The 57,671-nt window shown below is 70.6% G+C and carries 30 protein-coding genes (2 of these 30 cut by a window edge); 19 read left to right on the forward strand and 11 right to left on the reverse strand.

Features of this window, described 5'->3' with window-relative positions; translation table 11 throughout:
• From PV762_RS02040 to PV762_RS02085, 10 genes are all read left to right on the forward strand, one after another.
• A protein-coding gene (locus PV762_RS02040; RefSeq protein ID WP_421033350.1) for an AMP-binding protein crosses the window boundary here: on the forward strand, positions 1-1,090 show its 3' portion. Its footprint begins 620 nt before the window's first position; the window shows 1,090 of its 1,710 coding nt (coding positions 621-1,710); the start codon falls outside the window, past its left edge; the stop codon is at positions 1,088-1,090.
• A gap of 46 nt (positions 1,091-1,136) precedes the next feature.
• A complete protein-coding gene (locus PV762_RS02045) occupies positions 1,137-2,336 on the forward strand; it encodes an ABC transporter substrate-binding protein (protein ID WP_421033351.1) in 1,200 nt (399 codons plus the stop codon).
• A 16-nt stretch (positions 2,337-2,352) separates the two neighbouring features.
• Positions 2,353-3,273 (forward strand): branched-chain amino acid ABC transporter permease, encoded by a 921-nt coding sequence (locus tag PV762_RS02050; protein ID WP_421033352.1) that lies wholly within the window; start codon positions 2,353-2,355, stop codon positions 3,271-3,273.
• Between the two features lie 4 nt (positions 3,274-3,277).
• Positions 3,278-4,306, forward strand: a complete 1,029-nt coding sequence (locus PV762_RS02055) for a branched-chain amino acid ABC transporter permease (protein WP_421033353.1) — start codon at positions 3,278-3,280, stop codon at positions 4,304-4,306.
• Entirely contained in the window at positions 4,299-5,123 is an 825-nt protein-coding gene (locus tag PV762_RS02060) for an ABC transporter ATP-binding protein (protein WP_421033354.1), read from the forward strand. The genes PV762_RS02055 and PV762_RS02060 overlap by 8 nt, the downstream gene beginning before the upstream one ends.
• A complete protein-coding gene (locus tag PV762_RS02065; RefSeq protein WP_421033355.1) occupies positions 5,120-5,833 on the forward strand; it encodes an ABC transporter ATP-binding protein in 714 nt (237 codons plus the stop codon). Before PV762_RS02060 ends, PV762_RS02065 begins: the two co-directional genes overlap by 4 nt.
• A gap of 28 nt (positions 5,834-5,861) precedes the next feature.
• Entirely contained in the window at positions 5,862-6,290 is a 429-nt protein-coding gene (locus PV762_RS02070; RefSeq protein ID WP_421033356.1) for an acyl-CoA thioesterase, read from the forward strand.
• A 28-nt stretch (positions 6,291-6,318) separates the two neighbouring features.
• Complete coding sequence (locus tag PV762_RS02075; protein WP_421033357.1) at positions 6,319-6,789, forward strand: RidA family protein; 471 nt, start codon at positions 6,319-6,321, stop codon at positions 6,787-6,789.
• Between the two features lie 36 nt (positions 6,790-6,825).
• Entirely contained in the window at positions 6,826-8,019 is a 1,194-nt protein-coding gene (locus tag PV762_RS02080; protein ID WP_421033358.1) for an acyl-CoA dehydrogenase, read from the forward strand.
• A 114-nt stretch (positions 8,020-8,133) separates the two neighbouring features.
• A complete protein-coding gene (locus tag PV762_RS02085) occupies positions 8,134-8,907 on the forward strand; it encodes a class II aldolase/adducin family protein (RefSeq protein ID WP_421033359.1) in 774 nt (257 codons plus the stop codon).
• A gap of 46 nt (positions 8,908-8,953) precedes the next feature.
• On the opposite strand, the gene PV762_RS02090 is transcribed toward PV762_RS02085, so the two are convergent.
• Positions 8,954-9,382 carry a CopD family protein gene (locus tag PV762_RS02090; RefSeq protein WP_421033360.1) on the reverse strand — a complete coding sequence of 143 codons (429 nt, stop codon included), beginning with the start codon at positions 9,380-9,382 and terminating at the stop codon, positions 8,954-8,956.
• Positions 9,379-9,711 carry a DUF3817 domain-containing protein gene (locus tag PV762_RS02095; protein ID WP_421033361.1) on the reverse strand — a complete coding sequence of 111 codons (333 nt, stop codon included), beginning with the start codon at positions 9,709-9,711 and terminating at the stop codon, positions 9,379-9,381. The genes PV762_RS02090 and PV762_RS02095 overlap by 4 nt, the downstream gene beginning before the upstream one ends.
• Positions 9,712-9,986: 275 nt before the next feature.
• On the opposite strand from PV762_RS02095, the gene PV762_RS02100 reads away from it, so the two are divergent.
• A complete protein-coding gene (locus PV762_RS02100) occupies positions 9,987-10,916 on the forward strand; it encodes a GlxA family transcriptional regulator (RefSeq protein ID WP_421033362.1) in 930 nt (309 codons plus the stop codon).
• A 110-nt stretch (positions 10,917-11,026) separates the two neighbouring features.
• Entirely contained in the window at positions 11,027-12,010 is a 984-nt protein-coding gene (locus PV762_RS02105) for a tripartite tricarboxylate transporter substrate binding protein (RefSeq protein WP_421033363.1), read from the forward strand.
• Positions 12,011-12,094: 84 nt separating this feature from the next.
• On the opposite strand, the gene PV762_RS02110 is transcribed toward PV762_RS02105, so the two are convergent.
• Positions 12,095-12,568 carry a hypothetical protein gene (locus tag PV762_RS02110; RefSeq protein WP_421033364.1) on the reverse strand — a complete coding sequence of 158 codons (474 nt, stop codon included), beginning with the start codon at positions 12,566-12,568 and terminating at the stop codon, positions 12,095-12,097.
• A gap of 58 nt (positions 12,569-12,626) precedes the next feature.
• On the reverse strand, positions 12,627-12,950 hold the full coding sequence (locus tag PV762_RS02115; protein ID WP_421033365.1) for a hypothetical protein: 324 nt from the start codon (positions 12,948-12,950) through the stop codon (positions 12,627-12,629).
• Positions 12,951-13,139: 189 nt separating this feature from the next.
• Here PV762_RS02115 and PV762_RS02120 point away from each other — a divergent pair, with 189 nt between their 5' ends.
• Positions 13,140-15,206, forward strand: a complete 2,067-nt coding sequence (locus PV762_RS02120; protein ID WP_421033366.1) for an alpha/beta hydrolase family protein — start codon at positions 13,140-13,142, stop codon at positions 15,204-15,206.
• A 75-nt stretch (positions 15,207-15,281) separates the two neighbouring features.
• Here the strand turns inward: PV762_RS02120 and PV762_RS02125 are convergent, their stop codons facing one another.
• Complete coding sequence (locus tag PV762_RS02125) at positions 15,282-16,145, reverse strand: LysR substrate-binding domain-containing protein (RefSeq protein WP_421033367.1); 864 nt, start codon at positions 16,143-16,145, stop codon at positions 15,282-15,284.
• Positions 16,146-16,297: 152 nt separating this feature from the next.
• Between PV762_RS02125 and PV762_RS02130 the strand changes: the two genes are divergently transcribed.
• From PV762_RS02130 to PV762_RS02145, 4 genes are all read left to right on the forward strand, one after another.
• A complete protein-coding gene (locus PV762_RS02130; RefSeq protein WP_421033368.1) occupies positions 16,298-17,389 on the forward strand; it encodes a putative 2-aminoethylphosphonate ABC transporter substrate-binding protein in 1,092 nt (363 codons plus the stop codon).
• Between the two features lie 31 nt (positions 17,390-17,420).
• Positions 17,421-18,533 (forward strand): ABC transporter ATP-binding protein, encoded by a 1,113-nt coding sequence (locus PV762_RS02135; protein WP_421033369.1) that lies wholly within the window; start codon positions 17,421-17,423, stop codon positions 18,531-18,533.
• A gap of 191 nt (positions 18,534-18,724) precedes the next feature.
• A complete protein-coding gene (locus tag PV762_RS02140; RefSeq protein WP_421033370.1) occupies positions 18,725-20,368 on the forward strand; it encodes a putative 2-aminoethylphosphonate ABC transporter permease subunit in 1,644 nt (547 codons plus the stop codon).
• Positions 20,369-20,444: 76 nt separating this feature from the next.
• Entirely contained in the window at positions 20,445-21,572 is a 1,128-nt protein-coding gene (locus tag PV762_RS02145) for a TIGR03364 family FAD-dependent oxidoreductase (RefSeq protein WP_421033371.1), read from the forward strand.
• A gap of 47 nt (positions 21,573-21,619) precedes the next feature.
• On the opposite strand, the gene PV762_RS02150 is transcribed toward PV762_RS02145, so the two are convergent.
• The 5 genes from PV762_RS02150 to PV762_RS02170 all read right to left on the reverse strand — a co-directional run bounded on the left by PV762_RS02150 (position 21,620) and on the right by PV762_RS02170 (position 52,693).
• Positions 21,620-30,124: a C80 family cysteine peptidase gene (locus tag PV762_RS02150; protein ID WP_421033372.1), complete on the reverse strand. Its 8,505-nt coding sequence runs from the start codon at positions 30,122-30,124 to the stop codon at positions 21,620-21,622.
• Positions 30,125-30,212: 88 nt separating this feature from the next.
• Entirely contained in the window at positions 30,213-31,790 is a 1,578-nt protein-coding gene (locus PV762_RS02155; protein ID WP_421033373.1) for an HlyD family type I secretion periplasmic adaptor subunit, read from the reverse strand.
• Complete coding sequence (locus PV762_RS02160) at positions 31,787-33,991, reverse strand: type I secretion system permease/ATPase (RefSeq protein ID WP_421033374.1); 2,205 nt, start codon at positions 33,989-33,991, stop codon at positions 31,787-31,789. Before PV762_RS02160 ends, PV762_RS02155 begins: the two co-directional genes overlap by 4 nt.
• Positions 33,992-34,111: 120 nt before the next feature.
• Entirely contained in the window at positions 34,112-50,683 is a 16,572-nt protein-coding gene (locus PV762_RS02165) for a C80 family cysteine peptidase (protein ID WP_421033375.1), read from the reverse strand.
• Between the two features lie 96 nt (positions 50,684-50,779).
• The gene (locus PV762_RS02170; protein WP_421033376.1) at positions 50,780-52,693 is read right to left on the reverse strand and encodes a glucokinase; all 1,914 of its coding nucleotides are present in this window, start codon (positions 52,691-52,693) and stop codon (positions 50,780-50,782) included.
• Positions 52,694-53,024: 331 nt separating this feature from the next.
• On the opposite strand from PV762_RS02170, the gene glk reads away from it, so the two are divergent.
• Both glk and PV762_RS02180 read left to right on the forward strand, forming a co-directional pair.
• Positions 53,025-54,035: a glucokinase gene (glk, locus tag PV762_RS02175; protein ID WP_421033377.1), complete on the forward strand. Its 1,011-nt coding sequence runs from the start codon at positions 53,025-53,027 to the stop codon at positions 54,033-54,035.
• A gap of 261 nt (positions 54,036-54,296) precedes the next feature.
• Positions 54,297-57,128, forward strand: a complete 2,832-nt coding sequence (locus PV762_RS02180; protein WP_421033378.1) for a TonB-dependent receptor — start codon at positions 54,297-54,299, stop codon at positions 57,126-57,128.
• A 153-nt stretch (positions 57,129-57,281) separates the two neighbouring features.
• Here PV762_RS02180 and PV762_RS02185 read toward each other — a convergent pair whose 3' ends face one another.
• Positions 57,282-57,671, reverse strand: the final stretch of a protein-coding gene (locus tag PV762_RS02185; protein WP_421033379.1) for a glycoside hydrolase family 13 protein. 1,809 nt of this gene lie beyond the right edge of the window; 390 of the gene's 2,199 nt are visible here — the last part of the coding sequence; its start codon lies beyond the right edge, outside the window; it ends in the stop codon at positions 57,282-57,284.

Here is a 57,671-nt window from a genome sequence, read left to right on the forward strand (position 1 = left end):
CGCGTTCACGTCCGGCACGACGGGGCAGCCCAAGGGCACGATGCACTTCCATCGCGACGTGCTCGCGATCTGCCGATGCTGGCCGGTGCACTGCCTGCGCGCGCGGTCCGACGACGTGTTCATCGGCAGTCCGCCGCTGGCCTTCACCTTCGGGCTCGGCGGTCTGCTGCTGTTCCCGCTCAGCGTCGGCGCGACGGCCGTGCTGCTGGAGAAGGCCTCGCCCGACGCGCTGCTGCCGGCGATCGAGAAACACCGCGCCACAGTCTGCTTCACGGCGCCGACTTCCTACCGCGCGATGGTGGCAGCGATCACGGCCGGAGCGACATCCGGAGCGGCGTCCACGGGGGCGGACTCAGGCAAAGCCCACGACCTGTCCTCGCTGCGCAAGTGCGTGAGCGCCGGTGAGGCGCTGCCCGCCGCGACGCGCCAGCTGTGGAAGGACACGACCGGCCTGGAGATGATCGACGGCATCGGCGCCACCGAGATGCTGCACATCTTCGTCTCGCACACCGAGGAGACGGCGCGCCCCGGTGCGACCGGCAAGCCGGTGCCGGGCTACCGGGCCCGCGTCGTCGACGATGAGGGCCGGGACGTGCCGCAGGGCAGCGTCGGCAAGCTGGCGGTGCTGGGGCCGACCGGTTGCCGCTACCTCGCCGACGATCGCCAGCTCAAGTACGTCAAACACGGCTGGAACCTCACCGGCGACGCCTATCTCATCGACGCCGACGGTTATTTCGTCTACCAGGCGCGCACCGACGACATGATCATCTCGGGCGGCTACAACATCGCCGGTCCGGAGGTCGAGTCCGCGCTGCTCGCGCATCCTGGGGTCGCCGAATGCGCCGTGGTCGGCGTGCCGGACGAAGAGCGCGGTCAGGTGGTGAAGGCCTTCGTCGTCCTGAAGCCGAATGCGATCGACGCGACGGGAGCGACCCGGGCCGCCGGCGAAGCCGCGTTGATCAAGGAGATCCAGGACTTCGTCAAGGCCACGATCGCCCCGTACAAGTACCCCCGTGCGATAGAGTTCCGCGCCAGCCTGCCCCGCACCGAGACGGGCAAGCTGCAACGTTTCCGCCTGCGTGAGCAGTAACCGCAGTCTTCCGACCGACCGTCCCCTTTCCTCCCCGGAGAAGCCGATGAAGAAGCCGTCGAAGTCCCCCGCGTTCCTGCTCGCCCTGGCCGCCGCCGCGACCGCCGCGCTGGGTGTCGCGATGCCCGCCGCCCATGCGGCCGACAAGCTCAAGGTGGGCATGCTGAGCACGCTGTCTGGCGCGGGCGCCGGCCTGGGCGTGGACATCCGCGACGGCTTCGCGCTCGCGGTGCAGCAGAACGGCGGCAAGCTCGGCGGCCTGCCGGTGGAGACGGTCATCGCCGACGACCAGCAGAACCCCGAAGTCGCGAAGCAGTCCGCCGAGCGGCTGCTCAAGCGCGACAAGGTCGACGTGATGACCGGCATCGTGTTCTCCAACGTGATGCTGGCGGTCGGGCCCGGGGTCTTCGCCGCGCAGGTGCCCTACATCAGCGCGAACGCCGGTCCCTCCCAGTACGCCGGTGAACAGTGCAACCCGTACTTCTTCAACGTCGCCTGGCAGAACGACAACCTGCACGAAGCCATCGGCAAGACGGTGATGGACAAGGGCTTCAAGAAGGTCGTCGTGCTCGCGCCCAACTACCCGGCGGGCAAGGACGCGGTGGCGGGATTCCGGCGCTACTACAAGGGCGTGGTCGCCGACGAGATCTACACCAAGCTCGGCCAGCTCGACTACTCCGCGGAGCTGGCCCAGGCGCGCGCGGCCAGGCCCGACGCGATGTACATCTTCCTGCCCGGCGGCATGGGCATCAACTTCATCAAGCAGTTCGTCGGCGCGGGGCTGTCCAAGGATGTGACCCTGTTCGGACCGGGCTTCTCCGCCGACGAGGACGTGATCAAGGCCGTCGGCGAGCCGATGCTGGGCATGTTCAACAGCTCGCACTGGGCGCACGACCTCGACAACGCCGCCAACAGGCGATTCGTCGCGGACTTCGTCAAGGCCTACGGCCGGCTGCCTTCGCTCTATGCGAGCCAGGGCTACGATGCGGCGTTGCTGATCGGCGCGGCGGTGCGCGACGTGAAGGGGAAGATCGAGGACAAGCCCGCCCTGCTGAAGGCGCTCAAGGCCGCGAAGTTCGAGTCGGTGCGCGGCCCCTTCCGCTTCAACCACAACCAGTATCCGGTGCAGGACTACTACCTGCGCGTGATCACCAAGGACCCGCAGGGCCGCGTGACCAACCGGACGCTGGGCAAGATCTTCGAGCAGCACGCGGACGCCTACGCGCCGCAGTGCAAGATGAAGTGATGACGGGCCGCCCGCGATGGACCTGATCCTCGTCGCCGAGCAGGCGCTCAACGGCCTGCAATTCGGGCTGATGCTGTTCCTGCTGGCCGCCGGCCTGACGCTGGTGTTCGGCATCATGGACCTGATCAACCTCGCGCACGGCTCGCTGTACATGATCGGCGCCTACCTGGCCGCGGCGGCGCTCGCGGCCGGCGCGTCCTTCCTGATGGCGGTGATCGCGGCGGTCGCGGGCACGGCGCTGTTCGGCATGCTGCTGGAGGTGACGCTGCTGCGCCGCCTCTACCAGCGCGACCACCTGAGCCAGGTGCTGGCGACCTTCGCGCTGATCCTGATGCTCAACGAAGGCGTGCGCATGATCTGGGGCGAGCAGCCGCTGATGCTCAACACGCCGGTCGCCTTGTCGGGCCCGGTCGAACTGTTGCCCGGCCTGATGTATCCGGCCTACCGGCTGCTGATCATCGGCGTGGGCCTGGCGGTGGCGGTAGCGCTCTACCTGCTGGTGACGCGCACGCGCTGGGGCATGTGGGTGCGCGCCGGCGCGTCCAACCGCGCGATGACCACGGCGATGGGCGTGCCCGCCGACCGGCTGTTCACCGCGGTCTTCGGCGTCGGCGCGGCCTTGTGCGCGCTGGCCGGTTCCCTGCTGGGACCGCTCCTGGCGGTGCAGGTCGGGATGGGGGAGAGCATCCTGATCCTGGCCTTCGTCGTGATCGTCATCGGCGGCATCGGCTCGATCCGCGGCGCGCTGGTCGGCGCGCTGCTGGTGGGCCTGGTCGACACCGGCTCGCGCACGCTGCTGCCGGCGGCGCTGCGGCAGATCGCCTCGCCGGAGGTCGCTTCCACGCTGGGGCCGTCGATCGCGGCCATCCTGATCTACGTGCTGATGGCGGCGGTGCTGTTCTGGAAACCGCGCGGCCTGTTCCCCGCGAGAGGCTGATCCGATGACCGAGTCCCTGCGCCCGAGACGCACGCTGCTCCATCACCGCGCCGGCGGCGCCTGGATCTGGGCGGTGTTCATCGCGCTGGCGGCGTTGCCGCCGCTGCTGCAGTCGCTGGGCCTGGAGTTCTACACGGTGGTCGCGACGCGCGTGCTGATCTTCGCGATCGCGGCGGCGAGCCTGAACCTGATCCTCGGCTTCGGCGGGCTGGTGAGCTTCGGCCACGCCGCCTTCGTCGGCATCGGCGCGTACACGGTGGGTGTGCTCGCGGACGCGGGCGTGGCGTCGGCGTGGATCGCATGGCCGGCGGCGATGGTGGTCTCCGGTATCGCGGCGGCGGTGATAGGCGCCATCAGCCTGCGCACGCGCGGCGTCTACTTCATCATGATCACGCTGGCCTTCGCGCAGATGTTCCATTACCTGGCCGTCTCGCTGAAGGCCTATGGCGGCGACGACGGGCTGCCGGTGGCGGCGCGGTCGGTGTTGAACGGCCTGCCGGTGGCGCTGACCGACGACGCGTCCTTCTTCCGGGTCGCGCTGGTGCTGTTTGCGCTGGTCTTCCTGGGACTGCGGCGGTTGGTCAACTCGCCGCTGGGCTGGCTGCTGCAGGCCGGGCGCGACAACGAGACGCGCGTCGCCGCGACCGGCGGCCGCGTGTTCGCCGTGCAATGGACGGCCTTCATCGTCGCCGGCGCGATCGCGGGACTCGCGGGCGCGCTGCTGGCCAACCTCAACGGGCTGGTGTCGCCCCACCTGATGCACTGGTCGCAGTCGGGACAGCTGATGGTGATGGTGATCCTGGGCGGCGCCGGCGCGCTGTGGGGCGGGCCGCTCGGCGCGGCGGTGTTCCTGCTGCTCGAGGAACTGCTGTCGGGCGTGACCATCCATTGGCAGTTCGCGCTCGGCGCGATCCTGCTCGTCGTCGTGCTGTTCGCGCCGCGCGGATTGGCGGGGCTCGTCGATCGATCCGGTGTGAAGAAGACCGCGCCATCGTCGTCGGCGGCGAAGTCGAAGGGAGCAGCGCATGCGTGATCCCGCGACGCCTGGATTGCCATCGGCGCTGCCGGAGCTCTCGCTGCTCCAGGTGCATCGACTGGTGAAGCGCTTCGGCGCGCTGACCGCGACCGACGAGGCGAGCTTGGCCGTGCGCGCCGGCGAGACCCACGCGCTCATCGGCCCGAACGGCGCCGGCAAGACGACGTTGATCCACCAGATCTCCGGCGCGCTGGCGCCGGACGGCGGCGGGATCTTCTTCGACGGCGAGGACGTGACCGCGCTGACCATGCCTCGACGCGTGAGCGAGGGCCTGGTGCGTTCCTTCCAGATCACGAGCATCTACAAGCGCTTCACGGTGCTGGACAACGTCGTGCTGGCGGTGCTCGCGCGGCGGCCGTCGGCGCCGTCGTGGTGGCGCGCGGCGCGCGCTGACGAGGCGGCGTATGCCGACGCCGAAGCGATGCTCACGCTGGTCGGGCTCGCGGCGGCGGCCGACCGCGTCGCAGGCAGCCTGGCGCACGGCGAGCAACGTCAGTTGGAGCTCGCGCTGGCGCTCGCCGCCCGACCGCGCCTGCTGCTGCTCGACGAACCGATGGCCGGCATGGGGCCGGACGAATCCGCGCGCATGGTCGACCTGTTGTCGGCGCTGAAGGCGCAACACCTGACGCTGCTGCTGGTCGAGCACGACATGGACGCGGTGTTCAGGCTCGCCGACCGGGTGTCGGTGCTGGTGAACGGGCGCGTGATCGCGACCGGCTCGCCGGAAGAGGTCCGCAACGACCCGGCCGTCAGGCAGGCCTACCTCGGCGATGAGTCGTCAGGGACGACCGGGGCGACGGGAGAAGCGGCATGAGCGAGGCGCTGCTCGAGATCGACGGCCTGCGCGCCGGTTACGGCGACAGCCAGGTGCTGTTCGGCCTGGACCTGCGCATCGCGCCGGGCGAGGTGGCGACGCTGCTGGGCCGCAACGGCATGGGCAAGAGCACGACGCTGCGGTGCCTGACCGGCTGGTTGGCGCCGAACGGCGGTCGCATCCGCTTCGCCGGCGAGGACGTCACCGGCTGGCGTGCCGACCGCATCGCGCGGCTGGGGCTGGCGATCGTGCCCGAGGGGCGGCAGGTCTTCCCCAATCTCAGCGTGCTCGAACACCTGAAGGCCTTCGAGGCCAACCGCTGCCGCGCCGCGGAACCCTGGAACGTCGAGCGTGTCTTCGCGCTCTTCCCCCGGTTGAAGGAACGCGCGTCCAACATGGGCCATCAGCTGTCGGGCGGCGAGCAGCAGATGCTCGCCATCGGCCGCGCGCTGGTCACCAATCCGCGGCTGCTGGTGCTGGACGAGGCCACCGAGGGCCTGGCCCCGCTGATCCGCGAGGACATCTGGCGCTGCCTGGACACGCTGCGGCAGGCCGGGCAGACCATCCTGGTGGTCGACAAGTACGTGAAGCGCCTGATCGGGCTGGCCGACCGGCACAGCATCCTGGAGCGCGGGCAGGTCGTCTGGCGCGGCGACTCGGCCGCGCTCGCGGCCGATCACGGGTTGTGGCACCGGCATCTGGGCGTATGAACGACGATGCCATGACAAGGAGGACCGCATGACGGCTGCATTCGAGCGCGAGGTGCTGATCCGTTTCGGGCATTGCGACCCGGCGGGGATCGTGTTCTTCCCGCGCTACTTCGAGATGCTGAACGCCTTCGTCGAAGACTGGTTCAACGAGGGCCTGGGCGTGCCTTACGCCGAGCTGCTCGGCGCGCGCCGCGTCGGTCTGCCGACCGTGCAGCTGCAGACCAACTTCGAGCGCATCAGCCGCCAGGGCGAGCGGCTGACGCAGCGGCTGTGGATCGAGCGCGTCGGGCGCAGCTCGCTGTCGCTGCGCGTGAGCTTCGACGGCGCGGACGGCCCGCGCGTGAGCTTCGGCCAGGTGCTGGTGTGCACCTCGCTCGAGACGCACCAGTCGCAGCCTTTCCCCGAGGACGTCCGCGCCGCGCTGGTGCGGGCGGTCCAGCAGCAGCAATCCCAATAATCGTCAGAGCAGTAGAGGAGTCACGACGATGAACGACAACAACGAGAAGACAAGCGCCGGCACGGGCGCGGGAACCGTCGCGGGAACGGGCGCCGGCAAGCGCGTGCTGCAACCCGCGGGCTGGGCGGCGCCGCGCGGTTACGCGAACGGCGTGGCCGCGACCGGCACGGTCGTCAGCGTGGCCGGCCAGATCGGCTGGAACGGGCAATGCCAGTTCGAGAGCGACGACTTCATCGACCAGTGCCGCCAGGCGCTGATCAACATCAAGGCGGTGCTGGCCGAAGCCGGCGCCGAGCCGCGACACATCGTGCGGATGACCTGGTACCTGCTCGACAAGCGCGAGTACGTCGCGCGCGGCCGCGAGGTGGGCCAGGCCTACCGCGAGGTGCTGGGCAGCGAGTACGCCATTGCGATGACGGCGGTCCAGGTCGCGGGTCTGATCGAGGATCGTGCGAAGGTCGAAATCGAGGTGACAGCGGTGGTGCCGGCACGGGACTAGGATCGGTTTGAACGCATTCAAGAACGGAAGAGACACATGAGCCACGCATCCAAGGCCGCGAAGGCGGCATTCCACTGGGACGATCCGCTGCTGCTGGACCAGCAGCTGACCGACGACGAACGCGCCGTGCGCGACGCGGCGGCGGCGTACTGCCAGGACCGTCTGACGCCGCGCGTGCTGGAGGCTTTCCGGCACGAGAAGACCGATGCCGCGATCTTCCGCGAGATGGGCGAGCTGGGTCTGCTCGGACCGACCATCCCCGAGGAGTACGGCGGCGCCGGCCTGAACTACGTCTGCTACGGCCTGATCGCGCGCGAGGTGGAGCGCGTGGACAGCGGCTACCGCTCGATGATGAGCGTGCAGAGCTCGCTGGTGATGGTGCCGATCAACGAATTCGGCAACGAGGCGACCAAGCGCAAGTATCTGCCCAAGCTGGCCAGCGGAGAGTGGATCGGCTGCTTCGGCCTGACGGAGCCGAATCACGGCTCGGACCCGGGCTCGATGGTGACGCGGGCGCGCAAGGTCGACGGCGGCTACGCGTTGAGCGGCAGCAAGATGTGGATCACCAACAGCCCGATCGCGGACGTGTTCGTGGTCTGGGCCAAGGACGACGGCGGGCAGATCCGCGGCTTCGTGCTGGAGAAGGGCTGGAAGGGCCTGAGCGCGCCCGCGATCCACGGCAAGGTGGGCCTGAGAGCGTCGATCACCGGCGAGATCGTGATGGACGAGGTCTTCTGCCCGGAGGAGAACGCCTTCCCTGACGTGCGCGGCCTGAAGGGGCCGTTCACCTGCCTGAACAGCGCGCGTTACGGCATCGCTTGGGGCGCGCTGGGCGCGGCGGAATTCTGCTGGCATACGGCGCGGCAGTACACGATGGACCGCCAGCAATTCGGCAAGCCGCTGGCGGCCAACCAGCTGGTGCAGAAGAAGCTCGCCGACATGCAGACCGAGATCACGCTGGGCCTGCAGGGTTGCCTGCGGCTGGGGCGGATGAAGGACGAGGGCACGGCGGCGGTGGAGATCACGTCCATCATGAAGCGCAACAGCTGCGGCAAGTCGCTGGACATCGCGCGCACGGCGCGGGACATGCTGGGCGGCAACGGCATCAGCGACGAGTTCGGCATCGCCAGACACCTGGTCAACCTGGAGGTGGTCAACACCTACGAGGGCACGCACGACATCCATGCGCTGATCCTGGGCCGCGCGCAGACGGGGATCGCGGCGTTCTGAGACACCGGGGCGGTCGCAAGCTGTCCTGAATGCGACAGCACCGCGATTGGTCCAGTAGCACGATCCGCCGCTGACCGGACCCGTTCGATGGTCCGGCGCGATCCGGAGACGATCATGGACGACATCACCGCCCGCATCCCTTCGCTCAAGGGCCTGGTCAGCGACGCCGAATGGCAGCTGCGCGTGGACCTCGCCGCCTGCTACCGGCTGGTCGCGCGATACGGCTGGAGCGACCTGATCTTCACGCACATCAGCGCACGGCTGCCTGGCGACGCGCATGAGTTCCTGATCAATCCCTACGGCCTGATGTTCGACGAGATCACGGCATCCAGCCTGATCAAGGTCGACGCGTCGGGCAACAAGCTGCAGGAGACGCCGTTCCCCGTCAACCAGGCTGGCTTCATCATCCATTCCGCGATTCACGCGGCCCGGCCGGACGTCGGCTGCGTGCTGCACACCCACACGCGCGCCGGCGTGGCCGTGTCGGCGCAGAAGGGCGGCGTGCTGCCGATCTCGCAGCAGTCGACCTTCGTGCTGGCCTCGCTCGCGTACCACGACTACGAGGGCGTCGCGATCCGGCCTGACGAGCAGCCACGGCTGCAGAACGACCTCGGCGACAAGATCTTCTACTGCCTGCGCAACCACGGTCTGCTGACCGTCGGCAAGACGATCGCCGACGCGTTCCTGTCGATGTACACCTTCGAGAGCGCCTGCCAGATCCAGATCGCGGCGCAGGCCGGCGGCGTCGAGCTGACGCCGGTCCACGACGCGATCATCCGCGGCACGGCCGAGGCGATGCGCGTGCAGACCGGTGGCCTCGGCGGCGCCTTCGTGTGGCCGACGCTGCTCCGGCAGGCGCAGCGGCAAAGTCCCGGCTTCGACGTTTGAAGCGGCCCGCCAGGTTGCCTTTTGCGTCACCCGCGGCAAATTCGTCTCAAGGCTTGATCGCCGCCAGCCATGCGATCGCGCTGAGCCCCGCGATCGCGATGGCCGGCGCATGACGCAGCCAGGCCGGGGCAGGGCGCTCGTGCCGCTCGACGTGCCGACGCAAGGTCGCCGCCAGCACGCCGTGCAAGCCCGACAGCGCCACGACGATCGGCAGCTTGGCGGTCAGCCAGAGTGCGCCGAACCAGCCGCCCCAGCTCGCCAGGCCGATGCCGAGGGCCCAGGCCGCCAGCATCGCCGGCGTGGTCACGCGCCGGTCCCAATGCAGGATGGCCGTGCCGAGGCGCTTCTCGTGGAGCAGCAGCACCGCTTCCCCGACGGGCCGCAGCGCGGCGATCGTCACGCCGAGCAACACCAGCCCACCCGCCCAGGTGAGCACCGCCGCGAGGTGCAGCCCCTTGATCCACAAGTACGTCATCGCGCCGCCTCGCGACCCAGCATGAACCAGCTGTAGAAGCCGCCTAACGGAATGAAGGCAGCGAGCAGCAATCGCCACGTGGTGGCGCCATCGACGGCGCGTTCCGTCCTTGCCTGCGCCAACTGCCAGCAGAAGACCAGGAAGGCCATGCCGTGCACGGGTCCCATGACAGACACCGCGATCGGCAGACCCGCCAGGTGCTTCAGGGGCACGGCGACCAGCAACAGCGCCAGGAGCGTGGAGGCCTCCAGCAGGCACAGGCGCCGGAGCATGGAGAGCGAGGGGATGGCGCCGGGGCGAGGCGGATGGGAACGGGACGAATGAGGCAACAGAAACTCCATGAGGTCCGTAGGAACAGGAGGATTCTTCCAATCGAACGCCGCCGTTGAAAGTGGCTGAAACGACCGCCTTCGACTGTTTTCGGACAAACCGATGGAGAATGATGAATCGTCGATGCCTCCCGCCTACGCCTCCCGCCTACGCCTCACGCCTACGCCTCACGCCCGGAGTTCTTCTGATGCCTGTCTTGCGATCTCCTCGCTCGCCGCCTCGAACTCCCTCTCCCGCACCGCGGGAGAGGGCGGGGGGTGAGGGCCAACGCCAGGTGGCCGTGCTCGCTCTGCCCGGCGCGGTGCCTTTCGACCTGACCATTGCCGGCGAAGTGTTCGGCCGCACCGTGCTGGACGACGGGCGCAAGGGCTACACGGTCACCGTCTGCGCCGAGCAGGACGAGATCGACGCCGGCGGCTTCACGATCGGGGTGAAGCGTCGCCTCGCGACGCTCAGGAGCGCACACACCATCGTCGTTCCGGGCATCGAGTCGCCGACGACCCCGATCAGTCCCGCCGTGAAGCGCGCACTCCTGGCCGCGTCCGAGCGCGGCGCGCGGATCGCGTCGATCTGCACGGGCGCCTTCGTGCTCGCACAGGCGGGACTGCTGAACGGTCTGCGCGCGACCACGCACTGGGCCGCCGCGCCCCTGATGGCGCAGCATCATCCCGAGGTCGACCTCGATCCTTCGGTGCTTTTCGTCGACAACGGGAAGATCCTCACCTCGGCCGGCGCGGCCGCCGGGATCGACCTCTGCCTGCACATGGTCCGCGGCGACTACGGCACGTCCGTCGCGGCGCGCATGGCGCGGCTGTCCGTCGTCCCGCTGCAGCGGGAGGGCGGTCAGGCGCAGTTCATTCAACCGTCCGACCTGCCGCCGGACCGCGACCTGCAGCCGGTGATCGCCTGGGCGCTGCAGCAATTGCACCGTCCGATCTCGACGACCGAACTCGCGGACCAGGGCTGCGTCAGCCCGCGAACGCTGCACCGGCGATTCCAGGAGCAGTTCGGCGTCGCGCCGGTGCAATGGCTGATCCAGGCGCGGGTCCGTCGCGCGCAGGAACTGCTCGAGACCGGCTCATCGAGCATCGAGCAGATCGTCGAGGCCGTCGGCCTCGGCTCGGCCGCGAATTTCCGGCAGCAGTTCCAACGCATCGCCGGGGTCAGTCCGAGCGCTTATCGGAAGAGCTTCGGCGCGCGCTGATCCTTAACTTCAAGGAACGAAAGAATGATCCCGCTCGACGTTCCGGGCGGCCGGGTCGCGCCTAGCATGGCGCGACCCCGGCGCACGACCGGGGCCTCACAGGAGACAAGATGATTCGCAGATCCCTGATCGCCTCGGGCGTGGCCGGCGCCGCGGCGCTGGCCGCGACGCTGCTGCCGGCCGTCGCGTTCGCGCAGACCTACCCGGACCGCCCCGTCCGTCTGATCGTGCCCTACGCGCCCGGCGGCAGCGCCGACATCGTCGCGCGGCTGATCTCGGACGAATGGGGCAAGGCGCTCGGCAGGCCGCTGGTGGTCGAGAACAAGGCCGGCGCGGGCGGCAACGTCGGCGTCGCCGAGGTGGCGAAATCCGCCGGCGACGGCTACACGATCGGCCTGCAGACGGTCTCGCTCGCGATCAATCCGGCGCTGACGCCGAAGATGCCCTACGACACGCTAAAGGACCTCGCGCCCATCGGCATGGTGGCGAGCTCGCAGCACGTGCTCGTCGTCAACGAGCAGGTGCCGGCGAAGACGGTCAAGGAACTGGTCGCGCTGGCGAAGAGCAGGCCCGGCAAGCTCTCCTATGCCTCGGCCGGCACGGGCAGCACCTTCCACATGTCGGCGGAGCTGTTCAAGGCGGTCGCGGGCGTGAGCATCGTCCACATCCCCTATCGCGGCGGCGGCCCCGCGCTGAGCGACACCATCGGCGGCCAGGTCGAGATGTCCTTCCCGGTGCTGTCGGCCGCGCAGGGGCACGTGCAGTCGGGCAAGCTGCGCGCGCTGGGCGTGACCGGACCGAAGCGCTCGCCGCTGATGCCCGACGTGCCGACGATCGCCGAGGCGGGCGTGCCCGGCTATTCCTTCGAGACCTGGTTCATGGTCTTTGCGCCGGCCGCCACGCCGCGGCCCGTCATCGACAAGCTGAACGCGACGCTGCACGCGGTGCTGACCTCGCAGGCGGTCAAGGACCGCATGGCGAAGGAAGGCTTCGAGTCCACGCCGTCGACGGCGGCGCAGGCGCGCGCCCGGCTGGAGAAGGAACTGCCGCAGTGGGCCAAGCTCGTGAAGGAGCGGGGGATCACGGCGGATTGATCGGCGCACGCTCGCGGCCCTCCGGGATCTCCGGGACCCGCGCGCGATCCGGCATCTGCTCCCGCGTGCCGGGTCTTGCGCCGCTCAGAGCCACACCCGTGGCCGGCGGCCGACGCTGGCGTCGACGAGCAGCTTGTGCGTCTTCTTGTCGATCGCCTCGGGCGGCACGTGGGCGAGCACGAGCCGGGCGAACTCCGGCAGACCGCCGAGGTTCGTCGACACGCGGGCGCGGGTGCGCGCCTGGTCTTCGAGCACGAACCACTTCATCGTCGGAGAGAAGCGCACGAGCCGCACGTCGGCCCAGCGCATCGTGCCTCGTCCGCCGAAGCGCCGGCCGAAGTCGATGGCATCGTCGGACAGCAGATGCCGGGCGAAGAAGTAGTCGGCGACCATGGGCAGCGCCATCAGCCCGAGCGCGACGAAGCACAGCGTGGTGCCGAGCGTCGCCGCAGGATGCTTGCCCGTGGCGAAGGACACCGCGGCGAGCCAGAAGAAGAACGCCGCGCTGAGCGCGCCGATCACGAGCGTGGTGATTGGGAGACGCAGTTGAATCGACATCGGTGGAGAGGCTCCGTGTGGCGGATGCGCGGTGCCGTCGACCGCGGACGCCGAGTATCTACGCCGCCGCCTTCGGCCGGACCCCGAAGTCGCGAGAGAACTCGCAGATCGACTGACCGGCGCGGGCAGCGGCCAGGGCGCGCAAAGCCGCTTTTGTCCGCTTGAGTTCCGGACGACCCCGTCCGAAGTACCACGCGGCCGCCACGCCGGGGATCACGACGGTGCCTGTGAGGACGGCGACGGGTGCTTGAACCAGCGACCACAGATACCAGGCGCCCAGGGACAGGGGGAGGCCCCACATCACCAGGGGAGCAGCAATCCGCCGCCAGCCGGAGGGCGACTCGGGACTGGCTTTCGGCATTCGGCGGGAGGGGATGCGCATCGGGCGATTCTCTGTCACGGCAAGCGGCGGATGTCGGCGCAAGAGCAGCGGGATGTCTTTCCCTCCGAAGAGGGCCTCCTGCTCCGGGACATCCCCCAGACCTTGCGCCCTTGTGCGCGGCTAGCATCCCTCGCCATCAGAAGACCATCCCCGGCCGCACGCGCGGCGCGGTGGAACAGGGAGTAGCTCATGACACCGATCTCCGCCGCGCGCCGCTGCGCGCTGTCGTTCGCCCTCACGCTGGGCGGCCTGCACGGCGCGGCCTTCGCGCAACCCGCGCCCGCGCCTGCATCCGTGCCTGCGGAGGTCTTCTTCAAGGAAGCCACGTTGCTGGAGGCCAAGCTCTCGCCCACCGGCAAGCGGCTGGCCATTGCCGCGCCCGGCGCCGCCGGTCGTCGCGTCGGCCTCTACGTGTTCGAGCTGGGCGCGAAGATCGAGGCCCGCCGCGTGGTCCAGTTCAGCAACGACGACGTCGGCACCTTCCAATGGGTCAACGACGACAAGCTGGTCTTCTCCGCCACCGACCGCCGCATCGCCTCCGGCACCCACTACCAGGCCAGCGGACTCTTCTCGGTCGCGGCCGACGGCTCCGGCGTGCGCCAGATCGTCCAGCGCGACAGCGACGGCGAAGGCGAACGCAAGGCCTTCGGCGGCGCGCTGACCTTCAACCATGTCCTGCTCGGCGTGCCGTTCCCTCATGCGGGCGAACCCGGCAACCGCGTGCTGGTCGGCCGTTACGGCCTCAACCGCTCCAACAACACCAGCGCCTACACGCCGTTCTGGCTCAACATCGACACGGGCCGCGCGCAGGCGGCGACCTTCGACGAGCCGCGCGGCGCGTACCGCTTTCTCTTCGACAGCCACGGCGAGGCCCGCGTCGTCCTGACCGAGCAGGAGAACGTGCGCACCGCCTACTGGCGCGCCCCCGGCGAGAAGACCTGGACCGAGATCACCCGCGGCGACCTGCTGGGCCTGCCCTTCGTGCCCGTCGCGGTGGACGACGGCGGCCGCCTGTTCGTCGAACGCCTCGAAGGCCCGCAGCGCTACACCGTGCTGACCCGTTTCGACTTCCAGACGAAACAGCCCGAGCCGCGCGCCCTGCTGAGCACGCCGGGCTTCGATCCGGAGCCGCAGGTGATCCTCGACGCGGGTCGCACCGTCGGCATCCGCTACCAGACCGACGCCTCGGCCACCGCCTGGTTCGACCCCGCGATGCGCGACTTCCAGAAGCAGGTCGACGCCCGCTTCACCGAGGGCGTCAACGACGTCCAGTGCGCCCGCTGCGGCAAGCCGGACATGGTCGCGCTGGTGCGCAACTACTCGGACCGCGATCCCGGGTCGTACTGGGTCTATCGCGCCGCCGCGCCCGAGTCGGAGCGCTGGTCGGCCGTCGGCCCGCAGCATCCGGACGTGGACCCGCGCACCATGGCCGGGCAGGAGCTGCATCGCATCAAGGCCCGCGACGGGGTGGAAGTGCCGGTCTGGCTGACCTTGCCCCACGGCGTCGCCCCGGACAAGCCCGCGCCGGCCGTGGTGCTGGTGCACGGCGGACCGTTCGTGCGCGGCCGCGTCTGGGACTGGGACGAAACGGCGCAGTTCCTGGCGTCGCGCGGCTACCTGGTGATCGAACCGGAGTTCCGGGGCAGTCAGGGCTATGGCGACCGGCATTTCCGCGCCGGCTACAAGCAGTGGGGTCAGGCCATGCAGGACGACGTCGCGGACGCCCTGCGCTGGGCACAGTCCAAGAAGCTCGCCACGGATCGCGCCTGCATCTTCGGCAGCAGCTACGGCGGCTACAGCACGCTGATGGGGCTGGCCAAGGACGGCGACCTCTACCGCTGCGGCATCGCTTCGGCCGGTCCCACCGACCTGATGCTGCTGCTCAAGGGCGATCGCTGGGTGGACGACGACCTCGGCAGTTCGTACCGGACCTTCCAGGCACCCACGGAGATCGGCGATCCGGTGAAGGATGCCGACATGCTGAAGGCCAATTCGCCGGTGCTGCTGGCCGACCGCATCCGCGCGCCGCTGATGCTGGTGTACGGCGAACGCGACCGCCGCGTGCCGATCGAGCACGGCGAGCGCATGCGCGACGCGCTGATCAAGGCCGGCCGCCCGCCGGAGTGGGTCACCTACCGCGGTGAAGGCCACGGCTTCGGCAACCTCGAGAACAGCGTGGACTTCGCCAAGCGCCTCGAAGCCTTCCTTGCGAAGAATCTGAAGGACGCGCCGGCGGCGCAACAGGGCGGGCAGTAAGCCGGCGCACACGGTCCTCGCCCGCGATCCTCATCCACGAGCCATCCCGGCGCGCCCTCGTGTGCGGCGGAGGCTTCAGTCCTCCGCCCGCACGCAGCCCAGCATCGCCGCCACCAGCGTGGCGGCCTGCCGCTCGCGCAGGCAGTAGAGGTACTCGCGCACCAGCGGCATGTCCTGCTCGAAGGGCAGGGCGATCAGATCCGGATGCCGGCCCGTTTCGTGCGCGGCGAAGATGCTGAGCCCCAGCCCGCGCACCACCGCCTCGCGCAGCGCCTCCCGGCTGGCGATCTCCATCTGCGCCTTCGGGCGCACAGCCGCGGCGTCGAGTGCCTGCTCGCTCAGCGTGCGCGTCATCGAGCCGCGTTCGCGCACCAGCAGTGTCTCCCCGGCCAGCGCCGCCAGCGGCACCGCCGCGCGACGCGCCAGCGCATGGCCGCGCGGCAGTAGCAGGACCAGCGGATCCGCGCCCAGCTCCACACGGTGCAGCCGCGCGTCCTCCTCCAGGTGGCTGGAGGTCGCCAGGTCCACCTCATAGGCCAGCAGCGCATCCACCATCTGCCGTGAGTTGCCAGCGGAGATGCTCAGCTCCACCAGCGGGTGCCGCGTCCTGAAACGCTGCGCCAGGGTCAACGTGTAGTACGGCGCCGTCGCGCCCAGCCGCAGCGTGCCGCCGCGCAGCTCGGCCGAGTCGCGCAACGCGAACTCGATGTCCAGCTCCTGCTGCAGCAGCGCGTCCACCTGCGGCATCAGCCGCCGGCCCGCGTCGCTCAGGCTGAGCCGGCCGCCGCCGCGGTGGAAGAGCTCCACCCCGTACTGCTCCTCCAGTGCGCGGATCTGCGTCGTCACCGTGGGCTGGGACAGCCCCAGCTGCTTCGCCGCGCCGGTGATGGACCCCAGCCGCGCCACGGCGAAGAAGGCCTTCAACTGGTTCACAAGCACGGCAGCCTCCCCGGATGGGACGGATCCCCCAAAACGGCCGGATCCCCCAAAACGGCCAATACCGGTTTCGGTGAACTTGGGGCGTCTGACGCGTCAATGACATATGCCATTCCTACAGTGTCCCCCATCGACCACCGCCCGCTGGAGCGCCCATGCCGACCCCCTCCCTGTCGACCACCCGGTCGAGTCCCTTGTCCACCGTCCTGCACGCCGCCGCGGCGCTGGCCCTGGCCGCGATCGCCGCGCTGACCAGCCCCGAGGTCCATGCCCAGGGGAGCCAGGGCGGACAAGGCAAGACCGAACTGCTGGTCTACAGCGCCCTCGAAGCCGACCAGATCAAGGCCTACAAGACCGCCTTCGAGCAGGACTACCCCGCCATCGAGCTGAAGTTCGTCCGCGAGTCCACTGGCATCGTCACCGCCCGGCTGCTGGCCGAGAAGGCCAACCCGCAGGCCGACGTCGTCTGGGGCCTGGCCGCGACCTCGCTGATGCTGCTGGACAAGGAAGGCATGCTCGCCGCCTACGCGCCCAAGGGCCTGGAGCAGGTCCGCGCGACGATGCGCGACCCGCGTCCGCAGCCGACCTGGGTCGGCATGGACCTGTGGTCCTCGGCGGTCTGCTTCAACACCGCGGAGGCGGCCAAGCGCAGCCTGCCGAAGCCGACCTCCTGGAACGACCTGACCCAGCCCGTCTACAAGGGCCTGCTGACCATGCCGCATCCGGCCTCCAGCGGCACCGGCTACCTGATGGTCTCCGCCTGGCTGCAGATGATGGGCGAAGCCAAAGGCTGGGCCTTCATGGACGCGCTCCACCAGAACATGGGCGTCTACACGCACAGCGGCTCCAAGCCCTGCCGCCAGGCCGGCGCCGGCGAATTCCCGGTCGGCCTGTCCTTCGAGTACCGCGCCAACAAGACCAAGAAGGAGGGCGCGCCCATCGACATCGTGTTCCCCAAGGAAGGCCTGGGCTGGGACGTCGAGGCCACGGCCGTCATGAAGACGACGAAGAAGCTGGACGCCGCCAGGGCGCTGGCCGACTGGGCCGTGACGCGCAAGGCCAACGAGCTCTATGCGAAGAACTTCGCCGTGCTGGCGCTGCCCTCCGTGCAGGAGCAGCTGGAGTACGTTCCTTCCGACCTCGACAAGCTGCTGGCGAAGAACGACTTCAACTGGGCCGCCGCGAACCGCGACCGCATCCTCGCCGAGTGGTCGCGCCGCTACGAGGCCAAGGCCGAGAAGAAGTGATCCGCCCCTGAGCCCGAGACCGGACCTCCCCATGCTGCATCTGCGCCAGATCACCAAGCGTTTCGGCACGCAGACGGTGCTGCAAGGCATCGACCTGGACCTGCCCGCCGGCGAGTTCGTGTCGCTGCTGGGCCCCTCGGGCTGTGGCAAGACGACGCTGCTGCGCGTCGTCTGCGGCATCGAGACGCCGGAGTTCGGCCAGGTGCTGATGCACGGCCTGGACATCACCGCCTGGCCCGCGTCGCAGCGGCGCTTCGGCGTGGTGTTCCAGTCCTATGCGCTGTTCCCCAACCTGACGGCGCGCGAGAACGTCCGTTACGGGCTCAACGAGATGCCCCGGCGCGAGGCCGCGGAGCGCGCGGAGGAGATGCTCGCGCTGGTTGGGCTGCTCGACCAGGCCGGCAAGTTTCCGGCGCAGCTGTCCGGCGGGCAGCAGCAGCGCGTCGCGCTGGCCCGCGCGCTGGCGCCGGGACCGAAGCTGCTGCTGCTCGACGAGCCGCTGTCGGCGCTCGACGCGCAGGTGCGGCTGGAACTGCGCACCGAGATCCGCGCGCTGCAGCAGCGGCTGGGCATCACCACCTTGATGGTGACGCACGACCAGGAAGAGGCGCTGGCGATGTCGGACCGGGTGGTGCTGCTCGCCAAGGGCCAGATCGCGCAGCAGGGCGCGCCGCGGCAGCTCTACGACCGGCCGGCGAGCGCGCTGGTGGCCGGCTTCGTCGGACGGATGAACTGGATGGATGGGCAGGTCGTCGCCGATGGGCGCGTGCGCGTGGGCACCACACTGCTGGGCTGCGACACCAGCGCCTACAAGACCGGCAGCGTCGTGCGCGTGGGCATCCGCCCCGAGGCGATCCGTCTGCTGGACGGGGAGGGCGCCATGCTGCGCGCCCGCATCGAGACGCTGCAGTTCCACGGCGCCGTCACGCAGGTGCTGCTGCGCTGCGAGGCGCTGGGGGTCGGATGCGGATCCGGTGCCGGTGCAGGCGCGGGCGCGGGCGCGGGCGTCGGCGGCGCGTTGATGCTGGAGATTCCCAGCGGCGAAGCCGCCGGACTCAGCGAAGGCGAGATGCGCGGCCTGCGCCTGCCGGCCGAGGCGCTGCAACTCTTCGACGCGCCGCTGTCGATGCGGAGGGCGGCGTGAGCGTCGAGGACGTCCCAGGCGCCCGATGGCCCCCTCTCCCGCACCGCGGGAGAGGGCGGGGGGGGAGGGGCGGCGTACTGGCACCACCCTCACCCCAACCCCTCTCCCGCAGTGCGGGAGAGGGGCTTCCGGAGAGCGTCTCGAACGCGGCGGGAACCGGGCTTCCCAAGCGCCGGCGCGTCGAAGCCTGGGTGTTGCGCGCGCTGCTGGCCGCCGGGCTCGTCGCGCTGGCCGTGATCATCCTGCTGCCGCTGGTGTCGCTGCTCGCGCAGAGCGTGCTCGACGGGCAGGGCCGTTTCGTCGGCGCGTCGCATTTCATCGCCTATTTCTCGACCGGTCGGTGGCTCGCCGCGTGGAACAGCGTCGCGCTGTCGGCCGTCTCCGCCGCCGTCTGCGTCGCGCTCGCCTACGGCTATGCCTGGGCGCTGACGCACACCACCTTGCCGGCCAAGGGGTTGTGGCGAGCACTGGCGCTGCTGCCGCTGCTCGCGCCGTCGCTGCTGGCCGCCATCGGGCTGGTCTATGCCTTCGGCAACCAGGGCCTGTTGAAGGGGCCGATGCAGGCGCTCGGCATCGACAGCATCTACGGACCCGCCGGCATCGTGCTGGGATCGGTGCTGTGGACCTTCCCGCACGCGATGCTGATCCTCGTCACGACGCTGTCCAGCAGCGACGCGCGGACGATTGAGGCGGCGCGCTGCCTCGGCGCCGGGGGCTGGCGCGTCTTCCGCACGGTGACGCTGCCGGCCAGCCGTTACGGGCTGCTGATCTCGCTGGTGGTCGTGTTCGTGCTGGTGCTGACCGACTTCGGGGTGCCCAAGGTCGTCGGCGGGCAGACCGCGATGCTGGCCACCGACATCTACAAGGAAGTCGTCGGCCAGCAGCGCCTGGACCGCGGCGCCGTGGTCGCGATGCTGCTGCTGTTGCCGGCGCTCGGCGCCTTCGGGCTGGAGCAGCGCCTGCGCGCCCGTCAACGCGCCGTGCTGAGCCTGCGCGCCGTCCCTCATGTCCCGTTGCCGAGCGCAGCACGGGACCTCGCCGCGCTGCTGTACTGCGCGCTGATCGCCGCGGCGCTGGTCGGCGTCTTCGGCATCGCGGTCTACGCGTCGTTCGCGCAGTACTGGCCGTATCAGCTGACGCCGACCTGGTCCCACTACCAGTTCGACATGAGCGACGGCGGCGGCTGGGCCAGCTACGGGAACTCGCTGCGTCTGGCCGCGTGGACCGCGGTCGTCGGCGCGGCGTTGAGCTTCCTGCTGGCCTGGCTGGTCGACAAGCCGCGCGGCGTCGTCGCCGCGCGCGGCGCGCTCAACGCGCTGGCCACGCTGCCGATGGCGGTGCCGGGTCTGGCGCTCGGCCTGGGCTACATCCTGTTCTTCAACGCGCCGTGGAATCCGCTGCGCGGCTGGTACGGCGGGATCGGCCTGCTGGTGCTGTGCGCGGTGGCGCATTACTACTCGGTCGCGCACCTGACGCAGCTGGGCGCGCTGCGCCAGCTCGACCCGGAATACGAGCGCGTCGCCGAATCGCTCGGCCTGCCGTTCTGGACGCACCTGCGCCGCGTGCACCTGCCCATCGCGATCCCGACGCTGGTGCAGGTCGCGGGCTACTTCTTCGTCAGCGCGCTGACGACGGTGTCGGCGGTGGTGTTCCTCTACTCGCCCGACACGACGCTGGCCGCGATCGCCGTGCTGGCCATGGACGACGCCGGGGACACCGCGCCGGCTGCGGCGATGGCGACGCTGCTGTTCGTGACCGCGGCCGTTGGGCGCGGTGTCATCGGGCTCGTCGGGCATGTGCTCATACAACGCACCCAGCGGTGGCGCGCGCGATAGTGTTAGGAACGCCGCAGCACTTCCACCGCCGCTGGCAGTAAGAACGGCGTATTCCCTTGATTCGATCGGCATTCCCATGAACTGTGACCTCCTCGTGGTCGGCGCCGGCATCGTCGGCCTGGCCCATGCCTGGGCCGGCGCGAAGCGCGGCTGGCGCGTCGTCGTCGTCGAGCGCGACGCGGCCTGCATCGGCGCGTCCATCCGCAATTTCGGCTTCGTCACCGTGACCGGCCAGCAGCGCGGCGCGCACTGGCGCCGCGCGCGGCGTTCGCGCGATCTCTGGGCCGAGCTCGCGCCGCAGGCCGGCCTGCGCATCGAGCATGCCGGCCTGCTCCTGGCCGCGCGCTGCGAGGAATCCGAGGCGCTGCTGGACGCCTTCCTCGCCACCGAGATGGGCGAGGGCTGCGCGCGCGTCGGCGCCCACGGCGCGATGACGCGCCAGCCCGGCCTGCGCGCGCGGGGAGAGACCGGCGACACCCTGCTCGGCGCGCTGGTGAGCCCGCACGAGCTGCGCGTCGAATCGCGCGACGCGATCCCGCGCATCGCCGCGTGGCTCGCGGAGCGCCACGGCGTCGAGTTCCGTTTCGGCGAATCGGTGCTGGCGGTCGAAGCCCCGCACGTGCGCACCTCCCGCGCGAGCTACCGCGCCGAGCGCGTCACGGTCTGCGCCGGCGCGGAGCTGCACGGCCTTTTCGCCGACCGCTGGACGCCGCATGCGCTCTCGCTGTGCCAGCTGCAGATGCTGCGCGTGCGGCCGCCGTCGGGGTTCCGGCTGAACGCCGCGCTGATGGCCGATCTGAGCCTGGTGCGCTACGAGGGCTACTCGGCGCTGCCCGAGGCGCAGCCGCTGCTGCGCCGGCTGTCCGCCGAGCGCCATGACGCGCTGGCCCACGGCATCCACCTGATCGCGGTGCAGAGCGCCGACGGCACGCTGGTCGTCGGCGACTCGCACCACTACGGCCCGGTGCTGCCGCCGTTCGCGAGCGAGGCGGTGGACCGGCTGATCCTCGACGAGCTGCATCGGCAACTCGCGCTGCCGTCGCTGGAGGTCGTCGAGCGCTGGACCGGCGTCTATCCGGTCAGCGCGACGGCGCCGTGCCTCGTCGAAGCACCGGACGAGCGCACGCGACTGGTGATCGTCACCAGCGGCACCGGCGCGAGCACCGCCTTCGGGTTGGCGGAAGAGGTCCTCGCGGCGTGGTGAACGCTGTCTCACTTCCCCGCGGCGATGGCAGTCCTAACGCTTCTTTGTTAGGCAAGGACTGACCCCGCCAGCAGGCCAGCCGACGTCGATCGCGCCGATGACGCCGACGCGATCGACGAACCGGAGGCCATGGCGTGCCCTTCCTCCCCCACCGCCTGAGCCAGCAGCGCCGCCTGGCGGACCGGCTCGGAACGTCCGGCAGCCTCCGTCGTGAACGTCACCTCCGTCAGCCAGCTCTCCGTCGGAAAATAGCCGTCCTCGCCCTGCAGCCGGTAGCAGCGGTACGGCACGCCGCCGGTGTCCACGGGGATCGTCAGCACCGCTCGACCGTCGATCTCGATCTGTCGCGCCAGGACGCGGATCCGCTCCTGGCCGTCCACGGCTTGCAGCTGCCATCGACCCGCCGTCTGGCCTGCCAGCCGAGGATGGGGCAGCGGATCGGGCACGGCATGGATCGTCAGCGATCTCAGCGCGATGCTGTGCGCGAAGTCGAAGCGGATCGCCGCCGACGGCCCCAGCACGAGCGTTCCGTCGGTCGCCGCCGCCGACGGCGGCCGCCAGGCATACGCATCTTCGGCGCGCTCCAGGCCGTCGACCAGGTTGCCCGGCTCGCTGTGCGCCCACCACCGCCGTCCCGGCGGCAGCGCTTCGGTGACCTGCTCGATGCCGCCCGCCTGCGCCAGCAGTGCCGGTGTCCACGCGGGATCGGCCGGCTTGGGCGGTTTGGGACGGATCACCGTGAGCGGGCCGCTCATGAGGTTCCAGCGGGAGGCGTCGTCGTCCTCGTTCTTCATCACGGGAGGAGGCGACAGCAACACCTCGCCCGGCACGATGTCGTAGTGCACGCGGGGCTGGCGCGCCGCGTCCCGGCGCTCGAAGCCCATGCCGTCTTCGTCCAGCCGCAAGTAGTGAGGCGACCGGAAGTAGCTGCGCGATGTCGGCAGCACCGTGCTTAGCGCGTCGCTGACCTCCACCTGGATCAGCTCGGAGCGGTCGGTGAGACCTTCATAACGCCGTCGTTGAAGATTGCCCAGCAGCAGGTCCTGAGGCGATGTCCCCGCGTGCCGGAGCGCGGTCAACGCGCCGGCGTCCCTGACGCCGGCCCGGTGCATGCCCAGGATCCACGCCTCGTCGCAGGTCCCCGCCGCCAGCATGGACCGGGCGATGTCCGACGCGGCGTCCGGCGTGCGTCCTCGCAAGGACAACGCGGCCGCCACCAGCGAGCGTGTCCATGGGCGCAGGGTGAGCGTCCCCTCACCCGTCTGGCGCAGCACGCGCAGGAAGTCGGGCATCGCCGTCGCCAATGCGGGGCGTTCGCCGTCCAGCGCCGCATGCCAGGCGATGAAGGCCCGCCACTCCTCGTGGGACAGGTCGTTCCGGAGGGCGGTCTCCACATCGACCCAGGGGCGGTCCGTCGCGGCCATCTCGAGCAGCAAGGGACCGTGCCGGTCCAGACGCAGCGGCGTGTCGACGGCGCCAGCGGCGTACCCCGTCATCCAGCCCGCCATCGCCTCCTCCGTCGAGCCCGCCATCGCCTCCCCTGTCGAACTCGCCACCGACCCCTCGAAAGCCGGCGTGATGCCCGCTGCGTCCAGGAAGGAGAGCATCTGGTCCATGCGCAGCAGTGCTCGGAAATCGACCGGGTGCAGCGCGTCGATGACTTCATCGGACAGGCCGCGCAGGGCCATCCAGGCCGCGACGATCGCGCGCTCCGGCAGTTCGGCGGGGCCCGTGCGACCTCGCACCCGGGCGTGCAGCAGCGCCAGGCCGCGCGCGATGTCGGGCGCCTCGATGCCGCTGGCGTGCAGTCCCACGGTCAGCTCGGAACGGATGTCGGCGGGGCCGGGTTCGTGTTCGCCCGGCCAGGCGTCGGCCAGCACCTGCAGGCCGATCGCCGTCTCGCCGCCGTCGTGCGGGAAGCCGAACCTCAACACGCCGGGATGGCGGTAGTAGTCCTCCACGAAGATCGCCGATGCGGTCTCGCCCGCACCGGTCGTGAGCAGCAATGACAGATCGATGCGCCGCCGGGCGTAATGGCGAGGCGCCTGGCGCAACCAGACCGTGCGTGCCGGCGCCTCCGGCGTCAGCGGCAGCGCGCGCGGCGCGGGCACGGCCCGGATCAGATGCGTCCCGGCCGCGGTCACCAGATAGTCGTCCTGGAAGTTGAAGGGGTCGTGGACCTGCGCGCCCGTCTCCGGATCGATGGCGATCCGCGCGTACCGGCGCGCCGGTTCCTCGGACCGCGGTGGCGGCGAGGCCGCCGCGCCGTGCGCCGGGTCCACGACGTCGACGAGCAAGGCCTCCACCGGCCCCGGGGGCGCGTCGGGTGCCGGCAAGCGGATCGGCGCGACGCGAGGCGGGCCGTCGTCGGCGTTGATCAGGGCCCAGATCGAGAATCGACCTTCGACCGGCGTCACGTCCTGCGCCTGCGCCCCGGCGTACCCGGCTGCAAATCCCGGCAGCGTCAGCGCCAGCGGCGTGAATCCCCCGGGCGCCTGGGCGGGCCCCATCTCCTCGAGGATCAGCGCCTGGCCTTGGCGGCGATGGCGCAGGCGTCCGACCGGCACCTCCAACACGATGAACAGGGGCATGCCGGACACCGACCGCGCGTGGAAGGCGCCGGCGCCGGACGGCAGGTGATACCGCACCGGCGCGTCGACCGTGAGCAGCGACCGCCGCTCGACCGCCGTGCCGGGCGCGAAATGCTGCGCGTGCGCCAGCGACGCCAGCGACTGCGCCGTGCCGTCGAGCTGCCGGGGCTCTTCCAGCGTGACACGCACGCCGCTGGCATCGCGGAGCGTCAGCGTCCGGGGCGGCCGGTCGTCGGCCTGGAAGAACTGCGCCAGGATCAGCGGTTCGCCGCCGGCGTCCACCACCAGGGCGTCGCCCTCGCGCTTCAGGGTCAGCGATTCGTGCAGGACGTCGACCTCGACCAGCAGCTGCGCCGACGGCGCCGCCATCACGATCCGGGCCGGCGTGCCGGCCTGCCAGAACGCCTGGTCCTCGGACGAGGTGCAGACCACCTCGTTGCCGGCGCGCAGCCGGTAGAGGTTGCGGCCGGCGCCGCCGGCAATGCGCACCTGGTGGCCCGAGACATCGAAACGCTCGTCCGGCCGGCCGCCCTGCACGTCGGCCGAGGCGACGTCGCGCAGCGCCAGCGCTTCCATGCCGCTCACGACGACCTTGTGGCCCCACACGTCGCCGCGGGCGCTGTCGGAGGCGTGCAAGGACCAGGACGCCCGGCCGTCGGGCTCGCTCCGTGCGCGCATCACGACATGGGCGCCGGCCGCGTCCAGCACCAGTTCGTCATGGCCGGCGCCGGCCTCGATGGACAGGGCGCTGTGGCGATCCAGCAGGAAGACGTCGTCGCCCTGACCGCCGATCGTGTGGCCGGTGGCGCCGGCCAGCTCGAACAGCTGCCGCGACCTGGAGACGGCCGTCGCCTCCGTGTCGAAGCGATGGTGAGCCCCGTCGAGCCAGGCCGTGGCGCCGAACTCGGTCCGGATGCCGAGGTCGCGCACCGGCGCCTCGATGCCGATGAGGGTGCGCCGATCCTGCAACATGAACGAGAAGGGCGGATCGCCGCCCTCGGTCTTGAACGCCGCGTGGACCACGCGATGGGCGAAGCGGGGATGATGGAAACGGGCGAAGCCGCGCTTGGCAAGCAGGTCGATCCGGTGGCGCCAGCGCGCCTCGTCGTCGTTCTGCAGGACCTGGGCGCGTTGGCTTGCCGCTTGCCTGGCCTGCTTCTCCGTCACCGCCCGGACGAAGGTGTCCGTGTCGAAGCCGAAGAATTTCGCGACGGTCGCGCCGGTCAGCCGCAACCAGCCGCGGGCCGAGCGCGGCCCGCGCAGATGGTCGCCGTACTCGTCCAGCCAGACGCCGATGGAGGCGCCGCCCGACACGGCGGTGAACAGCGCCCAGCCGGCGGGGCCAGCGAGGCGGCCCAGCAGGCTCAGCCCCATCGCGGCCCGGCCCGCCAGCGCGGTGCCCTGCAGGCCCGCGACCAGTCCTGCGACGCGCATCGACAGACCGGTCCCGAGCACCAGACTGGTGGTGACCGTGTCGGCGAGCAGCGCGCGATGTTCGTAGCTGTCCCTGCCCAGGCCGCTATCGTTGAACTGCTGCCAGCGCCGCGTCAGCATCGCCACGTTCACGCCCGCCATGGCGACGTCGACGACGGCCGGGAGCCCCCGTCCGGTCCAGCGGAGCGGGGATCCGCCGGCGCGCGGCGCGCGTCTGGCCAGCCAGGCGCCCACCGCATCGGACAAGGGAGAGGCCACCAGATCGGACGCATCGGCCAGGGCCAGCCCTGTCGTGACCGCGTCCATGTGCCGCCAGTCATGCGCCAGCTGGAAGGCGTTGAGGACGGCGGCCGGACCGCGCCAGCCGGCGCCTGTGCCGCCGCCTGGGAGTGGGTGCGGGCCGGCGGCGATCGCGTGGCGCCTCGACCGGATCCTGCGGGCGCGATCCACGCCGCGTGCGAACGTCGGATCAGCCGCGGCGTGCGCGACCAGCCGGTCGAAATCCGCCGGCGGCAGGACGAGCATCGATCCCGCCAGGCGCATCGCCGCGGCCAGGGCGACGGGCTCGGTCCCGGTGCGCGACAGGGCCGCGGACAGGCGCGGGATGTCCGGGATCCAGGGGGCGCCGTCGTCCGCGCCGCGCAGCGCCTGGAGCGCGGCCTCCGGCGTGAGGCCGGCGAGGTCGTCCAGATGAAGCGGATCGTCGAAGCGCGCCCGCCGCGCGAGGACGGACAGGAATGGTTCAAGCGACACCGGGTGGCCCCCGTCGACGGATCGACCCAGCACGGTGGCGGCGATCGAGGGGGTCATGCCGCCGGTCATGCCGCCGGTCACGTCGCCGGTGAGGTCGATGGCCCCCCCGGGGATGCCGGCGTACTTGTCGGTGCGTCGGATGGCTGGACCGCCCCGCGCCGGCCGACCGGTGACGAAGGTCGTGTTCCACGCCCGCTGCCGCAACTGGCCGAGGGGATCGACGGTCGCGCGACGGGTGGAGCCCGGCGCGTCGTCCGGGAAGACCACGGGCTGGGCGAACGCCGTCACGGCGAAACCGGACGCGGTCAGACCGGAATCCTGGAAGCGCTCGAGGAAGGATTTGGAGAAGCTGGACTTCGCCAGCGGGCTGTCCAGGGCGCATGACAACAGGGTGGCCTTGTGGACGCGCGCGCCGGCCAGCCGCGGGCCGAGGAAGTCGCGGAGGCGGCGCGCCAGCTGATCGGCGGTGTAGCCGCTCAGCAGCCGCTGATGATCCGGGTCGGTCGACGCGTCGCCCACGACGATCAGCTTGATGGCGCGGTAGCGGCCCGGTTCGTCGAGCAGGGCCTCGCCGGTGACCACGCGGCTGTTGCCGTGGCGGTCGAGCTGGATCCAGGTCGTCGCCCCCTTGCGCTTGACCGCATGCCGCAGCGCGGCTTCCAGCGCGGCCGGTTCGTCGTCCATCTGCAGCACCAGTTGCCAGTGGTCCGGCCGCGCGCGCTTGGGATCGGGCTGGCCGGAGAAGGCCTCGTCCAAGGCCTGGCGCCAGGCGGCGGACGTGGCGCGGGCCGGCGTCGGCGCGTTCTTCCAGGCGGTCACGGCCAGGGCGATCCGGTCGCCGGACGTCTCGATGCCGTCCAGGAACAGACGCACCTGTTCCGCGCCCCAGGGGTCTTCGCGCAGGCTGCCGTCGGGTTGTCGCTGCGCGATGCGCAGGACCGGGACGCCGCCGAACACGCTGGCATACAGGTGGCCGTCCTTGTCCGTCGCGAGGCGTTGCAGGACCCGTGCGGGTTCCACCACGCCATCGCCCGACAGCAGGCGCAGGCTCCATTCGTCGACGTCATCCGCCAAGCTGCTCATCGGAAAGCGGGGCGTGGGCGCCAGGTGGACCGACAGCGATGCCGATGCCTTGCCCCCGGACGTCGGGATCCACCGGGTGAAGGTGATGCGTCCGCCGCCGGCGGCCACTTGAGCGCGCCGTCCGGCCGCGTAGTGCCGGTGCGGGCCACCCTGCAGCGCCAGTTGCCGCATCACGTACAGGCCGGGCAGCGGGGGGTCGAGCGTGGACGGCACCGGGAGGGTCAGGCCCAGCAGGCTGCGCACGGACCGCGTTGTCACGACCTGGACCCCGTCGCCGCTCGCCGGTCCGGCCGGCCCCGGCCCCGGCTCGCGTCTGGTGACCGCGATCAGCGGACCGATGATGCCCGTGTCCGACAGCTGCTCCAGCACGGGCAGGAGTCGTCCGAAGTGCTCCGCGATGCCGGCCGGCGGGGTCGCGCCCACGTCCTGGCGGATGAGATCGATGTCCACATGGAAGGGCTGGCCGAGCCGGGCGGCCTGCGTGGCATACAGCGTCGTCGCGGCGACCGCCTGGAAGGCCGGCCAGTCCGCGTCGACCGTCGCGCCGTCGGGACCATGGCGCGCCGCCAGGAAGTCCAGCGTGTCGGCGACCGACCAGACGTCGACAACCGGCAGCGCCGCGATCTCCAGCTCGCGTCTCGTGGCGGTCCCCAGCAGGCCGGCGGCGTCTGCCAGCGCCGGGGTGTCCGGCGTCGGGCGCAAATCTCGCGCCAGCTGGCGCAACAGATCGTGCAGACGCAGGAAGGCCACGGGCTCCACGCCGTGGTAGCCGGCGAGGTGGGGGAACCAGCGGCGGTGATCGTCGAAGAGGCCGATCAGGGGGCGCAGCCCGATCCCCAGCCGCTCGCGGATCTGCGGGTCCGCGTCGGCCCCCAGCCCCCAGCGGTCGTAGATCCAGTCCCGCACCCCGGTCCTGTCGAGTCGCGAAGCGGGGAGGCGCAACGGGACGGTGCCGATGCCGCGGGACGTCAGCCGCCCCGCGACGAGCGCCTCGGCGGCGGCGGGGTTGCGCCAGGGCCGATAGCCGGGCGGCCACGCGGAGGTCGGCGCCGGTGTCGACGCCGACGACGAAGGCCGGGTCACCGGGTCGGCGGCGTCGGCTCCGACCAGGCTGGGGGAGAGGTCCTCCAGCGAGATCGATCCCTCGCTGGTCGGGCCGATGTCAGGCAGCGACCCGGAGGTCGCCCCGCTGTGCCCGCTGTGCGTGCGGTGCGTGCGGTGCGTGTCGTGCGGACCATCGCTGCCCGTCGTGCTGCCCACGCTGAGATCGGAGTTGAAGCTGAAGTCGCTGCCGACGTCCAGGGGGACGGGAAAGTCCAGGCTCGGCGCCGTCGAGGCGCTGTCCGAACCCGACCGGCTCGATCGTGCCTGCGCGCTCGGACCGGCGGCCGCCTCGCCGGGCGCCGCGGACGTGCCCCCGATGCCCGACGTTCCCGAGCCGGCCGTCACGAACTCCTTCGCGGGCGCCGGCATGAATCCGGCCACGGGGTCGTACCGCCAGCCCGACCCGAGGTGGGCGCGCAGGTCCTCCTCGGTCTGGAATCCGGCGCCGCCGGCGACCCAGGTGCCATACGACGGCGCGACATCGGTCTCCCAGACCACGCGACCGATGAGACGGGCGTCACGCAGGCGCAGCAGCGTGTCGTGCAGTTCCAGGGACACGCCGGCCTGGGCTGCGGTGGTCCGTCGGGTCGGGTGGCCGGGATCGATCAGATGGTCCGCCAGCGGCTTCACGAGGGTCCCGCCCGCCGGCGCGTCGACCGCTGCGATGAACGTCTGGGCCAGCGCTCGCGCCGTCGCGATGGCTTGGCCGTCCACCCGGGGGTTCAGCAGCTTCCAGGCCTTCTTCAGCAGCTGCCTGAATCCCGCCGACGCTTGCGTCGGCGTGCTCAGGGGCAACGGCGGAACGCCCCGCAGCTCGGTGTAGGCCCGATGGAAGTGGACGACGGCGTTCCCCAGGAGCCCGTCCACCATTTCGGCGCAGGCGAGGTCGCGTCGATGCGCGATCAGCTCGGGCATGGCGTCCGCGGCCAGGCGGCGCAGTTCGGGCAGCACCTCCTCGCGCAGCGCCTGCGCGTTCGGCTGCGTGAGCCGCCAATCCGCGGTCGCCGCGTGCATTTCCTCGGCGATGGCCAGCGGGCGCAGGGCGTCCAGGGTCCGCTTCAATACGGCGGCCACCGGAGCGAGATCCTGGTGGGGCGGCATCCACAGCCCGTCGATGAAGGCGTCCAGCAACGAACTCGCACGCAGGCGACGGTACTCGCCGAGCTCCCGCCACGTGCCGATCACCACCAGCTTCCTGAGCGCGATGAAGACGGTGAGCGGGGACCGCTCCCGGCTGCCGGGACCGTCGAAGGCCAGCGTCAGGGCCCGGTAGGCGGCGGCGTAATCGGACAGCGATCCGCCCTTGACCATGCCGTCCAGCAGATGCTGCGTCGCCGCGACGGCGCTCTCGCGAAAGCGTGGCGACCGGTAGCGCGCCTGGAGGATCGAGTCGATCGGCGCCATCAGCTGCCACTGCCCGCTCGCGAGGGGGAGGGCGGGGCCGTCCAGGTCGGTGACGGCCTGCCGGAGGGTGTCGGCCACGTGCTCCGCCCACACCGGGGAGGGGGATTCCGCCGGGCCGCGCTGGCTTCGGTTGGCGTCGTTGTTCGTCGACGCGGCGGGGTCGACGGGGAGGGGGTGGGTCATGGGCACTTTCTCGGCGGACGACGAAGCGCCCTGAGTGCGCCCCGCCGACGCGTCGCTCGACGCGTCGGCACTCGCCGCGCAAGACCCGTCAGCGCTCCTGCAGGCTCTCGCTGCGCAGCCGCTCCAGCGGGCTCAGCAGGAAGCCGATGACGCGCCGGCTGCCGGTGCGCACTTCCGCGCTCAGCGCCATGCCCGGACGCAGCGGCACGCGCGCGCCGTCGACCTCGATGTCGCGCGCGTCCAGCGTCAGCGTCACGGCGAAGCGCGGCCCCAGCTGCTCATGGTCGATCGCGTCGGGGCTCACGCGCGTGACGGTCGCCGGCAGCGTGCCGTGCCGGGTGAACGGGAAGGCCTCGAGCTTGATCGCCGCCGCGTCGCCCACGCGCACGAAGCCGATGTCCTTGTTCTCGAGCATCACCTCCGCCGTCACCGGCGCCTCGTCCGGCACGATCACCATCAAGGCCTGCGCCTCGGTCACGATGCCCCCCGGCGTGTGGATCGCCAGCTGCTGCACCGTGCCGTCCACCGGGGCGAGGAGCCGTGTCAGCTGCTCGCGTCGACCCGCCTTGCGGTGCTCGGTCTCGATCTGCGCCAGCCGTGCCCCGGCCTGTTCGCGCGTCGCGTGCCAGCGCTGGCGGACCTCGGCGATCAGCGCGGCGCGGGTGGCCCGGGTTTCGCCCAGCGCCGCATCGCTCTCCCGCATGCGGGCCTGCTGGGTGTCGAGCTCGCCGCTCAGGTCGACCCGCTCGCGCCGTCGGTCCTCCCAGGCGTGCGTGGAGGCGAAGCCTTCGCCGGCGAGGGCGCGCAGATCCGCCTCGCGACGCGCGGCCAGGGGCAACGCGGACTCGAGTCGCCTGGCCGCGGCGAGCGCGGTGTCGCGTTCGGCGCGGCGCCGGTCGGCCTCGGCGTCCAGCCGTTCCAGTCGGGCGCGCAGGTCGGCCCACTCGGCCCGCAGCATCGTCAGCGCCTCGCGTCGACGCGGGGCGGGCCAGTCCGACGGCGCGTCCGCCCCGACGGTCGTCCAGTTCCAAGAAGTCGCCGCATCCGATGCAGCCGATGGTGCGGAGTCGCCGCGTCCCGCCTCGGGCTCGCCCAGCATCGCGAGCAGCCGTTCGGCGCGCCAGCGTTCGGCCGCGGCGGCGAGGCGCTGCTCGTCCAGGCTCTCCCGGTCCGCGGCGGGCGCCGTCGGATCGAGGTCGACCAGGGGCTGTCCGGCCTTCACCTGCTCGCCGTCCCGTACCCGCACACGGTGCACGACGGCGCGTTCCAGCGGCTGCACCAGCTTGCTGCGGTCGCTGACGACCAGCTTGCCGGACGCCACGGCGACGATGTCCACACGGCCCACGAGCGACCAGAGCAGCGCGATCGCCGCCAGCGCGATCAGCGCCGCGGCCGTGCGCCGCGGCGCCGGGTGCATCGGCGTGTCGCGCAGCGCCAGGGCCGCGGGCAGGAAGGCGGCCTCCTCGGCGTGGCGGGCGGGTCCGACGAGATCGCGCCGCGCGGCCCACGCGGCGGCGAACACCTCGCGCTGACGGTGCCACAGCTCCGCGGGTCCGCCCAGGCGATGGCTCCAACCGGTCTTCCAGCGCCGCAGCCGGTCCCGCAGGGCGCTGGTCGCCCGGCTCTTGCATCGGCTTGCCCACAGGCTCTTCCATCGGGCGGTCATGCGCGCGCTCCCGGGCCGTCCTGCATCGACCAGAGCCGACGGTAGAGCCCTTCGGGCCGGGTCACCAGCTCATGGTGCGGGCCCTGCTCGACGACGCGGCCGCGATCCATCACGACGATGCGGTCGGCGCCGCGTACCGCGCTGAGGCGGTGGGCGATGATCAGCACGGTGCGGTCGCGGCAGATGTGGGCCATGTTCCGGTGCAGCACCGCCTCGCTTTCGTAGTCGAGGGCGCTGGTGGCCTCGTCCAGGATCAGGATGCGCGGGTCGGTGAACAGCGCCCGCGCGATCGCGACGCGCTGGCGCTGTCCTCCCGACAGCGAGCTGCCCTGCTCGCCGACGATCGTGTCGTAGCCCTCCGGCAGCTCGCTGATGAAGTCGTGCGCGCCGGCCAGCCGCGCGGCGCGGACCACCGCCTCGATCGTCGCGGCCGGGTCGGCGACCGCGATGTTCTCGCGCAGGGTGCGGTTGAAGAGCACGTTGTCCTGCAGCACCACGCCGATCTGGCGGCGCAGCTGCGCCGCGTCGATCAGCCCGGTGTCCACGCCGTCGATCAGCACGCGGCCCTCCTGCGGCAGGTGCAAGCGTTGCACCAGCGTGGTCAGCGTGCTCTTGCCGCTGCCGGAGCGGCCGACGATGCCGACCACCTCGCCGGCGCGCACCGACAGGTCGACGCCGCGCAGCGCCGGGGCGGCCTCGGGCCGGTAGCGGAAGGTGACGTCGCGCAGTTCGACCGCGCCGCGCAGCGCCGGCAGCTGCGCGGCGCTGGCCGGCGGCGCCTCGGTGCGCGTGTTCAGGATGTCGCCCAGCCGCGCCATCGACAGGCCGGTCTGCTGGAAGTCGGTCCACAGGTTGGCCATGCGCATCACCGGCTGCGCGACGTGCTGCGCGAACATGTTGAAGGCGACGAACTGGCCCACCGTCAGCGCCCCGTCCATCACCTCCTGCGCGCCCCACCACAGCGTGGCTGCCTGCGTCAGCTTGCCGACCAGGCCGACACCCTCGTGGCCCCAGGCGGCCAGGTTCTGCGTGCGGAAGCCGGCCGAGACGTAGGCCGCGAGCTGCTTGTCCCAGCGGCGCGCGAAGGCGGGTTCCAGCGCGCCTGCCTTCACGGTCTGGATGGCGGTGACGGACTCGACCAGCATGGCCTGGTTCTCGGCGCCGCGCGCGAACTTCTCGTCGAGGCGGCGCCGCAGCACCGGCACGATCAGCACGCTCAGCAGCACGTAGCCGGGCAGGCTCGCCAGCACGATCAGCGTCAGCGGCACGCTGTAGAGGAACATCACGGCGATGAAGACGAGCGAGAAGAACAGGTCCAGCACCACCGTCAGCGCCTGCCCGGTCAGGAAGGCGCGGATGTGCTCCAGCTCGCGCACGCGGGCGACCGAATCGCCGACGCGTCGCGCCTGGAAGTAGGCCAGCGGCAGCGCCGCCAGATGGCGGAACAGCCGTGCGCCGAGTTCCACGTCGATGCGGCTGGTGGTGTGGCTGAGGATGTAGTGGCGCAGGCCGGAGAGCAGGCTCTCGAACAGCATCACCACGACCAGGCCCACGACGATCACGTGCAGCGTGGACAGGCCGTTGTGCACCAGGACCTTGTCCATCACCACCTGGAAGAACAGCGGATGCGCGAGGGCGAAGCCCTGCAGCACGAACGAGATCAGCAGCACCTCGCCGAGCAGGCGCCGATGCTTCACCAGCGCGGGGATGAACCACGAGAAGTCGAAGTGGGTCATCTGGCCGATGAGGCTGGCCCGGCTGGCCACCAGCATCAGCTCGCCGTTCCACCGCGCCAGCAGCGCGTCGCGGGACAGCTTCGCGGGCCGGCCCTGGTCGGTCGCGGGGTCGGCGATGAGCGCCTCGCGTTCGCCGAAGCGGCCGATCACGACCGGCCGCGCCGGCTCGCCCTCGCCCTTGCTTTCTCCCCGCAGCCAGACCATGGCCGGCAGCGAGACTCGCGCGAGGCGGGCGGCGTCGGCGTTCAGGCGTCGCGCCTGGAGACCGAGCAGCCGCGCGGCGCGCAGCAGGTCGTCGGGGTCCACGGGATCGTTGGGACCGAGGCCGAGCTGGTGGGCCAGCGCCTCGGGCTCGGCGGCGACCTCGTGGAAGGCCGCGATCAGGCAGAGCGCCGCGAACGGGGAGACGCGAGGCGGCTCGTTCGCCGGCGGTGGCAGTCGAAGTGGGGCGGTGGGATCGGCCATGGGATCTCGCGGCTCGAGGAAAGCCGCGTGAGTGTCCAGAGCGGCCTGCCCTGTCGCGCCGACCTCCGACTTCCCGCTGCGACCGCTCGACTGCCCGACCGGCCCGACCCGCGATGCCGGTCAGGCAGCCTGGGGGGCCAGCATGCTCGAGGCCTCCTCCCTCCGCGGCGCATGGCCGGCATCCCCGGGAAGCGCCCCGTCCGGGACGATCGCGGACATGGCCTGGGCGAGCAGCGATGCCTGGGCACCGGTCCCTGGCGCCGGCGGTTCCTTCAGCACGTCGGTCAGCCGCTGCTCGGACTGCCAGAGCCGCTTGCCGTGGTGGTCCTGGAAGGACAGCAGTCGCCAGGCGTTCTCCGGTGGTGCCTCGTGGATCCCGTGGGCGCGCAGGAGGCCGACATCCACGAGACGCTGAAGCGCGGCCGCCGCCTTCCTCAATATGCGCGCCTGGCCGATTTCCTGCGGGGAGTCGGGAACGTCCGCGGGGAGATACAGCGTGTCGGCGCGTTGGACGTGCGCCAGCGTCTGGAGGGTGAGCGCGAACGGCGTGGCGGCTTCGGCGGCCCGTTCCTCCCCCAGTCGATCCATCGATCGGGCGAGCACCTTGTCGTACAGGCCGGCGGCCGCCTCGATCAGCACACTCGGCTCCGGGACCAACCGGATGGCCTGGCGCAGCGCGGACCGCTCGCCGCAGATCGCGCGGATCAGCAGGGCCGAGAAGGACGAGGCGGCGTCCGGCGACATCCACGGGTTCACGGATCGTTCGATGTCGGCACGCAGGGGCGCGAGGTCGGACGCAACGAGCCCGCCGCGGCCCCAGGTGTCGTAAGGCAGATGGTCGACGAGCACCAGCGCCCGTTCGGTATCGGAGACGCCTGCTTCCACGATGTCGAAGATGTCCCGCGCGCGCGCGCCCAGTCCGTGCAGACGACGTATCCACTGGATGGTGATGGGGTCGAGCGACGGTCGCGGATCGCTCATGGCCCACGCGCCCGACAGGGGCACGTCCCTGATCACCGCGGACTGGAAGGTCCGCATCCGGTCGATTTCCTCGGCGCTGCGGATGCCGGTGGCGAAGACCGACATGATCTCGTCCGGTCTCATGCCCAGACCCAGCATGTACAGGCCGGGTTCCCTGAACACGGCGCGCAGGGAGTGCTGGGTCGTCCACGGACCGCGTGCGTCCTGCTGCCGCCAATCCAGCACGCCGTGCGTCGGTCGAGCGTCCGAAAGGACCGTCACCTTCAGCACGCCGGCGTCACGCAAAACCTGGATGTCGCCGGAAATCCTGGAACGCATGACCAGCAGATCGTTGGCGCTGGACGGCTCACGCGTCGGCTCCGGCAGGCGGAACTCGTACGGAACGTCGGAGGTGGTCGAGACGAGGAGGTCCGCCAGCGTCCGCGGCGCGAAGCCGACCCGTTCGTCATAGCGCCTGAAGATTTCGTTGCGATCCTTCCGCCACGCGTCTATCACGGTCGTCATCGTGTCCGCCACCAGCAGCACGGCGTCCTGGCCGGCCCTGGCCGGATCCCGGACGGAGAACTTGTGCAGCAGCCCCGCCGCCAGCGTGAGCGCCTGCGGCAGCGCGCCGGGTTCGCAGGCGACGGACTGGAGGATGAGATCGGTCAGCCTGTCCAGACGGGGAAGGAGCGGCAGGTCCGCGCCTTGGAACACCGCCGCCATCAGCCGCTGCTTCACATCGAGGCGATGGCGCGCCAAGGCGTCCATCGAGAATCGTGCGAAGTTCCACTTGTCGTGGTCAAGCCGCTGCAGCAGCGTCAGCGCCTTGCGCAAGGGGCCTGCCGTGGCGTTGACGGCGGCCTGCTCGACGGATCCGGGCAGATCCATGTCCATGATCGCCTCGGACTTCAGCGCGGTGGCCGTGCTGAGGAAATGGAGGCGGGACCGGATGTCGTTGACCGCCGTGCGCAGCGCCTCGTCGCCGGGGTCGCGGCCCGTCGGTCGACGAAGCGGCAGGATGAGCCCCGAGATCCGGGCCGTCACGGTCAGGAGTTGCAGGAGCATCGGCGCCGACGCCTGGACGGCTTGACGCTCGTCCGCGTCCAGCACCAGGCGACGGTGGAGGGCCTTCGCCAGATGCACGAACGCATCCGCCGCCAGCAGGAACGGCGCGTCGACGCTGGCCGTCGGCATCGGCTTGCCGTTCCATGGCGGCGCCAGGAGTTCCTTCAGCAGCGGCGCGCCGAGGTCGATGGACCTGCTGGCCGTCCGCTGCCCGCCAAGGGTGCGGCCTTGCCAGCCCGGCAGCTGGAGCACCCTGGGCAGCGCGCGGATGTCCCCGGTCGCGGCATCCAGCACCGCTTCGACGACTGCGGCCTCGTGGGCGGTGGGCAGGTCGGCGAGGTCCGCGCCCTGGCTGAGCCGCCAGGATGACAACGCATCGCGGAGCACGGGCGCCATCCTGTCCCTGTCGATCGCCACCTCGCTGGTGGGTCGCGGCCAGCCCTCCGCGAGCAGGTGAGCCTGGGAGGCGGTCGACCATCCCTGCCGCGCTTCGCGCAACAGCACCTTCGCCGGCACGAAGGGCTTGAGCCGGGCGAGGTCGCGCCAGGTCTCCTCGGACCAGGGGGGCTGCGTCAACACCTCGTCCGCGACAAGCCCGGGCGCCAGCGCGCCGAGACGTTCGCGCAGCTCGACCGCGCGCGCGACGGCAACGTCCGTGATGAGGCCGCGGGCCATCAGCATGTCGCTGTCCTCGCGGCTGTAGCCGCCCGCCATCAGGCGCGTGGTCATCGGACTCAGGCCCGCCTCGGCGGTGGTGAAAGTCACCTCGGTGAGCCAGGCGTCGATCGGGAAATGACCGCCGACCGCCGCGAGCCGATACGCCCGGTACGGCACGCCGCCGGTATCGACGGGCGCCACGACGCGATACGGGCCGTTCGCGAGCGTGAACGGTCCGGACACGTCGATCCAGCGCCCGCCCGTCCCTCCCCCTTCGCCCGCCTCGCGCGCCTGGATCCGCCAGCGCCCGGTCGAATCGTCCGGCCGCGCCTTGACCAGCACCTGCGGCGCGACGTCCAGCGTGACCGCCGTCAACGCGAGCGCATGGGCGAATGCGAACTCGATCCAGGCGAGCTCGCCGTTCCGGTCCAGGTTCACTGGCTTGTAACCGGTCGGCGCCCCCTTGTCGTCGGTCGTCATGTCGACGTGAGGGCGCCATGCGGTCGCTTCCCCGCCCGTGGCGACGCCGTCCACGAGGTTGTCCGGCGTACTGCGCCCGAAGCCCGCCGCACCCGGAAGCGTGACCTTCTTCGTCTCGATCACCCCGTCGCCGTGGAGGTGGGCGATGGCGGACAGTTGAGGACTTTTGCCTGTCACGTAGCTGGCCTTGCCCCTGTCCAGACTGTTCTGGAGCGCTGTCCTGTCCCTCTCGCTCATGGTGCGGTGGATCTTCAATTTCCAGTACGAATCGGCATGCTTCTCCTTGTATTCCTCCTCCAGGTCGATGCGTGCCAGTTCCCAGTCCAGCCGCGCGTCCTCCGCATCGGGGGACTGACCGAATTGATCCAGCACCTCCCCCGGCACCAGGTCGTACCGCCTGCCGGGCACGCGTTCCGCGTCCTGCGTCGTGAAGCTGTTCCCCGAGTCGTCGAGGGCGAGGTACTTGTTGAGCACGTTGCTGACGACCGTCGAGTCCGAAGGACGCAGCAGCCGCGAGAGACCGACCTCGATCAGCGACGAGCGATGACCTTGCTCGTAGGCCTGTCGATGGGCGTTGCCGAGGATCACGTCCTCGGCCGACACCTTCGCGCGACGCAGCCGTGCGAGCACCTCGTGATCGAAGATGCCTGCGCGGTGCATGCCGTCCATCCATGCCTCGTCCAGCGTCCCCGAGGCGACCATCGCCGCCGCCAGTGCGGTCGCCACGTCGGCCGGCCTCCCCTTGATCCGCAGCACCAGCCCGAGCAGGGCCGCCGTCTGCGAGGTCGGGACCAAGGTGTCGTCGGGTCGCGCGACCAGCAATCGGACGAACTCGTCCAGATCACCGACGGACCCCGTCGAATCCAGCGCCTCTCCCGGCTGCGTGCGCGCCCAGGCTTCGAAGGGCTCGACCACCTCCAGCGGCAGATCATGCGCCAGCACGCGCTCGGCATGGGACCACGGCACGCCCTCGGCGGCGAGGTGCATCAGCAGCCTGCCGTGCCGCTGCGGCGACAGGGCGGTATCGACATCGCTGGCGGCATAGGCGTCGAGGAATGCGGCGGGAAGCGCGAGGCCTGCGGCCGAGGAGACCTCGAGCAGGCGGCGCATGCGGAAGAGTTGCGCGGGGAGCGTGGACTGCACCTTGTCGGCGACCTCCGCGGACAGGTCCATCAGCCGCAGGTAGGTGCGCACGGCCACCGGATCGCAGGCGGACGCGTCGCTGAACGCCCGCCGCGTGAAGGCGCGGTGGACGGCCGCGATTTTCTTCACCAGTGCCGCATCATGGATGTCCTGGTGCTGCAGCAGCGCGAGCAGCGGCGCCGGGGCGCCCAGCTCTTGGTAGCGCCGCCAGGTGTCCCGCAAGCCGTCAGGCAGGAGGGGGTACTGCCAGTCGCCGCTGGGGAATTCCTCATACGGCGCGGTCAGCCAGGACGGAGTGGCGATCTCGAAGTGGCGGAAGGTCCGGTCGTAGTCCCTGACATAGACCATCGACGACGCGTCGCCGCTGCCGGAGGAGAGCAGGAGGGAGGCGCCGTGCCTGTCGAAGGAGGCGTCCGGGCCCAGCGACACGGTCCTCGTGATCGCGGCGTCCAGGAATGCGCTTCGCGGGGTCCAGGCCGCTTCCGGCGGCGCCTGGACGATGTGTCGTCCGGGCACGAATCCTGGCACCGCGCCCTCGACGGGATCGTGGCCGTACATCATGAAGCGGCTGTCGTGGATGACCGGCAGGGCATAGCGTCCTTGCTGTCCTTGCTGGGCGCTCCCGGTGAGGGCCAGGGACAGGTGCCTCGCCGTGGGATCCACGGCGTGATCCCGTAGCGTGATGGTGCCGTTGCCCGTGTCGACGATCAGATCGTCGCCCTCGCGACGGAAGCGCAGCTGCGCGGGGTCGGCGTCGAGTTCCAGGAAGTCGCGCACCCCGTCCGCGGCGGCGTTGTCGATCACGATCGAACGGCCGGCCGGGACCCGGTAGGTGTCGCTGCCTTCGCCGCCGGACATCACCAGGACGCCGGGCAGGTCGGCGGCGTCCAGCACGTCGTCTTTCGCCGAGCCCTTCTTGACGGTGCTGTCGAGGGTCGCCGACGGCTGCGCGGGACCGCGGTGGTCCGCCATCGGCGCATGACCGCCGGCCGTCGCCGGAGCGCCCCTCACCCGCATCGCGCCTTCCTCCGGCGCGTCGGGCGCCGGAAGGATCAAGGGGGCGACGCTGTCGGTCCCGGCCCCTGCGCGGGCCCACAGCAGCGTCGTGCCGGGAGACAGGTCGTCGGTCAGCGTCAATGTCAGCGGCGTGTAGCCCGCGCCCGCATCGGCCGGCGCGACCTCCGTGATGACCAGCGCGCGGCCGACCCGGCGATAGCGCAGCCGCTCCACCGCGACGTCCAGCATGATGTCCGGCGCGATCGCGGTGCGCTGCGACGCATGGAAATGCCCGCCGCCGGCGGGCAGGTGATGGCGCGTGGGCGCGTCGTCGCTGCCCAGCCACCGACGCGAGGCCGGCGTGTCGGCGTCGAGGAACAGCACCTTGGCCACCTCCCCGGAGCCATGGGGCCTGAGGCCCAATCCGCGCGGATCGGTCAGCACCATCCGCGTGCCCAGCGCGTCGACGATGAGCAGGTGCCGGTCGCGCGCCGTCTCATCCGGCCGTGCGAAGAAGTCGGTCAGCGTCAGCGTGTCCTGACCGTGCCGCACCCGCAGCGTGTCGTCGTTGCGGCTGAAGGAGAGCGTCTCGTGCAGCATGCCGGCCTGGATGACCGTGTCCGCCGGGAGGCCCGGCGAATAGGTGATGACCGCGCTGACGCCCGGCGACCAGATCGCCAGATCGCCGGAGCTTGTCGCGATCGTGTTGCCGCTGCGCAGGACATAGGTGTTGCGGCCGCCGCCGCCCGCGATGCGGGCGGTCGTCGCCTCGACATCGAAGTGGTCGTCGTCCGGGCCGCCCTGCAGGTCCGCCGAACCGCCCTGACGGATCATCAACCGCTCGATCTCGGCCATCGTGGTGACCCGTTCGACCGCCGTCCCGGACGGCTTGACGGAAAGCCGGTAGGTCCACTGCGGGGCATGGTCATGCGTCATCGGTCGCAGGGTGACGTCGGCCTGCTGGGCCTGGAGCAGCACGTCGTCGAGCTCGCCGAAGCCGACGATGCCGCCCGAGCTCCCGCTGTCCAGCATGAACCTGTCGCGCCCCCGTCCGCCGACGGCACCGCTGGCGCTGCCGAAGAGCTCGATCCACTGGTCGGCGGTCGCCTGTTCATCGAGGGGCGTCTGGGAGCCGATGATCTCCAGTCCCAGCCAGGCGACGCCCGGCGGTCGCCCGTTGAGGATCGCGTCGCGCTGGAGGGTCTTGGTCCCGACACCGTAGGGGGGAAGATCCTGGAGGACGAAGGCATAGGGCGGATCCTGGTCCGGCACCTTGAAGGTCGCGTGCTTCACGACCACCTTCCTGTCGGGGTAGTGGACCGTTGCGATGCCCACCTTCGCCAGGCTGTCGGCCCGGAACGTCATCAGGTCCTCCCACTGCTGGCGCAGCGCGCCCTCGCGCGCCGCCGCGGTCTCGGCGGCGACCTTCGAGGTTTCCGCGCGCAGCAGCATGCTGGTGCGAAACCCGAACGACATGGCCAGCCCGCTGACGAAGGACTCGCCGGGCGTGGTCGACCTGAGGAAGTCGCCGTATTCGTCCAGCCAGAGGCCTGCGTTGACCGCGCCGGTGATGGTCATCGCCGCGGCCGTGATGATCAGGCCCACCGGCCCCGCGGCGCTCGCGGCCGTGGCCAGGGCCGCGGAGGCGGAGAACGCGGCCGCCACGGTCACCCCTGTGGACACGAGGCCCAGGGTGGTGAAAGTGGTGATCATCGCCGTGTTGGCGACCAGGGACCGGTACGCATGGCTGTCGGTCCCGAGGCCGCTCTTCCTGAACTCCTCCCACTGCAGGCCGATCACGACCAGGCCCAGGACGGACAGGGGCACGTCGAACACGCCGGCGGCCAGCGAGCGGCTGATCAGGCCCAGCACCCGCGACCGGGCGACGGGACCGACGGTCGACAACCAGGCGCCGAGCTTCGCGGTCAATGGGGTGATCACGATGCTGCCCGTCTGCACGATCGACAGGCCTTTCATGGTCGGGTCCATGGCCCGCCAGCCCTGGACCAGCTGGACGGCGCCGATCACCGTGTTGATCGCGCCCAGGCCCTTGTTGCCCTGGTCGGCCCAGTCGACGTCGCGCAGGCTCGCGCGCAAGGTCGCGCGGACCCCGCGGACCTTGTCGATGAACCGCCTGGACCGGCTGGCCGTGGACGCGGCGGCCACGCGCTCGAAGATCGCGTCGGGCACCTTCAGCAGCCCGGCCGCGACCCGCATGAGCGCCGGATCCTGATCGCCGCCGACGAGCTGCGTCAGCCTGTCCGCATTCAGGCGGATCCCCCCCTGCGCGTCGATGGCCACCACCCCTTCGCCCCGCAGGTGCGCCAAGGCGTTGTCCTCCGAGATCGTCGACAGGCGCCACGGATCGTCGAGACCGGGGGCGGCGCTGCGTGCGATGCCGTCCAGCACCCGCTCCAGCACCGTGCCGGGCATCGCGTCGGACGCGAGAGGCAAGGGTCCGATCGCGTCGATGTCGATGCCGTCGAAGAAGGCGCGGCCCTGCGGCGACAGCGTCGCGAGGATGCTGCCCATCGGGGTGTCGGCCTGCCCGCCCCGGTCCATCGCCACGTCGTACCGCGGCTTCGCGTCCGGCATCTCGTGCCGCGCGCCCGGGGAGGTCGACGGCGTGTCGGCGATCGATGCGGGGTAGCGGTCGACCACGCCGACCTGATTGCTTCTGCGATCGAAGCGCATCACGACCGTGTCGCCCGGCTGCTGGTGCGCGAGGCGCGGCGTGCCGTCGTCGGCGAGGTGCTTCGTCAGCTTGCGGGTCGTGCCGGGACCGGTGTCGCCGTCTTCCGATCCGGTGACGTGCAGTTCGCCGGTCCGGGCCGTGAGCGCGACCCCGTCCGTCCAGCCGTAGACCTGCAGCTCGCGCAGGAACCGCAGGGCGAAGTTGTTCTCGAGCGCGGGCGTCGCGGTGTCGCAGGCGATCAGCGTGATGCCCTCGACGGGCCGCCTGGAGGCGTCCGCGGCCGTGTCGTGAGGAACGAGTCCGGCGCTTCTCAACCAGGCATGCAGCTGCGTGGCCAGAAGGCCCGGCGCCCATCCGGCCACGACCTGCCGGCCCTGCGGGCCGGCCTGGCCCGATCGGCCGACGATCGCCAGCTTCAGCACGGTGCCCGCGTCGGCAGCGTCCAGTCGCGCCGCTCCCCACTTCACCGCGCTGCCGCCGTCGACGTCGAGCTGGATCCAGACCGCCGCGTCCTCATGCTTGCGCCAGTCCAGCCAGGCGGCGGTGAATGCTTCGGGCGAATCCTCGATCTGGAAGATCAGCCGCAGGCGTGCGGGCGCGGCGGTGGGGGTGGCAGGGTCGTGGGACAGCGTCAGACCCAGTCCGTGCGTGCCCCAGCCGGGCGCGACGGACGAGGGCGGGGGAGCCGGGTGCCAGAGACGTCGCACGCTGGCGAGGTTGTCCGCCTCCATCCGCCACGGCCCGACGCCCACGGCGGGGCGGGTGGCGTCCGGGATCGCCGTCCGCTTCGCGAGCAGCAGTCCTCCTGCACGCACGGTGTCGTCGATCAGCTCAAGCCGCCATCCGGCAGGGAATGAGGTCGTCGTGCGCGCATCCGCGGGCGGCAGGCACTGGAGCGCGAACCACTCGAGCGCCATCACGTCGACGTCCTGACGTCCGATGGCCTCCAGCACGGAAAGCGATGAACCCGTCGACGCGGGCAGACCCCGGACCTGCATCTGGGCGAAGGCGGGGCGGTGCGCCGCGTCGAACGACACCGTGCCGCTGGCACGATCGAGACGCTGCTGGAGGTCGGGCAGGGCGGCCCGGAGCGCCGGCATGGGGTTGGCGGGGTCCAGCGGCACGCGCACGACGGGCGAAGAGAGCGAATGGAACCGGAGGAACGGCAGGCTGTCCTGGGCCGCCAGGATCCTCTGGGGCATCGACGTGACGCTCCAGGTGTCGCCCGAGGGCTCGGTCCAGATCTCGCGCCGCAGTGCGGCCCGGTCGATCTCGTACGTCGGTTGAAGGGACCTCATCACATCGAGCGACTGGTTGGCTCGGCGGGCCAGGACTTCGCCGTGTTCCTGCGTCGCGGCCACGAGGTCCGCGGCGGCGATCTTGTCGTCGAGTTCCTTGAAGAGCAGCTGCAGCGCCTGGCGCTCGTCCGTCGGCAACGTGCGGCCGTGCACGGACTCGAACCTCGACAACTGCGATTTCAGGTCCGCCCAGGCGGCCCGGAGTTCGCTGTACCACCGTCGCACGGCGGCCGTGTCCCACCACGCACGGTCGCCGGACTGGTGGATGACCGTCAGCACCGGCAGTTCGTCCCCGAACCAGGCGCTGCCGGACTTGAAGCCCCCGTCCCCGGCGGGGGTCCATGCCTGCGGCGTGGCGCCGGGCCCGGATCGGCGCATGACCACCAGCGCTGGCATCAGGCCCAGCATCGCCATCCGTCTGAGCGTGGGCTCCGCCAGTGCGAGATGGCCGTGCCAGCCTTGAAGCAGCGCCGGGGGCAGGTCGGGGACGGTCGAGGAAGCGGGCCGGGGTCCGACCTCGACCGTGATCGGTTGACCGGTCAGGCCGGCACGCACGGCCAGGGCCGTCAGGCGCAGATGCGCCGCCGCCGCGCCGTGCTCGGGCGTGATGTCGGCGACGGCAGACTGGAGCATGGTCTGCGCGAGCGCGGCGTCGAGACGATCCAGCACGAGCATGAAGACCGCGTCGGCCGCGGCCACGGGGGACGACCCGGTCGACGGCCGTCCGGCGGCAGCGGCCATCAAGGTGGCGGTGTCCAGCACGGGCGCGTGATCGAGCGCCACTTGCGCGGCCGCGCCTCCGGGAGGACCCAGGCGATGGAGGCCGTCCAGGGCCTGCTTCAGCCTGTGGGCATCGAAGAGTCCGGCGCCGAAATCGTCGGCGATGGTTCGCAGGGGCTGCAGAAGGTCCTGCCGGGTGTCGTCGACCTTGAACGTGTGCTTCAGGACATCCAGGGCGAGCGTCGCCGCCGATTCGAGCAACTCGGGCGTCGTCCCGTAGCCGGGAAGGAAGAACGCCAGATCGATGATGGCGTGCAGGCGCTGCCGCTGATCGAGGGCGGTCGTGGGCGTCCAGCGCGGCGCTTCCCCGGGCGTGTCCAGCGCGGTGGGGCGGGCCTTGTCCGTGTCCTCCGGGGACAGCAGGGTGGGCGTGGCGTCGGGGTACTTGTCGTCCGGCGTCAGGTTGAGCAGATATCTTGGAGCGTGTTTGGTGACAAACACGGTGCCCGGGGCGTGATGGGTCGCCTGGTCCGCGCCGTCCGCAAGGATCCATCGCTGGGAAAACCGATCCTGGTCCTCGCCGTCGGCAGGGAACAACACCTGACCCCTGAACGCCGTCACCGCATAGCGTTCCGAATTCTGGAAGTGTTTGCGGAAGTGATCGACGAAAGACTGGGGCTGGAACTCGGATGCGAGGTCGCAGCCCAGCATCGTGACCTTGTCCGCCGTGGGCCGGTGCATCGGGAAGTGAGCGTTGAGCACCTGGTTGACGCGTCGAGCCAGGGCCGTGCCGTCGTAGCCGCTCAGCGCGCGCGACGCGCCCAGGAGCGTCGAGCCCTGGCCGACGATCACCAGCTTGACCTTCTGGCCGGGGGTCGTCGGGGGCAGGTCGGCGCCGTGCAGGACCTTGGAGGCGCCGTGGCGGTCCGCCTGCAACCACAGGACCTGACCGCGGGTCCTCTCGTCGCCGGCATGCCGGAGACTGGCCTCGAAGGCCTGGGGAGAATCCTCCATCTGCAGCACGATCAGCTTCAGCGGCAGACGCTCCCGCTTGGTCGGCGGCTGCGCGTCCGTCGCCATCGTCCGGCGCTGGAGGTCCACCAGGCTGGAAGACTTCCGCCCCGCGGCGGTCAGTTCGTTGCCCCAGTCCGCCAGCGGGCGATCGAGGAGTTCCGGGGCGGGGCCGACATCGTCGGTGAAGCGGCGGTATCGTTCGATGACGGCGTCCTCGGGGTCAAGCTCACCATTCGTGAGGCGCTTGAAAAGCGTCGCGATCCGGGGCGGGTTGTCTTTGGCCTGCGCCCTTGGGTAAAGCCCGAGAAGACCATCGCTCTCCCATCGGAGGGACACGGGCAGACGCCGCGCCGTCGAGCCGTCACCGATCACATGCGCGATCGCCACATCGAGATCCAGCGCAGACCCCGACAACTCGTTGGCGTCCCGCAGCTTGTAACTGAACCAGCGCTCCACGCCACCACGCTTCAACATCATGATGACCGTCGGCACGCGCTCGTGTTGCGCCGATAGCGTTGCGTGAGAGGGGCGCCTGCGTTCTCCGGGGATGAAAAGTGTCGTGATTCCCGTCAGTCCGGGTAGTGCGTCGTACGCGTCGTAGAGGTGAAGGGCGGGGCTTGGCGGCAAGCCAAGCAGGTCGGACAGCGGCGTGGTCGAGACATGATGGTCGCCGTCCGGTCGCCAGTCTCCCCGTCGTCCGGACTCGCCGGCGCGGGAAACCACCCGCAACTCGCCGAGGACACCGCGTTGCGCCAGGGCCATGAGCACCGGCGTGCCGTGGGCGATGTCCCTCGTTGCCGCCGCCACGTGAGTGCCGCCCCTGTCGTGCCAGGCCTTCAGACGATCGAAGTCGATGACGACCGGCTTCCCGGTCGCCCTGGAATCAAGGATGTCGGACAGGAACCGGGCTCGGATGGCCTGTGCCGAGGTCAGATCGCCGGTGTCTCCCCCGGGTCCATAGATCGATTCCAGAAGCGCCACCGTATCCCCGGTCGTCCACGACCGTCCCGGCGCCAGCTGCCGGAGACGCCAGTCCAGGCTGATGATGTCCTGAAAGCTGTCGGAATGTTCCGACCGCTCCGTCAGTGCAAGCAGCAGGTCGTGCTCGGGAAAGCCCAGGCGTGCGGCGGCCTCGACGGCGGCTTTTCTGTGGCGCCGCAGGTTCACGGTGCCGTGCAGGGTCAGCGGGGACAGTTCCAACTGCTTGTCGAGCCACGCGGCAATCAGCACGTCCATCGCGTGGGGGGGCCGGGCGGGGGACGCAGCGTCGACGTTCCGGCTGCCGCCCGACGTGGCAAACGGCGGCGGCCGTCGGCTCATGCCCGCCCGTTTCGCCGGGGGAACGTCGTTGCTGGTACTGTCCTTGGCGCCCGTGTTCGTGCTCGTCGCGTCGTCGAGCGGACGCGTCGTGTCCGCCGTGGACACGGGGGGAAGGTCCGGGCGTCGGGCGAGCAGTTCGCCGGTGTCCGACGTGAGCGCCCCGGCCTCGTAGGTCAGGCTGTCCGGCAGCGCGCCGATATCGACGGGATCGCGCTGGGCGAAGCGTCGGACCGCCAGGATGTCCAGCTCACGCAGCGCCATGTCCAACTGCCAGCGCTGTGCCACCTCGTTTTGCGCCGGAGCGCGCAACTGCCAGGCGCGTGTCGTCGATCCGTCGCCCAGGTGCACGACGCCCGCGGCGCGATCCAGCCGCTGCGACACGTCCGGCGCGATCCGTCGGAACAAGGGCAGCGGGGTGGTCTCGTCGATCGCGGCCAGCGTGCCCCGGCCGAACGCTGCCTGGAAGCGGGGGGTGCCGGCCTGCTCGGCGGCGGTCCGCGCGACGCGCACGAGCTGTTCCGCGTACGCGTGGATGCTGTCCGTCACCGGGCTTTGCACGATCTGGTTGCGCAGTGCCTCGACCTTGGCGACGCGCTGATCCCACGCGGCGGCCGACATGCCGTCCGTGCGGTCGGCCGCCGGTTTGCGCTGCAAGTCATACAACGCTTCGGAGATCGACTCTGCCTCGACCGTGATCAGCCTCATGGCGGCGGTGTCCTCGACCGTGTCGTACCAGGCGCTGTCGAGTTCGCCGACGAGGTTCTCCCACGGCGCCAGCAGATCCTTGCGCACGCTCAGCGATTTGACGCTTCCGGAATCCGCATCGGCGACCGCCTTCGGCCAACGTTCGGCCATCAGATCCCGATCTGTTTGCCAGCGCTGGTTCTTCGGCGTCCAGCCTTCCGACGTGTCGTCGAACGGGGGGCGGGCGGCGTCGTAGACGATCGGTCCGATGACGCCGGTGCGTGACATCAGGCGCAGCTGATCGCGCAGGGACAGCATCAAGCCGGCGCGGCGATTGGACATCGGGTCGTTCAGCCAGGAGCGTTCCAGCGCGTCGCGCAGCGGCTCGACGTCCAGGACCAACGGAGCGCCGTCGGCGGATGACGCGAGCAGGCTGATGTAGAGATCGGCCACCGCGCGACCGGCCACGCTGCGTCGCAAGGCGTCCGCGCCGCGCTGTTCGCCAAGAAAGGCGCGGGCGTTGTCGAGCAGCTGCCGCATGATCTCGGCGGTCTCCCGATAGTTGACCGCGGGATCCGTTCCCGGCTTCGCGACGTCGAGCATGAGGGCATACGCCCGGTGCAGCGTGGGCACCGAGACATCGAGGACGCCGTCGAGGAAGGTCTCGGCGACGGCCCTCATGCGCGAGCTGCGGCCGCCTCCGCCGCTGCCGCTCTCGAACGGGCGGGCGCCGAAGCCGTCGACGAGCGTCGTCCGCCAGACGTCGTCGGTGGTTGCCGGGCGGGGCCAGTCGGCCGTGGCCTCGCGGAGGAAGGCCGTGATCACCTCGACGCGTCCGGCATGCCCTGCGCGGTCGGCGGAGGGGGGCCAGGCGGCGTCGTCGGCGTTCGCGGCTCCGTTGATCCCGCCGAAAGCCCAACGGGACGATTCGCGCCGGGCGATGACCCGGGGACCGTCTGACAGGCTGTCGGCCGAGAGCGTCATCCGGATCGGCAGCGCGTTGAGGTCGGGGACGTCGGCACGGGCCACATGGGCCGTGAGCAAGAGGTCGAGTCGCCGCAGCCACGTGTCCATCTTGGCCGCGTCGGCGATCGTCACCCCTTTCAACTGCATGACCGCACGACTTCGGACCTCACCGGACTTCCACGCCAGGCGCAGCGTCCCCGCCGGTCGATCCAGGATCTGTTGAAGTTCCGGGGCCAGCGCGGCCAGGGCGCGCAGCGGCCGCGCGTCGTCGATGGGCAGGGGGGTCAGCGGACGGGATTCTTCCAGCGGCAGCAGGCCGACGGTCGGGTCGAAGCGCCATTTGACTTTGAGCGGCGTCATGTCGCCGGTCGACACGAACCCGCTGCTGGCCGGTTCCCACGCGCCGGTGGCGTGCGGACTGGCGGAGTGCCACAGGATGGAGCCGGTCAGTCCCGCATCCCCCAGCCGCTGGAGGACCTCGTGGAGTGCGAAGGTGACGCCGGCCGCCGCATCCTTCGATCGCGTTCGGTTCACGCCATGGGTGAAATGGACCGCGTCGTAGTCCAGATGGAGCAGTCGGTCAGGCATCGCGGCGATCGTCGCCATGAACAGGTCGAGGACCGCCTGTGACGTCGCCGCCGCATAGGCCGGGTTCGCCTTCGCGACCCCGACCCACGCAAGCTGTTTCAAGCTCGCGAGGTCGCTCAGCGCGGCCGGCAGGCCCGACGCCGCCGGTTCACCGGAAGGAATCGGAGCGTGCAGCAGGCTCAGCACGGCCTTCCTCAGGCGCAGCGCGGAGCCGGTCAGCAGCGCCTCCAGCACGTGCGCGGCGACCGTCCGGTGAACGCCATCGGGCCGGACGGCCCAGGCCGGCCACCGCGCGGCGACCGCATCGATCAGGCCCGGCAGCAGCGACGCGCGCATGGCGTCGATGTCCGCCGGCGCCAGCTTCCAGCGGGCCGTGACGGTCTCGAACGCAGCGGCGATCGTGCTGAGACGCTGTTCGACGGTCAACGCGCCGGTGGGGTCCGGCGACCAACGCGTCGCCGGGAGCGTGCCATCCTTCCCGGTGGATCCGGTGCCATCGGCAGGCACGGTCATTGCCACCGCCTTGGCGGGCAAGGTCGTCTGCGGGGCCGCCGCCAGGCCCAACGCCGGTCCCGCGGTCGCCGCCGTGGCCGCGTCCAGCGTTGCGAGGCGCTCGACGGGGCCGCCGTCCACGATCAGCGCGCCGTCGATGTAGCTCACCTGCCGCGGCCACGCGTCGCTCATGACGAGGGGGCCGTCCCAGTAGCGGTGCGTGATCAGCGCGTCGAGTTCACGCAGCGCCATGTCCTGGCGGACCCAGGCGGAGGGATCGGTCGCGTCCAGCAGCGGCGCGACCCGCCAGGTCAACGTGCCGCCGCCGGTGTCGAGGCGGACGATGCCGCTGGACCGATCCAGTTGCTGCGACACGCCGGGCGCCAACGAGGCCAGCATGCGCAACGGCGCCGACGCCGTCACCGGCGCCAGTGCGTTCATGCCCAGCGCCGATCGCCTTAACCAGCTTCTCGTTGCGAAATCGAGGAAATGCGTCGTCAGCTTCTCGAGCCGGCGCGCGAGTCGTTGGACCCTCCGGTTGCCGCCCGCGCCCGCGCGGACCTCGGCGACCAGTCGTTCCGCCTCCGAGCGCAAGGTGTCCCAGGCTTGCGTCGACATGACGGCGGCCCGTTCCGGCAGGGGTCGCTTGTCCAGTCCGGCGATCCTGTTCAGAATCGATCCGGCGAAGTCGTTCATCCGCCCGACCAGACGCTGGAGCTGCGATCCGTCGGGAAACGCGACGGCGTTGGCCTCGGCGACGAAGTGCTCCCACCAGTTGCGCAGGTTGGGCATGAAGATGCGGTCCCGCAGTTTCGCCACGCGCTGCCCCTTCGGATCGAAGTAGCGCTCGGCCAGCACGCTCGACGCAGCGTCCAGGGAGAGGGCATGGCTGCCGTCCGGGAGCGCCGTCCAGGGGGCACTCTGCGCTTCCATCGGGATGGCCGCCGCGGCGATGCGCAGCCCACCGATCACGCCGGCGGCGTGCAACACCCGCAATCGGAGCAGCGCGGCCAGGTGCAGGCCACCGCGCAGGCGCGTCGCGCGGTCCGTGCCGGCGTCGCCGGCGAGGAAGATGTCGTCCAGCCTGACGGTGAACGGCCGGTCCGGACCGGTCGAGGCCAGCGCCTCGGCGAAGAACCGGGCCAGGGTCAGGCCTTGCCTGCTGCCCGCCGCGACTTCGGGCCCGGCCTGGTCCAGCAGCCCCACGATGCCGTCGAGCAGGCCCTGGAAAGCGCGCGTCGCGCGCGGAGAGGCGCCGGCCTCGTCGCGGTTCCAACGCTCCGCGTCGAACAGCGCGGCATGGACCTTGGCCATTTCCAGCGGCGCCTCGTTCAGGATGGCCTCCAGGAGGCTGCGCCTGACCTGACGCAGGTCTTCGACGGGGAGGGCCGCGTCGACGGTCGACAGGGACAGCGTGTCGAGCGACCGGAACAGCTCGGCCGCCAGCGGCCGGGGCAGCGATTCGTCGTCGGGCCATCCGCTCGTGAGTTCGTCCAGCGTGGCGGCGATCGCCGTGGCACGCCCGGCACCTGCCGATGACCGGTGCGGCGGCACCCTCGGGTCGCGGCGACCGGGCTGGGGGACATCGGTATCGGGAGAGGGGAAGGACATGGGACCTCGCAGGCGGGAATGAGGCGCCTGAGTGGTCCGTGCTCCCCGTCGGCGTCGCGCCGTCGGTGTCGTTCTTCGTCGCCTGCGGGCGTGCGCTCAGCGGCTGTGCGCCGTCAGCTTCGCCAGCGGCGCGGCCAGGCTGATGCCGGGCGCGGCGCGGCGCGTGCCGGGCGCGCCGTCGGCCTCGGTCTCGTCGAGATCGGGATGCGCGGTGCCCAGCGCCAACCCCGTCGCCCCGGCGTTGTCGCGCCGCATCGCGACGCCCACCGCCAGCATGTCGATCACCAGCAGGTGCAGGATGCGGCTGATCATCGGCAGGTGCGTGGCGACATCCTCGACGTGATCGACGATCAGCGCCGCATCCGCCTTCTTGGCTAGCGGCGACTGGCTCGCCGTGATCGCCAGCACATGCGCGCCGCGTTCGCGCGCGGCATCCGCCACCGCGATCAGCTCGGGCAGCTTGCCGCTGCTGCTGATCAGCACCGCCACGTCGCCCGCCTTGAGCGTCTGCGCGGCCAGCAGCTGCAACCGAGGCTCGACATAGGCGTTGCACGCGACGCCCAGCCGCAGGAACTTGAACTGCGCGTCCTGCGCGACGACACCGTAATGGCCGATCGCGAAGAACTCGATGCGCGAGGCGGCGAGCAGCAGGTCGATGCTGCGATCGATCATGTCGCGGTTGAGCTGGCTGCGCACCTGCAGGATCGCCGACGCGGTGTTGCCCAACACCTTCTCGCCGAGCTCCACCATCGAGTCGTCCTGCGTCACCTGCGTGTGGCTCACCGGCACCGTGCCGGTCAGGCCCGAGGCCAGCCGCAGCTTGAAGTCGGACAGCCCCTCGCAGCCCAGCGAGCGGCAGAAGCGGATCACCGTCGGCTGGCTGACGCCGGCGGCACGCGCGATCTCGGCGATCGGGTCGTTGAGCACCTTGCGCGAATGCGCCAGCACGTGGTCCGCCACGCGCTGCTCGGCCGGCGAGAGCCCGTCGCGCGCGCGCCGGATCTGGCTCACGATCGCGGAGGCGCCGCCGCTGTTCTGCAGGCTGCGCAGCTGCGCCTCCAGGATCGCCGAGGCGCCCTTGAAGGTCGCGTGCTCCGCCGTGATCACGAAGGTCGGGATCGCCCGCACGTAGTCGGAGAAGCGGCCCTTGTCCTCGAAGCGCGCCCGGAAGCGCGAGCGGTCGAAGTACTCGCCCAGCCGCGGGACGATGCCGCCGCCGATGTAGATGCCGCCCAGCGCGCCCAGCGTCACCGCCAGGTTGGCCGCCGCCGTGCCCAGCAGCGTGCAGAAGAGGTCCAGCGTCGCCTCGCAGACCGGATCGGCGGCCTCGAGCGCGCGGGCGGTGATGTCGGGCGCCGTCAGCGGCTCCGACGGCTGCTTCAGGTGGTCCGCCATCGCGCGGTGCATCAGCTCGAGACCCGGCCCCGACAGCAGCCGCTCGAAGGAGACGTGCTCGTACTCGTTCCAGGCGAAGCGCAGCAGCGCGATCTCGCGCTCGTCGCGCGGGGCGAAGTTGGTATGGCCGCCTTCGGAGCCGAGCGAGATCCAGCCCTCGCCGGCCGGGATCAGCCCCGACACGCCCAGGCCGGAGCCCGAGCCCAGCAGGCCGATCACGCTGTGCGGGCGCGCCTCGCCGCCGCCGATCTGGCGGATCTCGCCGCCGCGCAGGCGGGGCAGGGCCATCGCCAGCGCGGTGAAGTCGTTGACGACCACCAGCGTGTCCAGGCCCAGGCGCTGACGCGCTTCCTCGATCGAGAACTGCCAGTGGTAGTTGGTCATGCGGACCTGGTCGCCCTCGACCGGGTTGGCGATCGCGATCGCCGCGTGCGCCACCTTGAGCTGGCGCGGCAGCCGGTCCATGTAGGCGCGTACGGCGGCATGGAAGTCGGCGTGCTCGGCACAGCGCAGCAGCGCGATGTGCTCGAACTCTCCGGGAGTGGTCTCCAGGGCGAAGCGGGCGAAGGTGCCGCCGATGTCGGCGATCAGCCGGGGACTGTCGAATTCACGCATGAAGCGGCGATTATGGCGTGCCGCCCGAGCGCTTCCGGAAGGGTTCGCCCTAGCGACGCCTGCGATGCCGCGACCCGGGATCGTGTAGCGTGACTACAGCGTCGAATTCAGGCGAGAATCGCCGTCGCGGAACAAAAAACTCGTTCAGCGACAAGCAATTGAACGCGACATGCGAAGCGGCGACATCGCAGCGGAAGAGGCCGTGGGCCCCCTTGGCAACACCTCTCTTGTGTCGACGATGTAGTTTTGCTACCTTGCGCGGACCCGCCGCGGATGCGGTCTCGTGCGCGCCCCGGCGGCGCGCTTCCAGTCAGAGAGCAGGACAAGAACAGTGCAAGCAGATCAGGGTGTGCAAGGCGTGGAGGCCGCGGGTTATCCGTGGCTGGTGGCGGACATCGGCGGCAGCAACGCCCGGTTCGCCTGGGTCGACGGACCGGGGAAGGGCGTGGCGCACGTGCGCAAGCTGCCGGTCGCGCACTACGAATCGCTGCGCGACGCGGCCGAGGCCTATCTGAAGGAATTGGCCGGACTGGGCATCTCGACGCGCCCGAAGCGGGCCTCGCTGGCGCTGGCCACGGCGATCAAGAGTGACCGCATCGAGCTGACCAACAGCCATTGGACCTTCTCGCGCAGCGAATTGCAGGCCGGGCTGGGCCTGGATGAGTTGCGTCTGCTGAACGACTTCGAGGCGCTGGCGCTCTCGCTGCCGGGTCTGCGCGCGGACCAGGTCGCGGCCGTGCCGGGTCCGAAGCTGGCGACGCCGCATGGCACGCTGGCCGTCATCGGCCCGGGAACGGGCCTGGGCGTGGGCGGTGTGATCGAAACCTCGGGGGGCTGGGTCGCGCTGCCGGGCGAGGGGGGTCACATGACGCTGGCGCCGACCAACGACTACGAGAGCGAGCTGCTCGCGGCCGCGCGCAAGGACTTCCCGCATGTCTCCGCCGAGCGTTTCCTGTCCGGCGTCGGCCTGCCGACGCTGCACGCCGCGGTCGCGGCCGTGGCGGGCCAGGCATCCGCGCAGCGCCTGACGGCGGAACAGATCGTCGAGGGCTTCCTGTCCGGCGATCCGCTCTGCATGAAGACCGTGGACCAGTTCTGCGCCTTCCTGGGCAGCTTCGCCGGCAGCGTCACGCTGGCGCTGGGCGCGCGCGGCGGCATGTACATCGGCGGGGGCATCGTGCCCCGGCTGGGCGAGCGCTTCTTCCAGTCCTCCTTCCGGACCCGCTTCGAAGAGAAGGGGCGTTTCGCGCCCTATCTGGCCTCGGTGCCCTGCGTGCTGATCACCGACACCCTGACCGCGCTGGCGGGTGCCGCCTTCGCGCTGGAGCAGTCGGTGCGCTGACTGTTGTAGTTTGTTGGAATGGGGTTGTAGTCCAGCTACATCACCCCCTCTGAACGGCGGCCCTCGTGGCCGCCGTTTTTCATTTCGTCTCCCTAATTTGCGGGTTTATCCGTAGAAACCCGAAGTAACTTCGTAGTTTTCGCGCCATGTCCGCTGTAGTTTCCATCGTCCAGGGTTTGCGAGGGCTTGGATCGTGATCTAGTTTTAGTACAGAATTCCTTCAGAACGTTGGGTTCCGCCGTTCATACAGGAGACAAACAAATGAAGACATCGCCCGCCTCGCGCGAGTTGTTCCGGATGCAGCCCGTCGCTGCCGGTTGCCTGGTGACGCTGGCCCTGATGGCCGGCGCCGCCCAGGCGCAGCAGGCGCCGGCGCCCGCCGGCACACCCGCTTCTTCGCCCGCCTCGTCGCTTGCCCAGACCGAAGCCGACAAGCAGGCCGCCGCCAAGGCCGCCGCCGACCGCCAGCTGGAAACCGTGACCGTCACCGGCATCCGGCGCGGCATCGAGGCGGCGATTTCGGTGAAGAAAAACTCCGACGCGATCGTGGAGGCCGTGTCCGCCGAAGACATCGGCAAGCTGCCCGACGTGTCGATCGCCGAATCCATCGCGCGCCTGCCTGGCCTGTCGGCCCAGCGCGTCGCGGGTCGCGCGCAGGTGATCTCCGTGCGCGGCCTGTCGCCCGACTTCGCCACCACGCTGCTCAACGGCCGCGAGGTGGTCTCCACCGGCGACAACCGCAGCGTCGAGTTCGACCAGTACCCGTCCGAGCTGCTCAGCGGCGTGGTCGTCTACAAGACGCCGTTCGCCAACCTGGTGGGCCAGGGCCTGTCGGGCACCATCGACATGCAGACGGTGCGTCCGCTCAACTTCAGCACCCGCGTGGTCACGCTGAACGCGCGCGGCCAGCGCAACTCGCTGGGCAAGGCGGCCGATTCGGATGCCACCGGCAACCGCCTGAGCGCCAGCTACATCGACCAGTTTGCCGACCGTACCGTGGGCGTGTCGCTGGGCTATGCGCACCAGGAGACGCCGATCCAGGAAGAGCAGGTCGGCCTGTACGAGCCCTGGGACCAGTCCGGACGCACCGGCCTGCCGACCGGCACCTACAACTCGGGCGGCATCAAGGCGCTGCGCCGCACCGGCAAGACCGAACGCGACGCGCTGATGGGCACGATCGAGTTCCGTCCGACCAAGAACTGGACCAGCGTCGTCGACGGTTTCTGGACCAAGGCCAAGCAGGAAGACACGGCCAACCAGTTCGAGATGAGCATGACCTGGAACGGCAACAACACGCCGCTCGACTGGTCCAACCCGACGGTCAACAACAACGGCACGCAGACCGGCGGCACGCTGCTCAACGCCTACCCGCTGGTGCGCGGCATGTACAACAAGCGCGACGACAAGATCGTCGCCGCCGGCTGGAACAACAAGCTGAAGTTCGAGAGCGGCCTGTCGCTGACGGCCGACGTGAACTACTCCAAGGCCACCCGCAAGGAATTGGTCCTGGAGAACAACACCCAGCTGCTGGCCGCGCCGGGCGCGATCCCGCTGGACAACGTCAAGCTGGCCTTCAGCTCGGGCGACTTCTCGCAGATCGTGCCGGGCCGCAGCTACTCGGATCCGACGCAGCTGTACCTGCAGAACACGATCTACGGCTCGGGCTACGGCAAGCTGCCCAGCGTCAAGGACGACCTGGCCGGCTTCAAGCTGGTGGGCAACATGCCCGCGCCGGAAGCCATGTCGAACTGGTTCTCGGACTTCGAGGCGGGCCTGAACTACGCGGACCGTTCCAAGAAGAAGCGCCAGCCGGAGGGCAACATCAACGTCGGCGCGCAGGGCAACACCGCCATCGGCTCGGAGTTCCAGTACAGCCCCGTGAACCTGAGCTTCGCGGGCCTGGGCCTGATCCCGGCGTGGAACGTGCCGGGCGCGGTGGGTCGCTACATGACCTTCGAGCCGACCGAGTCGCTGAACTACCTGATCCCCAAGGCCTGGGACGTGAAGGAGAAGAGCACGACGGTCTTCCTGCAGGCCAACATCGACTCGTCGACCTTCGGCATCCCGATGCGCGGCAACATCGGCCTGCAGGCGGTGCACACGGACCAGTCCTCGCAGTCCAACTACTGGGACAGCACGATCAACGGCGGCGCGGGCGGCGTGAAGCCGATCGAGGGCGGCAAGAAGTACACCGACTACCTGCCGGCGCTGAACCTGTCGTGGCAGCTGCCGGGCGACCAGACGGTGCGCTTCGCGCTGGCCAAGCAGATGGCGCGTCCGCGCGTGGAGCAGATGAATGCGGGCATCGAGTTCGGCGTCGACGGGGCGACCGGCAAGCCGGGCGCGTCGGGCGGCAACCCCGAGCTGAATCCGTGGCGCGCCAATGCGGTCGACCTGTCCTGGGAGAAGTACTTCGGCAACAAGGCCTATGTGGCGGTGGCCGGCTACTTCAAGGACCTGCGCAGCTACATCTACAAGCAGACGGTCGACAACTACGACTTCTCGCGCTTCGTCACGGACTACGTGCCGCAGCCCGGCCAGCCGCCGGCGCAGCTGACGGGCAACTTCACCGCGCCGTACAACGGCCAGGGCGGCCAGCTGCGCGGCCTGGAGATGACCGCGTCGCTGCCGCTGGAGCTGGTGACCCCGGCGCTGAAGGGCTTCGGCATCACGGCCAGCGCGACCTTGAACAGCAGCAACATCACGATCCGCGATCCTGACAGCGCCAACAGCGTGGGCAGCGGTCCGATCACGCTGCCGGGCCTGTCCAAGCGCGTGTACAACCTGACCGCGTACTACGAGGCCAACGGCTTCGAGTTCCGCATCAGCCAGCGCAAGCGCTCGGACTTCATCGGCGAGATCGGCAACTTCAACGGCGCGCGCACGCTGCGCTACGTCGTCGGCGAGAGCATCGTCGACGCGCAGATCGGCTACAACTTCACCGACGGTCCGCTCAAGGGACTGGGCCTGCTGGCGCAGGTCAACAACCTGACCGACGAGGCCTATCGCACCTACGCGGGCTCGAAGGACCGGCCGTTGGAATACGTGAAGTGGGGCCGCACCTTCCTGTTGGGCGCGACCTACAAGTTCTGACTCTGACGCAGCGCCGCAGCCCCGCTTTGGGCGCTCCGCGTTGTTGCGAATCCTCGCCATAGCGCCGCTATGGCTCCGGTTCGCGCCTAGCGGAGCATCCCAAATCGGGGCCGCGTCACTATGTCAGACGAGCGGGTGAAACGCGTCCCCGCCTCAGTCCCCAATCAGCACTCGCCCCGTCATCGGGGCGATTTCAATTAACAGCTTGCCGTTGGCCGCCGCCCTTATCGTCGGGCCGGGCGTCATCGCATCGATGAAGGGCGTGCCGCGCAGCGCGGGCGGCAGCGTCAACTCGACGCGCAGCGGCTCCGCGGCGTTGTTCATCGCGACGATGGCGTTGCGCTGACCGTCCTGGCGCAGCAGCACGATGACGTGCTCGTCCAGCCACAGCGGCGCCGACAAGCTGCCGTGCCGCAGCACCGGCTGCGCGTGGCGCATCGCCACCAGGCGCTTGAACTGCTCGCGCAGCGCCAGGTCCGGCTGGCCGCCTTCGTCGGCCCACGGATAGGGCGCGCGGTTGTACGGGTCCTCGCCGCCGCCCAG

It is taken from the genome of Mitsuaria sp. CC2 (genome assembly GCF_048957715.1).
GTDB lineage: Bacteria > Pseudomonadota > Gammaproteobacteria > Burkholderiales > Burkholderiaceae_C > Roseateles.

Bases quoted from the DNA above. Each gene is read 5' to 3' on its own strand.
- PV762_RS02155 (WP_421033373.1), bottom strand. From the start codon at position 31,790: ATGACCGCCCGATGGAAGAGCCTGTGGGCAAGCCGATGCAAGAGCCGG.
- PV762_RS02065 (WP_421033355.1), top strand. From the start codon at position 5,120: ATGAGCGAGGCGCTGCTCGAGATCGACGGCCTGCGCGCCGGTTACGGC.
- PV762_RS02105 (WP_421033363.1), top strand. From the start codon at position 11,027: ATGATTCGCAGATCCCTGATCGCCTCGGGCGTGGCCGGCGCCGCGGCG.
- PV762_RS02080 (WP_421033358.1), top strand. From the start codon at position 6,826: ATGAGCCACGCATCCAAGGCCGCGAAGGCGGCATTCCACTGGGACGAT.
- PV762_RS02180 (WP_421033378.1), top strand. From the start codon at position 54,297: ATGAAGACATCGCCCGCCTCGCGCGAGTTGTTCCGGATGCAGCCCGTC.
- PV762_RS02055 (WP_421033353.1), top strand. From the start codon at position 3,278: ATGACCGAGTCCCTGCGCCCGAGACGCACGCTGCTCCATCACCGCGCC.
- PV762_RS02110 (WP_421033364.1), bottom strand. From the start codon at position 12,568: ATGTCGATTCAACTGCGTCTCCCAATCACCACGCTCGTGATCGGCGCG.
- PV762_RS02135 (WP_421033369.1), top strand. From the start codon at position 17,421: ATGCTGCATCTGCGCCAGATCACCAAGCGTTTCGGCACGCAGACGGTG.
- PV762_RS02085 (WP_421033359.1), top strand. From the start codon at position 8,134: ATGGACGACATCACCGCCCGCATCCCTTCGCTCAAGGGCCTGGTCAGC.
- PV762_RS02070 (WP_421033356.1), top strand. From the start codon at position 5,862: ATGACGGCTGCATTCGAGCGCGAGGTGCTGATCCGTTTCGGGCATTGC.
- PV762_RS02145 (WP_421033371.1), top strand. From the start codon at position 20,445: ATGAACTGTGACCTCCTCGTGGTCGGCGCCGGCATCGTCGGCCTGGCC.
- PV762_RS02075 (WP_421033357.1), top strand. From the start codon at position 6,319: ATGAACGACAACAACGAGAAGACAAGCGCCGGCACGGGCGCGGGAACC.
- PV762_RS02120 (WP_421033366.1), top strand. From the start codon at position 13,140: ATGACACCGATCTCCGCCGCGCGCCGCTGCGCGCTGTCGTTCGCCCTC.
- PV762_RS02130 (WP_421033368.1), top strand. From the start codon at position 16,298: ATGCCGACCCCCTCCCTGTCGACCACCCGGTCGAGTCCCTTGTCCACC.
- PV762_RS02090 (WP_421033360.1), bottom strand. From the start codon at position 9,382: ATGACGTACTTGTGGATCAAGGGGCTGCACCTCGCGGCGGTGCTCACC.
- PV762_RS02060 (WP_421033354.1), top strand. From the start codon at position 4,299: ATGCGTGATCCCGCGACGCCTGGATTGCCATCGGCGCTGCCGGAGCTC.
- PV762_RS02160 (WP_421033374.1), bottom strand. From the start codon at position 33,991: ATGGCCGATCCCACCGCCCCACTTCGACTGCCACCGCCGGCGAACGAG.
- PV762_RS02165 (WP_421033375.1), bottom strand. From the start codon at position 50,683: ATGTCCTTCCCCTCTCCCGATACCGATGTCCCCCAGCCCGGTCGCCGC.
- PV762_RS02050 (WP_421033352.1), top strand. From the start codon at position 2,353: ATGGACCTGATCCTCGTCGCCGAGCAGGCGCTCAACGGCCTGCAATTC.
- PV762_RS02045 (WP_421033351.1), top strand. From the start codon at position 1,137: ATGAAGAAGCCGTCGAAGTCCCCCGCGTTCCTGCTCGCCCTGGCCGCC.
- PV762_RS02150 (WP_421033372.1), bottom strand. From the start codon at position 30,124: ATGACCCACCCCCTCCCCGTCGACCCCGCCGCGTCGACGAACAACGAC.
- PV762_RS02170 (WP_421033376.1), bottom strand. From the start codon at position 52,693: ATGCGTGAATTCGACAGTCCCCGGCTGATCGCCGACATCGGCGGCACC.
- PV762_RS02115 (WP_421033365.1), bottom strand. From the start codon at position 12,950: ATGCGCATCCCCTCCCGCCGAATGCCGAAAGCCAGTCCCGAGTCGCCC.